The 52,283-nt window shown below is 69.2% G+C and carries 40 protein-coding genes and 1 tRNA gene; 16 read left to right on the top strand and 25 right to left on the bottom strand.

Annotation, left to right across the window (positions count from 1 at the left end; translation table 11 throughout):
- Positions 1 to 300 precede the first annotated feature (300 nt).
- Together PUR53_RS35755 and PUR53_RS35750 are read left to right on the top strand one after the other, a co-directional pair.
- The gene (locus tag PUR53_RS35755; protein WP_329910995.1) at positions 301 to 2,073 is read left to right on the top strand and encodes an IclR family transcriptional regulator domain-containing protein; all 1,773 of its coding nucleotides are present in this window, start codon (positions 301 to 303) and stop codon (positions 2,071 to 2,073) included.
- Between the two features lie 158 nt (positions 2,074 to 2,231).
- Positions 2,232 to 2,972 carry a TetR/AcrR family transcriptional regulator gene (locus tag PUR53_RS35750; protein ID WP_329910994.1) on the top strand — a complete coding sequence of 247 codons (741 nt, stop codon included), beginning with the start codon at positions 2,232 to 2,234 and terminating at the stop codon, positions 2,970 to 2,972.
- 64 nt (positions 2,973 to 3,036) lie between these two features.
- On the opposite strand, the gene PUR53_RS35745 is transcribed toward PUR53_RS35750, so the two are convergent.
- From PUR53_RS35745 to PUR53_RS35735, 3 genes are all read right to left on the bottom strand, one after another.
- Positions 3,037 to 3,897, bottom strand: coding sequence for an ABC transporter permease (locus PUR53_RS35745; RefSeq protein ID WP_329910993.1), 861 nt, complete (start codon positions 3,895 to 3,897; stop codon positions 3,037 to 3,039).
- Between the two features lie 2 nt (positions 3,898 to 3,899).
- The gene (locus PUR53_RS35740; RefSeq protein ID WP_329910997.1) at positions 3,900 to 4,634 is read right to left on the bottom strand and encodes an ABC transporter permease; all 735 of its coding nucleotides are present in this window, start codon (positions 4,632 to 4,634) and stop codon (positions 3,900 to 3,902) included.
- A 144-nt stretch (positions 4,635 to 4,778) separates the two neighbouring features.
- Positions 4,779 to 5,966 carry an ABC transporter ATP-binding protein gene (locus PUR53_RS35735; protein WP_329910992.1) on the bottom strand — a complete coding sequence of 396 codons (1,188 nt, stop codon included), beginning with the start codon at positions 5,964 to 5,966 and terminating at the stop codon, positions 4,779 to 4,781.
- Between the two features lie 209 nt (positions 5,967 to 6,175).
- On the opposite strand from PUR53_RS35735, the gene PUR53_RS35730 reads away from it, so the two are divergent.
- A tRNA-Arg gene (locus PUR53_RS35730) sits at positions 6,176 to 6,248 on the top strand.
- 106 nt (positions 6,249 to 6,354) lie between these two features.
- On the opposite strand, the gene PUR53_RS35725 is transcribed toward PUR53_RS35730, so the two are convergent.
- The 8 genes from PUR53_RS35725 to PUR53_RS35690 form a co-directional block, all read right to left on the bottom strand.
- Positions 6,355 to 6,924 (bottom strand): tyrosine-type recombinase/integrase, encoded by a 570-nt coding sequence (locus PUR53_RS35725; RefSeq protein WP_443078274.1) that lies wholly within the window; start codon positions 6,922 to 6,924, stop codon positions 6,355 to 6,357.
- A 263-nt stretch (positions 6,925 to 7,187) separates the two neighbouring features.
- Positions 7,188 to 10,124, bottom strand: a complete 2,937-nt coding sequence (locus PUR53_RS35720; RefSeq protein WP_329910990.1) for a discoidin domain-containing protein — start codon at positions 10,122 to 10,124, stop codon at positions 7,188 to 7,190.
- Positions 10,125 to 10,216: 92 nt separating this feature from the next.
- Complete coding sequence (locus tag PUR53_RS35715; protein ID WP_329910989.1) at positions 10,217 to 11,689, bottom strand: glycoside hydrolase family 32 protein; 1,473 nt, start codon at positions 11,687 to 11,689, stop codon at positions 10,217 to 10,219.
- Between the two features lie 148 nt (positions 11,690 to 11,837).
- The gene (locus PUR53_RS35710; protein WP_329910988.1) at positions 11,838 to 14,135 is read right to left on the bottom strand and encodes a glycoside hydrolase family 3 N-terminal domain-containing protein; all 2,298 of its coding nucleotides are present in this window, start codon (positions 14,133 to 14,135) and stop codon (positions 11,838 to 11,840) included.
- Between the two features lie 66 nt (positions 14,136 to 14,201).
- A complete protein-coding gene (locus PUR53_RS35705; RefSeq protein WP_329900506.1) occupies positions 14,202 to 15,089 on the bottom strand; it encodes a carbohydrate ABC transporter permease in 888 nt (295 codons plus the stop codon).
- Positions 15,090 to 15,102: 13 nt separating this feature from the next.
- Positions 15,103 to 16,089 carry a carbohydrate ABC transporter permease gene (locus PUR53_RS35700; RefSeq protein WP_443080403.1) on the bottom strand — a complete coding sequence of 329 codons (987 nt, stop codon included), beginning with the start codon at positions 16,087 to 16,089 and terminating at the stop codon, positions 15,103 to 15,105.
- 32 nt (positions 16,090 to 16,121) lie between these two features.
- Positions 16,122 to 17,420: an extracellular solute-binding protein gene (locus tag PUR53_RS35695; protein WP_329900504.1), complete on the bottom strand. Its 1,299-nt coding sequence runs from the start codon at positions 17,418 to 17,420 to the stop codon at positions 16,122 to 16,124.
- A 419-nt stretch (positions 17,421 to 17,839) separates the two neighbouring features.
- The gene (locus tag PUR53_RS35690) at positions 17,840 to 18,847 is read right to left on the bottom strand and encodes a LacI family DNA-binding transcriptional regulator (protein ID WP_329910986.1); all 1,008 of its coding nucleotides are present in this window, start codon (positions 18,845 to 18,847) and stop codon (positions 17,840 to 17,842) included.
- Between the two features lie 540 nt (positions 18,848 to 19,387).
- On the opposite strand from PUR53_RS35690, the gene PUR53_RS35685 reads away from it, so the two are divergent.
- The gene (locus tag PUR53_RS35685) at positions 19,388 to 21,949 is read left to right on the top strand and encodes a GH32 C-terminal domain-containing protein (protein ID WP_329910985.1); all 2,562 of its coding nucleotides are present in this window, start codon (positions 19,388 to 19,390) and stop codon (positions 21,947 to 21,949) included.
- Positions 21,950 to 22,078: 129 nt separating this feature from the next.
- On the opposite strand, the gene PUR53_RS35680 is transcribed toward PUR53_RS35685, so the two are convergent.
- Positions 22,079 to 22,762, bottom strand: a complete 684-nt coding sequence (locus PUR53_RS35680) for a hypothetical protein (protein WP_329910984.1) — start codon at positions 22,760 to 22,762, stop codon at positions 22,079 to 22,081.
- Positions 22,763 to 23,936: 1,174 nt separating this feature from the next.
- On the opposite strand from PUR53_RS35680, the gene PUR53_RS35675 reads away from it, so the two are divergent.
- The gene (locus tag PUR53_RS35675) at positions 23,937 to 26,174 is read left to right on the top strand and encodes a M4 family metallopeptidase (RefSeq protein WP_329910996.1); all 2,238 of its coding nucleotides are present in this window, start codon (positions 23,937 to 23,939) and stop codon (positions 26,172 to 26,174) included.
- A gap of 206 nt (positions 26,175 to 26,380) precedes the next feature.
- Here PUR53_RS35675 and PUR53_RS35670 read toward each other — a convergent pair whose 3' ends face one another.
- The 5 genes from PUR53_RS35670 to PUR53_RS35650 all read right to left on the bottom strand — a co-directional run bounded on the left by PUR53_RS35670 (position 26,381) and on the right by PUR53_RS35650 (position 31,625).
- Positions 26,381 to 26,746, bottom strand: coding sequence for a hypothetical protein (locus tag PUR53_RS35670; RefSeq protein WP_329910982.1), 366 nt, complete (start codon positions 26,744 to 26,746; stop codon positions 26,381 to 26,383).
- 370 nt (positions 26,747 to 27,116) lie between these two features.
- Complete coding sequence (locus PUR53_RS35665) at positions 27,117 to 27,650, bottom strand: hypothetical protein (RefSeq protein ID WP_329900498.1); 534 nt, start codon at positions 27,648 to 27,650, stop codon at positions 27,117 to 27,119.
- A 91-nt stretch (positions 27,651 to 27,741) separates the two neighbouring features.
- Positions 27,742 to 29,721, bottom strand: coding sequence for a hypothetical protein (locus PUR53_RS35660; protein WP_329900497.1), 1,980 nt, complete (start codon positions 29,719 to 29,721; stop codon positions 27,742 to 27,744).
- On the bottom strand, positions 29,718 to 30,881 hold the full coding sequence (locus PUR53_RS35655) for a 5'-methylthioadenosine/S-adenosylhomocysteine nucleosidase family protein (RefSeq protein ID WP_329900496.1): 1,164 nt from the start codon (positions 30,879 to 30,881) through the stop codon (positions 29,718 to 29,720). The genes PUR53_RS35660 and PUR53_RS35655 overlap by 4 nt, the downstream gene beginning before the upstream one ends.
- On the bottom strand, positions 30,882 to 31,625 hold the full coding sequence (locus tag PUR53_RS35650; RefSeq protein ID WP_329910980.1) for an NUDIX hydrolase: 744 nt from the start codon (positions 31,623 to 31,625) through the stop codon (positions 30,882 to 30,884).
- A gap of 1,103 nt (positions 31,626 to 32,728) precedes the next feature.
- Between PUR53_RS35650 and PUR53_RS35645 the strand changes: the two genes are divergently transcribed.
- Complete coding sequence (locus tag PUR53_RS35645) at positions 32,729 to 33,295, top strand: Uma2 family endonuclease (RefSeq protein ID WP_329910979.1); 567 nt, start codon at positions 32,729 to 32,731, stop codon at positions 33,293 to 33,295.
- An 852-nt stretch (positions 33,296 to 34,147) separates the two neighbouring features.
- Here the strand turns inward: PUR53_RS35645 and PUR53_RS35640 are convergent.
- Complete coding sequence (locus tag PUR53_RS35640) at positions 34,148 to 35,431, bottom strand: MFS transporter (RefSeq protein ID WP_329900494.1); 1,284 nt, start codon at positions 35,429 to 35,431, stop codon at positions 34,148 to 34,150.
- A gap of 291 nt (positions 35,432 to 35,722) precedes the next feature.
- Positions 35,723 to 36,664: a LysR family transcriptional regulator gene (locus PUR53_RS35635; protein WP_329910977.1), complete on the bottom strand. Its 942-nt coding sequence runs from the start codon at positions 36,662 to 36,664 to the stop codon at positions 35,723 to 35,725.
- Positions 36,665 to 36,794: 130 nt separating this feature from the next.
- Between PUR53_RS35635 and PUR53_RS35630 the strand changes: the two genes are divergently transcribed.
- The 10 genes from PUR53_RS35630 (at position 36,795) to PUR53_RS35585 (ending at position 45,768) form a co-directional block, all read left to right on the top strand.
- Positions 36,795 to 37,793, top strand: a complete 999-nt coding sequence (locus PUR53_RS35630; RefSeq protein ID WP_329910976.1) for a fumarylacetoacetate hydrolase family protein — start codon at positions 36,795 to 36,797, stop codon at positions 37,791 to 37,793.
- Positions 37,790 to 38,761 carry a cyclase family protein gene (locus PUR53_RS35625; protein ID WP_329900491.1) on the top strand — a complete coding sequence of 324 codons (972 nt, stop codon included), beginning with the start codon at positions 37,790 to 37,792 and terminating at the stop codon, positions 38,759 to 38,761. The genes PUR53_RS35630 and PUR53_RS35625 overlap by 4 nt, the downstream gene beginning before the upstream one ends.
- A gap of 23 nt (positions 38,762 to 38,784) precedes the next feature.
- The gene (locus PUR53_RS35620; RefSeq protein WP_329910975.1) at positions 38,785 to 39,915 is read left to right on the top strand and encodes an FAD-dependent oxidoreductase; all 1,131 of its coding nucleotides are present in this window, start codon (positions 38,785 to 38,787) and stop codon (positions 39,913 to 39,915) included.
- Positions 39,912 to 40,973 carry an amidohydrolase family protein gene (locus PUR53_RS35615; protein WP_329910973.1) on the top strand — a complete coding sequence of 354 codons (1,062 nt, stop codon included), beginning with the start codon at positions 39,912 to 39,914 and terminating at the stop codon, positions 40,971 to 40,973. The genes PUR53_RS35620 and PUR53_RS35615 overlap by 4 nt, the downstream gene beginning before the upstream one ends.
- A gap of 24 nt (positions 40,974 to 40,997) precedes the next feature.
- Positions 40,998 to 41,936, top strand: coding sequence for a VOC family protein (locus PUR53_RS35610; RefSeq protein ID WP_329900488.1), 939 nt, complete (start codon positions 40,998 to 41,000; stop codon positions 41,934 to 41,936).
- 105 nt (positions 41,937 to 42,041) lie between these two features.
- The gene (locus PUR53_RS35605) at positions 42,042 to 43,019 is read left to right on the top strand and encodes a fumarylacetoacetate hydrolase family protein (RefSeq protein WP_329900487.1); all 978 of its coding nucleotides are present in this window, start codon (positions 42,042 to 42,044) and stop codon (positions 43,017 to 43,019) included.
- A complete protein-coding gene (locus PUR53_RS35600; RefSeq protein WP_329910971.1) occupies positions 43,016 to 43,813 on the top strand; it encodes an SDR family NAD(P)-dependent oxidoreductase in 798 nt (265 codons plus the stop codon). Before PUR53_RS35605 ends, PUR53_RS35600 begins: the two co-directional genes overlap by 4 nt.
- Positions 43,814 to 43,838: 25 nt before the next feature.
- Positions 43,839 to 44,327, top strand: a complete 489-nt coding sequence (locus PUR53_RS35595; protein WP_329910970.1) for an SDR family oxidoreductase — start codon at positions 43,839 to 43,841, stop codon at positions 44,325 to 44,327.
- 14 nt (positions 44,328 to 44,341) lie between these two features.
- Complete coding sequence (locus tag PUR53_RS35590) at positions 44,342 to 45,097, top strand: CoA transferase subunit A (protein ID WP_329910969.1); 756 nt, start codon at positions 44,342 to 44,344, stop codon at positions 45,095 to 45,097.
- The gene (locus PUR53_RS35585) at positions 45,094 to 45,768 is read left to right on the top strand and encodes a CoA transferase subunit B (protein WP_329910968.1); all 675 of its coding nucleotides are present in this window, start codon (positions 45,094 to 45,096) and stop codon (positions 45,766 to 45,768) included. Before PUR53_RS35590 ends, PUR53_RS35585 begins: the two co-directional genes overlap by 4 nt.
- A 294-nt stretch (positions 45,769 to 46,062) precedes the next feature.
- On the opposite strand, the gene PUR53_RS35580 is transcribed toward PUR53_RS35585, so the two are convergent.
- From PUR53_RS35580 to PUR53_RS35555, 6 genes are all read right to left on the bottom strand, one after another.
- Entirely contained in the window at positions 46,063 to 47,784 is a 1,722-nt protein-coding gene (locus PUR53_RS35580) for an acyltransferase family protein (RefSeq protein ID WP_329910966.1), read from the bottom strand.
- Positions 47,781 to 48,917: a glycoside hydrolase family 113 gene (locus PUR53_RS35575; RefSeq protein WP_329910965.1), complete on the bottom strand. Its 1,137-nt coding sequence runs from the start codon at positions 48,915 to 48,917 to the stop codon at positions 47,781 to 47,783. The genes PUR53_RS35580 and PUR53_RS35575 overlap by 4 nt, the downstream gene beginning before the upstream one ends.
- Positions 48,918 to 48,921: 4 nt before the next feature.
- On the bottom strand, positions 48,922 to 50,370 hold the full coding sequence (locus PUR53_RS35570) for a glycosyltransferase family 2 protein (RefSeq protein WP_329910963.1): 1,449 nt from the start codon (positions 50,368 to 50,370) through the stop codon (positions 48,922 to 48,924).
- Between the two features lie 249 nt (positions 50,371 to 50,619).
- Positions 50,620 to 51,375: a formylglycine-generating enzyme family protein gene (locus PUR53_RS35565; RefSeq protein WP_329910961.1), complete on the bottom strand. Its 756-nt coding sequence runs from the start codon at positions 51,373 to 51,375 to the stop codon at positions 50,620 to 50,622.
- A 63-nt stretch (positions 51,376 to 51,438) separates the two neighbouring features.
- On the bottom strand, positions 51,439 to 51,705 hold the full coding sequence (locus PUR53_RS35560; RefSeq protein WP_329910959.1) for a DUF6959 family protein: 267 nt from the start codon (positions 51,703 to 51,705) through the stop codon (positions 51,439 to 51,441).
- A 178-nt stretch (positions 51,706 to 51,883) separates the two neighbouring features.
- Positions 51,884 to 52,283: DNA-directed RNA polymerase subunit alpha C-terminal domain-containing protein (locus PUR53_RS35555; protein WP_329910957.1), on the bottom strand; the 400-nt coding region annotated here is incomplete at its 5' end.

Below are 52,283 nucleotides of genomic sequence, written 5' to 3'. Positions count from 1 at the left end.
GGGGCGCGGGGAACTGCGCGAGCAACCCCCACTCACCCGCACCCGCCCACCCACCCCACCGCCCCCCCCCCCCCGCCCCCCCGCCAGACCCCCCCCCCCTGGGTGGCCCCGCGCAGCCGCCCCGCCCCCGCCGGGGGCCCCCCCCCCGATGACGGGGGGCGGGGGAAACGGCGCCCCCCGCCCCCCCCCCCCCCCCCCGCCCACGCACCGTCCGCCCCGAGCTATCCGGCGCCCGGCGAGGCGGCGCAGCCATCCGGCGCCCGGCGTAGCGGCGCAGCCAGGCCGCATTACCGTGAACCCATGCTCCCGAACGCCCCCGGCGCGGCCGCCGCCTCCGCGCACGCGCCCGCCGAAGCCGTCGCACCCCTGATGCGGGGGATCACCGTGTTGCGCCGGCTCACCGAAGCGGACGGAACGCTGAGCCCGAGCGCGCTGGAGAAGGCGACCGGACTCGCACGTTCCACCGTGGACCGGATCACGGCGACGCTGGCCCGCATGGGCTACGTACGGCTGGACGGCCGTGACGCGGTCCTCGCCCCCCGGCTGATGGAGCTGGGCAACGCCTATCTCGCCGCCATCCGCCTCCCCCGCCTCCTGGACGCCCACGCCGACGCCCTCGCCGACGAACTCGACGAGTCCGTCTCCCTGGCGGTCCGCGACCAGGACGGCGTCCGCTTCATCCACCAGGCCACCCGCCGCCGCGCCATGTCCCTCAGCTTCCGCATCGGCGACCTCCTCCCGGCCGAACGCACCGCACCGGGCCCGTTGTTCGCCACCGAGTGGGAGCCGGCCGACTGGGCCCGGTGGCGCGCCCGCCGCACGGCCGACCCCGAGGGCCGCGGCTTCCCGGCGGTCCCTCCGCGCGGCGGTGCCTACGACGACTTCGAGGACCGTACGGCCCGGGCGGGCGCCCAGGGGTGGGCGCTGGACGACCAGTTGATCGAACCGGGGCTGGTGGCGGTGTCCGTACCCGTACGGGATCCGCGTACGGGCCGGGTCGCGTGTGTGGCGAGCGTCGTCAGCCACACGAGTCGGCACACCACGGATTCACTGCGCTCGACGCTGCTGCCCCGGCTGCGGGCGACGGTGGCGGAGATGGAGCGGGAGCTGCGGGAGTCGACGAGACTCCCCAAGACGACGGAACCTCCCCGGACGGCGAGACTTCCCCGGTCGAGGGAGCTGCCCGGGTCGCGGGAGCTGCCCGGGTCGCGGGAGCTACCCGGGTCGCGGGAGCTGCCGGAGGGGTCCGGGGCCCTTGGGCTGGCCGCCTGGACGGGTGCCTCCAAGCAGGAACTGGGCCGGGAGTTCGTCGAGTCGCTCGCCCGGGGGCTCACCGTGATCACCTCGTTCGGCGAGGGCCGGGCCGCACTCACCCTCACCGAGGTCGCGCAGGCCACCGGGCTCGCCCGGGCGACGGCCCGGCGCGCGCTGATCACCCTCGAACACCTCGGGTACGTCGAGTCGTACGACCGGGTCTTCCGCCTGACCCCCCGGGTGCTGGGCCTGGGCTTCCCGCCCCTGTCGATGCTGCCCCTCCCCGGAATCGCCGCGCCGCACCTGGCCGAACTCTCCGCGCGCGTCCACGACTCGGCGTCCCTCGCGGTGCTCACCGGGGGCGGGGAGGAGGTGCAGTACACGGCGCGGGTCGCCACCAGCCGCATCATGAGCGTCAACATCACCCTCGGGACGCGGCTGCCGGCGTACGCGACGTCCCTGGGTCGGGTGATGCTCGCCGATCTGCTCCCCGAGGTCCCCCTGCCGGAGCCTCTCGCCCCGCTGACCCCGCACACGGTCACCGGCCGGCGGGAACTGCTGACCCTCCTGGAAGGGGTACGGGGCGCCGGATACGCCCTCGTCGACGGGGAGTTGGAGGAGGGGCTGCGGTCCATCGCCGTGCCCGTGCGGGAGCGGGGCGGACGGGTCGTCGCCGCGGTGAACGTCGCGATGCACAGCAGTCGGCGGTCGGTCGAGGAGTGCGTGGCGGAGGTCCTGCCCGAGCTGCGGGCGGCGGTGGGGCGGATCGAGGGGGAGCTCGCGGTGGCGGGGATGTTCCGGCGCGTACCGGAGGTCTGACTCCCACCGCGAACACCGTACGCTGTCCGCGTCAGCCGTACGCGGACAGCGCACAGCGCACAGCGCACAGCGGTCGGCCGGTCGGCGGTCGACCGCCGAGCAGACACAGGAACGCGGCGACCGTGAAGCAGGCACAGGAACTGAGGAGACGCGACCCCATGGCAGCCGAGAAGCCGGTCAGGAAGCAGGAGGGGTTCCAGTCGGTCTGGACCCGGCCCCGGACCGGGCGGGAGCAGCCCGCGCTGAGCCGGGAGCAGATCGTCGCCGAGGCGCTGCGGCTGCTCGACGAGGAGGGCATCGACGCGCTGAGCATGCGCAAGCTCGGCGCCCGCCTCGGGGCCGGCGCGACCTCCCTCTACCGCCACGTCGCCAACAAGGACGAGCTGCTGGAGCTGGCCGTCGACGAGATCTACGGCGAGATCGAGGTGACCGGCACCCCCGACCCGGCGAACTGGCGTACCGACATCGCGAGTTGCGCCCACAACCTGCGCACCACGATCCTGCGCCACCCATGGCTCGCCTCCGTGCTCGGCGAGTTGGGCATGTCCTATCTCGGCCCGAACTGGATGCGGGTCTCCGAGGCCATGCTGAGACTGCTGACGACCGCCGGGTTCCCGGCCGACGAGGCCGACCGGGCGCTCACCACGGTCGTCGCGTACGTCACCGGCACGGCCACCACCGAGGCCGCCTGGCTCAACGTCCTGGCCCGCAGCGGCCAGGACGAGCAGAGCATGGTCGAACAGCTGTGGCCCGCCGCCGAGGAGGCCGCCCAGGACTATCCGCTGCTGCGCGAGGGCTACGCCGAACAGCGCGGCACGGATCCCCGGGCGGCCCGGGAGGAAGGGTTCCAGTACGGCCTCGACCGGGTCCTGGACGGGCTGGCGACGCGGCTGACGTGACACCGGAGAGCGCCCTCCCCGGCACCGCCTGCCGGGCACCCCTTCCTCAACTCCCTTCCCTCCCCTATCCGTTGACGCCCGTGTACTTGCTGAGACTCCAGTTCCACAGCAGCCGTGACAGGACGAACGCGGTGAGGCCGATGAAGGGCGAGGCGAACGCGAGCGCCTCCGGCACGCCCATCGCGTCTCCGTGGCCGGTCAGCACGCCGGCCGGGAAGTAGGCGATGAACGCGAGCGGTACGACGAAGGTGAACGCGGCGGACGCGGCCTTCGGGAGGATGCTCAGCGGGTAGCTGCCGAAGGTGCCCATCAGCTCCTCCAGCCACTGGCTCCAGTACGACGTGGCCGGGAAGTGGAACGCGGCGGCGGCCAGGGCCGTGAAGAGCGCGGCCTCCACCAGCATGCCGCCGAGGACCCCGGCCACCACGTAGGCGATCCGGCCCGCCGTCCAGTCGAGCGAACTGCGTTGCAGGGCGGCGACGAACAGACCGGCCGCGACGACCAGGTCACCGAGGGCGTTGACCGGGAAGAACGCCAGCTGGACCTGGCGGTAGACCGGCATGGGGCGGATCAGGCAGGGGTCGACGATGCCTTCCTGGACCAGGACGTTCATGTACTGGACCCGGCCGAGGAACAGCACGTACAACCCGTGGGCGAGCATGCGCATGCTCGCGATGAGCAGCACGTCGGAGCTGGACCAGCCGCCGAGGCCGGGGAACCGGGTGAGCAGGACGGAGGCGAAGACGACGATCGAGACCTGCCAGATCGCGCCGACGGAGACGTTCATCAGGAACTCGCCCCGGTATTCGAGACGGGCCTTGAAGTTGAGCTTGGTGATCCGCCAGACGACGCGCCAGGCGTGCGCCGGCCCATGGGGGACGGTGTGGTGCGGACCATGGGGGACGGTGTTGTGCGGGGTCGTCATGGTCAGCCTCCCTGGGACACGACGCGTCGGCCGGCGAGGTCCCAGAGCCGGCGGGTGAGCAGCGCGAGCAGCACGATCCAGACGGCCTGGATCACCATCTGACCGAAGGCGTCGCCGAGGCCGATGCGTCCGACGTAGATGGAGAGCGGTACGCCGAGCGTCGCCTGGAACGGCAGGAACGCGCTGAGCGTGATGAACCAGTCCGGGAAGTACCAGAGCGGGGCGTACACACCGGAGAGCAGGTTCTGCGCGAAGACGAGGATCAGCAGGGCCGCCTCGTTGCGCAGGGTCCAGAAGCACATCAGGTCGACCAGCATCATCACGTAGTAGAGGACGAGTTGGCCGAGCAGCATGCTGACGGCGAACACCCCGGCCACCGAGGGGGAGGCGGGCGGGGGGACGACTCCGACGGCGAGGCACAGCAGATATCCGGTGAACACCCAGCCGAAGCCGTACAGCTGGTCGCCGAGGGCGCGCAGCGCGTAGTAGCGCCGGGGTTTCATCGGCCGCAGGTACCAGTAGACGATCGTGCCGAAGCGCAGATGCTGGATCACCATGTCGCGGCCCGCGCTGCGGTCGAGGCCGCGGATGCGGTTCGCGAGGACGGCGAGTACGGCGTAGCCGACGGCCTGGGTCTCGTCGAGCCCGGCGCTGGAGTCGGTGTTCGCGTACAGCCCGCGCCAGAGGTAGACGACCAGGCAGACCTGGACGAGGAGCCGTACGGCGGTGGCGGACATCCGGGGCGGCGCGAGCAGTTCACCCCGGGGGGTGATCCAGGAGACGCGACGGGCGCGGGAGAGGGCGGCGGTGAGGGTGGTGGGTGTGGGGCGGGTGGGGCCAGTGGGGTGAGTGGGGACGGACGGGGAGGGGGTGGCCATGGTTCAGCCGCCCTGGGGGGTGGAGGGTGAGTCGGGGGTGGAGTCGGAGGAGGAGGAGGAGGAGGCGACGGTGGCCAGGTGCTGAGCCTCCTGGGCCTCCTGAGCCTCCTGGGCCTCCTGGGCCTCCTGGGCCTCCTGGGGCGGTACGTCGCTGAGGTAGGCGGCGCGCATGACGTCCTCCAGGTCGTTCTCCTCCAGCGCGAGGTCCGCGACCCGGAACCGCCCGATGATCACCTTGAGGGCGTCGTGGACGGTGGGCGCGTCCTCCCCGACCGGCCCGAAGACGACCCGCGGCCCTTCCCGCCGCAGCACACCGATACCGGCGAACCCGGGCAGCGGAACAGCGCCACCGCCCCCTTCACCCTGCTCGCCGGCCCCGACGCCGGCGACGACCTCGACGTCGGCCGGGTCGGCGAGTGTGGCCCGGACCTGCCAGGTGCCGCCGAAGCGCCGCCGGATCTCCTGGAGGGAGCCGTCGAGGACGATCCGGCCGTGGTTGATGAGCACGACGCGCTCGGCGAGGCGTTCCACCTCGGTCATGTCGTGCGTGGTGAGCAGGACGGTGCGGTCGCGCTCCTCGACCTGGTGCCGCAGGAACCGCCGTACCTGCTCCTTCACCACCACGTCCATGCCGATGGTGGGTTCGTCGAGGAAGACGACGGGCGGATCGTGCAGCAGCGAGGCGGCGAGATCGCAGCGCACCCGCTGCCCGAGGGACAGATGCCGGACGCGGGTGTCCCAGAACTCGGAGAGTTCGAGCAGCCCGTCGAACTCCTGGATCCGCTCCCGGAACTGCGCTTCCGGGACCCCGTAGATGTCCCGCAGGATCTCGAACGACTCCCGGGCGGGCAGGTCCCACCACAACTGCGTCCGCTGCCCGAACACGGCCCCGATGTTGTGGGCGTTGCGCTCCCGGTCCCGGTGCGGGACGACCCCGGCGACGAGGGCCTCGCCCGAGGTGGGCGTGAGGATGCCGGTGAGCATCTTGATGGTGGTGGACTTGCCGGCGCCGTTGGGACCGAGCAGTGCGAGCAACTCCCCTCTGCCCACACTGAAGTCGACGTCCCGGACCGCGACCTTGTCCACGCGCCGCGGACTGACGAGCGACCTGAGCGCCCCCGCGAAACCGGGTTGCCGCACGGTCGTCTGGAACACTTTGGACAGCCCACGCGCCTCGATCACCGCAGACAACGGCACCACTCCCCTTCACACACCCGCTCGACGTGTCGCCCGACCCTCGCGTCCGACATCCCGAACGCCATTCGGAACGACTGCGGCATGCTAGGCCCGCGCCCCGCCCGGGGAAACCGATTTCTCACGGGCCCCGACCTACCCACCCCACCCACCCCGAACGCCCACACCCCACCCACCCACCACCCGCTACACTGACCGGGCACCAAGCCTTCGTAGCTCAGGGGATAGAGCACCGCTCTCCTAAAGCGGGTGTCGCAGGTTCGAATCCTGCCGGGGGCACAGCAAAAGGGCCAGCTCAGGAGGGTTTCCTCCCAGGCTGGCCCTTCGTCGTGTTCGAGGCCGTGCCACACGCGTGCCACTACGGCTGTGTGGACGGCCAGGTCCTCTAGTCCGAGACGGCCTCTCCCCCACCCTCGCGGATCATCGCCCCGAGCCGATCAGCGATGGCCCGGTCGCGGTCGCTGGTCATGTGCTGATAGATCAGCGCGGCGCGCGAGCTGCTGTGGCCCATGCGGGTCATCAGCTCACGGGTGCTGGCACCGGCGGTCGAGGCTAGCGTGTTGCCGGTGTGGCGGAGATCGTGAAAGTGGAGCTCCGACGTGACGCCCGCCGCCTTCCTGGCCGCCACCCAGTCGTCGCGGAAATTGCTCCGCCGGAGTTGGCCTCCCTGGGGGCCCACGAAGACGTGTCCGTCGCGGCCGGGCGCGGCGAACTGTTCCAGGTGGCCCGTCACGTCGTCGAGCAGCTCGGCGGGGAACGAGATTGCACGAACCCCGGCAGCGGACTTCGGTGCCTTGTCGAAGAGGCGGCCGTTCTGCAACTCGGCCTGAGACCGGCGGACGCTGACGGTCAGCCCCTCCAGGTCGATGTCCCGACGGCGAAGGGCGGCGAGTTCGCCGAAGCGCAGAGTGGTGAACGCGGCCAGGAGGACGAGCAGCCGGTAGCGCGGCGCGATGGCGTCGGCGACGGTGACGGCGAAGACCTCCGCGACCGAAAGGACCGGCCGCGCTGCCGGGTCTCGGCCGTGAGGGCCGGCTCGAGAGAAGGTCTCTCTCGCGCCGGGCCGTCCTCGCGTCTCGGTCGTGCCGCACGCTCTCCGCCCAGCAGCAGGGGCAAGGAGCGCCCGGTGTCGACGCCGTCAGTCGTAGGCTCCGTCAGTCGTAGGCTCCGTCAGCCGTAGGCTCCGTCAGCCGTAGGCTCCGTCAGCCGTAGGCTCGGTCAGTTGTAGACGTTGAATTCCGCGATGGACCACCAGTTACTCGCGACATCAGCGGTGTTGACGACCTTGATGTGGCGAGCCGTCCGCGTGGGGAAGGAGACCACCTGGACGCGCTGGCCGTCCGTCACGGAGGAGACCTTGATCCAGTCGGTTCCATCCTCCGAGACGTACACGTCCGCGCTTCGCGCGTAATCGTCGATGCTTCCGCCGACATCCAGGACGACCTTGTTGAAGGTCTGCGCCTGCCCCATGTCCACGTGGATCCAGAGGCCGTCGTACTGCCCGGTTCCGGAGCTGTAGCGGTTACCGGAATCACCGTCCAGCATGTTTCCGGGTGCGTCCCACTGGCTCGCGTCCGAAGCCGTCGCGGTCCAGCCCGTGCGCGGCAGTGCGGGGCCCAGGTCCATGACGTCGAAGGATGAGCCGCCCGCGTCCGCTCCGGTGGCGCCCTTCACGGAGACCGTGACCTTCCCCGCTGGGAGTCCCTTCGGGACGTAGGCGCTGATGCTCGTGTCCGACCAGGTGTCTATCTCGGCATAGCTCGATCCGAAGTACACCGTGCCCAGCCCCTGCGAGTCGCCGAAGCCGGAACCGTGGATCGTGAACTTGGAGCGTGGTACGCCCCGTTCCGGCTTCAGATCGCTGAAGGTCGGCGATGGGAAGCTCGAGAGCTTCCTGGTCGTGAACATCGCCGAGGTGCCACCCGGCAGCTCATAGGTGTACGAGCCGTCGGTGGACATCTTGAAACTCTTGCTGTCAGCGGTCCCGTTGAAGACCACGGTGACCTGGTCCCCTTGCTTGCTGGTCCAGCTCTTCGACTGGAGGCCGCTTGCCACCGCTGTCGGAGCCGCGATGGAGCCGGTTCCGCGCGCGGCTCCGTACACCTCGATGTCGCCGATGGCCCACCAGAAACCGGAGGCCGCGGTGCTGACGATGCGAATGTACTGTGCCGTGCGGGTCGGCAGTGCGACGGTTATTTTCCCGATTCCCCCGCTGCCGCTCGCGATCGCGCTGCCCCACTCGGCTCCGTCGTCCGACACATAGATCTGATACTTCGTGACGTAGTCGAACGAGTTGTTCACGCCGGTGTCGAAGACGATCTTGTTGAAGCTCGTGGGGCTCCCCAGGTCGATCTGGAACCAGTCACCGCTCGTCGTCCCGTGCCCGAGGCTCCACTTGGTATTGATGTCGCCGTCGATCGCGTTCGCGGCCCTGCCCCAGTCCGGCTGCGCGGAAGCCGTGGCCGTCCACTTGGTACGGCTCAGTGCCCTTCCGGTCGTCCGGACGGAGGCTCCGATCGGCAGGGAGTACGTGATCAGCTTGTTTCCGGTGCGGATGCGGTTCTGGTGGGGCAGCAGTGCCGGGTCGTAGGTGACGGTGACCGGACCGGACTCCGACTTGAACGCGAAGTCGTGTGTCGGGTCTGGGACCTTGGCCGCTGCGGGGGTGCTGCCGCTCCGCGCGGGGCCGGAGTAGGTGAAGGTGACGGCGTCTCCGGCGTTCAGGGTGTAGTCGAACGAGTGTGTCCCGTCCGCGACGCTGAAGGTCTTCGCCGCCTTTCCCGAGTTGTGCGCGATCAGCACCTTCGATCCGTCCGGGTTCTGGAACGCGACGTTCTCTATGCTGCCTTCCCCGAAGGTGTTCGAGTAGATCCGGCGTGCTCCGGGCCTGACGAACCTGCTCGCGTGGGCGAGGGCGTGGTAGTCGACGTTGTAGGACACCTGCCCGTCGGCCGGGTCGATCGTGAGCAGGCCCCGCAGCATGGGGATGCCGGCCGTGTCGCTGTTGAGCGGGCCCCGGTCGGGATCGAGTGCGATGTTCCACAGCATCACGCCGTTCGCCCAGTTGCGCGTGCCGTTGATGATCCACGTACCCAGTGCCTCGGTGAACGCAGTCTGGTCGCTGTCCTGCCACACTCCCCCGGTGGCCTCCGTGATGAAGGTTTCCTTGCTCGGGTAGTCGTTGTGGACCACCGTCTGATACGTCGGGTCGCCGCTGTAGATGTGCCATCCGGTGCCCGCGGTGTACTGGGAGGCTGCGGGGTCGCTGAAGATCGTCTCCGGGTACGAGGGCACGTCCCAGTTGTGGTCCCAGGCCAGGATCTTCGTGGAGATTCCGTTGGCTTCGAACGCCTTGCCGATCTTCTTGATCAGCTCGGCTTCCTGGTACGCGGACAGGAACATTCCGGGCCAGGTGGGGGTGCCCATGGGTTCGTTCTGCGGGGAGATGTACGAGATGGGCACGCCGGCTTCGCCATAGGCTTGCACGAACTTGACGAAGTAGTCCGCCAGGGCGGAGACGTACTCGCTCTTGAGAGTGCCGCCGATCATGGAGTCGGAGGTCTTCATCCAGCCTGGTGGGCTCCAGGGGTTGGCCATGACCTTGAGGGACGGGTTGAGGGCGAGGGCCTGGCGCAGGGCCGGGATGATGTACGGGACGTCATGCTGGATGGAGAAGTCGGCCAGCGTCGGGTCTGTCCGGCCGGCGGGCATGTCGTCGTAGGAGTAGCTGCCGGACGCGTTGAAGTCCGTGGCGCCCATCGGGGAGCGGAGGAGGCTGAGGCCGATTCCCTTCGAGGGATCGAACAGCTTCTTCATCAGCTTGGCCCGCTCGGCAGAGGACAGCTTGTCGATGAGCCAGGCGGCGGAGTCGGTCATGGCCGCGCCGAAGCCGTGGACCTTCTGGTACTTGACGCTGTCGTCGATCTTGATCGTCAGCGGGTTGGCCGCTTTCCTCGCCTTGAACAGCACATCGTCCTGGTCGGCGACCCACGTGTCGGCTGATACGTCCGTCAGCCACACACGGACGGAATTGTCACGTGGGGCCTGCTTCAGCCGCGGGACGGCTATGGCATTCCCGGAAACCTGGGTCCACGCGGCGGCGACGCCGACCGCGGTGGCCAGGAACCGGCGTCGTCCGAGACCGTACGAGCTCATGGAAGATCCTCCTTCGGACCAGCTTGTTCTGTACTTGGGTGAGGGGGTGGGACACACTGCCGAGGTGGGGGATCGACCGGTCGGAATCGGTGCTACGGCGACGTCGGCGCCGACTGTGCGGCGCTGGTACTCGGTTCCTTGATCACGAGCGGGTGCAGTTCCCAGGCGTCGACCGCGAAGCCGAGGCGCGTCCCCGGTGCGGTGCGGGCCCGCAGTCGCCAGGGGCTCTGCCCTGTGGGGTAGAAGCGCAGGGTGAGGACCTGGCCGGTGGTGACCAGGAAGATTTCGGCGATGGAGTGGTCGACGACCACGCGCAGGTCGACGGGCTGGTCCGCCGGGCAGGGCATCCGGTGGGAGCCGCCGCGGGCTCTGCTGTCCAGTGAGGCGTGGTCGCGGTCGACGACCAGTTCACCCGCGTCGGTGTCGAGGCGGATGTCGAGGTACTCGGAGCCGTCCGCGGTGGTGACCAGCCGTAGGCCGGCGTTTCCCGTCGGCTCCAGACGTGCCGTCAGGTCGAAGGCGCGGCCCACGGTGCCGAGGTCCACCGGCCACGGGCCGTCCGTCGCGCCTGTGGCGTGGAGGGTGTGTCGGCCGCGCAGGGCCAGCAGTTCGGCGGCGGGATGCTGGCGCAGTGTGCCGTCGTCGTCGACGTGGATCTCGCGGGGCAGCGTGAGGACTCCGGCCCATCCGTCCGCGAGGGCCCAGGCTTCGTCGCGGGCCTCCCATGACCAGGCCCACAGCAGCCACCGGTCGCCCGGTCCGCGCAGCAGGGCCGGTGCGTAGCAGTCGGGGCCGTGGTCGGCGGGTACCGCCGGTCCGGCCTCGAAGTGGCCGTCGTGTTCTTCGCCGATCAGGGCCGCGACGCTCAGCGGGCCGGTGGGTTCGGTCCACGTGCCGAAAATGAGGGCGCCGGGCCCGTCTGCCGCCGGAAGGTACTGGGGGCATTCCCAGCCCTCGCCGGAGTGCAGGGCGGTGTCGCCGACGGGCTCCGGGCGACGGGCCGCGAAGGGCCCTCGGCAGGTCCAGGTCTCCAGGTCGGGTGAGTCGTACAGAAGGGCGGCGGCGCGGCCGTCCGCGAGGGCGGCGCCGACCAGCATCCGCCAACGGTCGCCGTCCTGCCAGACGTAGGGGTCGCGGTACATGGTGCAGCCCTCGGGCAGCTCGGGGATGAGCAGTTCGCCCCGCGGGGTGAAGGTGCGGCCTCCGTCGGCGGAGACGGCGGAGGTGACCGGCTGGTGCTGGAAGGAGCGGTCCTCGCGGTGCGCGGAGTAGAAGGCGACCAGCCGCTCGCCGTCGGAGACGGCGTTGCCGGAGAAGCAGCCGTCGGCGTCCGGGCCGCCCGCGGTCGGGGACAGGGCGATCGGCAGCGGCTCCCAGGTCAGCAGGTCGGGGCTGCGGAAGTGGCCCCAGTGCAGGTTCGCGTGGGTCGCTCCGTAGGGGTTGTACTGGTAGCTGACGTGGTAGTGGCCGTCGTGGAAGACCAGGCCGTTGGGGTCGTTGATCCAGTGGTGGGGCGGGCGCAGGTGCGCCACGGGGCGGTGCGGATCGCTGGGTGTGGTGGACACACGCGTGCCTTTCGGTCTTGCTGGGCCCGCCCCGCCGGCCCTCGATTCGGCGGGGCGGCTGGGTCGGCGGGGCGGGGGTCTTCGAGTCCGCGCAGGGCCTTGTGGGCCGGGCGCGGTCAGGTCTGGAGGCGGTCAGGTCTGGAGGCGGTCAGGTTCGGATGCGGAATCGTGCGCTCAGCTGCTGCTCCCGCCGTGAGCTGGGCCCGACGCGGAGCGCGAACTCACCCGGTTCGACCACGCGGCGGTTGTCGGCGGTGACGAGTGAGCACTGCGCGGCGGGGATGCTGACGGTGGCGTCCAGGCTTTCGCCCGGAGGGATCTCGACCTGGGTGAACGCCTTCAGTTCCTGCTCGGCCCAGGTGACGCTGGTGGTCAGGTCGCTGATGTACGCCTGGACCGTCTCCAGGGCCGGCCGGCTGCCGCTGTTGGTGAGTCGTACGGTCGCGTCGACGGTGCCGTCGGCGGGGATGTCCGGGTCGTGCACGACGAGGTCGGAGTAGCTGACGGTGGTGTAGGTGAGGCCCTCGCCGAACGCAAACAGGGGGTCCTGCGTGAGGTCGGCGTAGCGGCTGCCGTGCTGGCCTCGCACCTGGTTGTAGAAGACGGGCTGCTGTCCGACGTGGCGGGCGAAGGAGACGGGGAGCCGGCCGCTGGGTTCGATGAGTCCGAGGAGGAGTTCGGCGACGGCGCGGCCACCGCGCATGCCCGGATTGAACGCCTCGATGAGCGCGGCTGCGTTCAGTGCCGAGTCCGGGAGGGTGCTCGGCTTGGACTGTGCAAGTACGACGATCATGGGTGTGCCGGTGGCGGCGACCGCGTCCAGCAGGGCGATCTGTCCTCCCTGGAGGTCGAGCGTGGCGGTGGAGCGCACCTCTCCGGTGAGGTCGATGGTGTCCCCGACGACCACGACGGCGTAGTCGGCGGCTTCTGCGGCGGCGATGGCCTGCCCGAGTTGTGCCTGGTCGACGGGGGCGGGGGTGAAGACGTCCGGCTGCGGTTGGCCGTCGGGGCCGAGGGTCCACCCGGTGTCCTGGTGGGGGCTCGCGATGTCGGCTCCGCGGGCGTGCGTGATGGTCCAGTCGGTGGGTGCGACGGCGCGGAGGCCGTCGAGGACCGTCTCCACCGACTCCCGTGGATGGCCTTCGGGCATCCACGGGACCTGGCCGGTGGCGCCCGCCCAGTCGCCGAGCATGGCTTGGGTGCTGTCGGCGTTGGGGCCGATGACCGCGATCGTCCGCGGAGTACCCCGGCTCACGGCGCGGCCGGTTCCGTCCGAGGTCAGCCCTCCTTCGAGGGGCAGGGTGCCGTCGTTGCGCAGCAGTACGAGGGAGCGTCGGGCGGTCGCGAGGTTGAGGTCTGTGTGGGCGCGGCAGCCGATCACCTGCGCCTGCCGCTCGGGGTCGGGAACGCGCGGGTCCTCGAAGAGTCCGAGCTCGAACTTCAGCCGCAGCACCCGCCGTACCGCGTCGTCGATCTGCTTCTCCTCGACCAGGCCGCGGGCGACCGCCTCCTGCGCGCCCTCGAAGAAGCCGGGTGTGGCCATGATCAGGTCGTTGCCGGAGTTGACGGCGACGGCCGCAGCCTCGGCGTAGTCGGCGCAGGTCCGCTGGTCGTAGACCATCCGGCCGACGTTGTCCCAGTCGGTCACCAGCGTGCCGGTGAAGCCCCATTCGCCCTTGAGTACCTCGTTGATCAGCCACTCGTTCGCGGTGATGGGCACCCCGTCGATCGACTGGTAGCCGAGCATGAAGGCCCGGCAGCCGGCCCGGGCCGCCCGCTCGAACGGGGGCAGGAACCATGAGCGCAGCTTGCGTGGGCTGAGATCGGCCTCGCTCGCGTCGCGCCCGCCCAGGGTCTCGGAGTAGCCGGCGAAGTGCTTGGCGTACGCCAGCACGGCGGTCGGGTCGCCGAGGCCCTCGCCCTGGTAGCCGCGCACCATCGCCGCCCCGAGTTCACCGATCAGGTACGGGTCCTCGCCGAACGTCTCGTTGATCCGGCCCCAGCGCAGGTCCCGGGTGATGCACAGCACGGGGGAGAACGTCCCGTGGATCCCGGTCGCCGCGATCTCGGTCGCGGCCGCCCGGGCCACGCGGTGGAGCAGGGCGGGGTCCCAGGCGCAGGCCATGGCCAGCTGGGTCGGGAAGATCGTCGCACCGGGCCAGAACGAGTGGCCGTGGATGCCGTCGTCGGCGGTCAGCAGCGGAATGGCCAGCCGTGTCCGTGTGGCGATCTCCATGGCCTGCGGCATCAGGTCGGGTGACACGTGCAGAACCGATCCGGCCAGTTTGGCCGACACGATGTCCTCCAGGTCCCCGTGTTGTGCGTCGAGCATCAGCAGCTGCCCGACCTTCTCCGGAAGGGTCATCCGTGACAGCAGGTCCTCGGTTCTTGCTTCCACGGTCGCTTCCGGGTCCAGGTACACGGCGGTGCCGACCGGCTGTCCCACGTTGTTCTCCCAGTGATGAGTGGTGAGGGGCGGAGAGTCGATGTCCGGCGGCGGGGCGCCGGGAGGTCACTTCAGGCCGGTGGTGGCGATGCCGGCCACGAACTGGCGCTGGAAGAGAAGGAAGACGAGCATCACCGGCAGCAGGACGACCACGGCGCCGGCGAGCAGGATGCCGAAGCGGGTGAAGGACTGTCCGCTGCTGGCCAGGGCGAGGCCGACGGGAAGGGTGTACTGGCTCTCGTTCTGGGCCACTACCAGGGGCCACAGGAAGTTGTTCCAGGAGCCGAGGAAGGTGATGATCCCGAGGGTGGCGAGGGCCGGCTTGGTCAGCGGCAGGATGATCTTCGCGAAGATGGCCAGTTCGCGGCAGCCGTCCACCCGCGCGGCGTCGATGAGTTCGTCGGGCAGGGTGGAGATGAACTGCCGCATCAGGAACACCCCGAAGGGGCCGGCGAGGAACGGCAGGACCAGCCCGACCAGGGACCCGGTCAGCTGCATGTTGGACACCAGCACGTACAGCGGCACGAAGGTGACCAGGCCGGGGATCATGAGCGTCCCCATGACCAGCAGGAACACGGCGCGCTGTCCGCGGAACTCCAGCTTGGCCAGGGCGTATCCGAGCATCGAGCAGAAGATCAGGTTGCCCGCGGTGACGGCGAGGGCGACGATCACGGAGTTGGCGAACATGCTCGTGAAGTCGAGCGTGCTGAACAGTTCACCGTAGTTGGCGGTCGTGGGCGCCGTCGGGACCAGGACCGGCGGTACCCGGCGGATGTCGGCCTCGGGCTTGAAGGAGCCGGACAGCATCCACAGGAACGGCGCGATCATCAGCAGGAGGGCGCCGGCGAGCGGCAGGTACAGCCAGGGCTGGCCCCAGGTCTGTCGGACGCGGCGGCGACGCAGGGTACGCTCCGTGTCCGGGGTTGCCGTCGGCACGGTGGCGAGGGTGCTCATGGGGCATCAGTCCTTAATCCACGGATCGCAGCACGCGGAACTGCAGCACGGTCAGAGCGACGATGAGGACGAAGATGACGTAGCTGGCCGCCGACGCCATGTCGTAGTTGCCGTTGCCGAACTGGTTGTAGGCGTACAACGTGGCCGACAAGGTGGAGTCCAGCGGCCCGCCGCCCGTCATCACGAACGGCTCGTCGAAGAACTGCAGATAGCCGATGCCAGTGGTGACGGCGGTCAGCAGCAGCGCGGGCCGCAGGAGCGGGAAGGTGACCCGCCAGAACCGCTGCCAGGGCCCGGCTCCGTCGAGTTCGGCCGCCTCCATCAACGACTGCGGCACGGACTGCAGACCCGCCAGCATGATGATCATGACCGTGCCGAGGTTGCGCCACACGGCCATCACGATCATGACGGGCAGGGCGAACCGGGTGTCCGCCAGCCAGGCCGGCCCGCCGATCCCGAACCAGCCCAGCACGAGGTTCACCAGACCCGCGCGCGGTTCCAGGAGCGTCTTCCACACCACGGCGACGGCCACGATGCTGGTGATCACCGGCAGGTAGAAACCGACCCGGAAGACGGCCCGGAAGCGGCGGATGCCCCGGTCGAGCGCGACGGCCGCGGCGAGCCCTGCGGCCAGCGTCAGCGGCAGGGCCACCAGGACGAACACGCCCGTATTGCGCAGGGCCGTGAAGAACTGGTCGTCCTGGAAGAGCCGGGCGTAGGTGTCGAGTCCGGTGAACGACACGTTCAGCGGGGTGCGCAGATCGGCGCTCTTGGTGTCGGTCAGGCTCATCAGCAGCGACCAGACCACCGGCACCAGCATGAAGACCGCGAACAGCGCGAGGAACGGCGCGGCGAGGATCCAGGCGGCCCGGGCCTGCCTGCCGCGCGCCGAGCTCCGGAGCCCGGAGTGCCTGCGACCGGCACCCCGTTCCGGTCCTGCCGTGCTCTGCTTGTGGGTGTCGCCCCGCTCAGGGAGCGTTTTCGTGGACATGGATGTCATCCGTCCGTACGAGGGGTCCTCACCTGCGGCGCTCAGCGGCCCGTGCCGATGCTGGTGGCCTTGGACTGCAGCGCCTTCTGCACCTCGGCGACGGAGGCCTTGCCGAGGGCCAGCTTCTCCAGTTCGCCGTCGATGGCGTCGGCGATCTGCTGCCAGGTCGTGATGGCGGGCTGCGGCCTGCTGACCTTGAGCTGCTCCTCGAACGCCTTCATGTTCTCGTCCTCGGTCAGCTTCCCCTCCGTCCACGCCCGGGGCGCGGGGGGCAGGCTGCCGGTGACCTTCGCATAGGCCGCGAGGTTGGCGGGCTCGGTCAGGAACTGGGCGAACTTCCATGCCGCATCGGGGTTCTTGGCGTCCTTGAACACCGCGAGGTCGGTGCCGCCGGCGAACCCGGCGGGCTGCTTGGTGTACGGCACCGGCATGGTCTTCCACTTGCCGTCCAGCTCGGGGGCGTCCTTGTGGAAGCTGCCACCGGCCCACGCGGCCTCCTGGTAGGTGGCGAGCAGCCCGTCCCTGAATCCCTGGACGTTGTCGGACCTGTCGGTCGGTGCCAGTCCCTGCTTCGGGACGCTCGCCCAGTACTCCAGAGCCTTGGCGACCTCGGGCGTCTCGAAGGTGAACTTCCCGGTCTCGGCGTCGTAGATGTCACCGCCCTGCTGCCAGACCATCGGCAGCCAGAAGATCCAGGAGTTGAAGCCCATCACCAGTCCGGTGGCGTGGCGCAGCTTGGGGTTCTTCTTACCGGCGGTGGCCTGGATGGCCTTGAGGTCCTTGAGGTATCCCTCCCGGTCGGCGGCCGGGGCGCCCTTGATGCCGGCCTTCTCGATGATGTCGGTCCGGTAGTAGACGACCGTGGTGTCGGCGCTGAACGGGACGCCGTAGGAGGTGTCCTTGTACTTGGTGGTGTCCCACTGGCCTGGGTAGAAGTCGGACGACTTGATCGATGACGGTGTGGCCTGGAAGGCGTTCATGGCGGCCATCTCGGGCATCCAGGTGCTGCCGACCATGGAGAGGTCCGGGGTGTTGCCGCCGGCGACCGCGGTGGTCAGCTTGTCGTGGGCGGCGCTCCACGGGACCGCGGTGATCTTGACGGTGGCGTCCGGGTTCTCCTGCTCGAACTTCTTGGCCAGGTTCTTCAGGTTGTCGTCGGGGTCGCCCAGGGACCACATGACCACCGTGCCCTTGGCCTTGCCGGCGCCGAGCTTCGCGGGTGCGTCGTTGCCGGGGCCGGAGTCCTCGCTCCGGCCACAGCCGGTGGCCACCAGGGCTGCCGTGACGGTGACGGACAGGACCTGGGCGGTTCTGACAGCGTGACGGGTCGATATACGCATGGGTGCGGCTCCTTGCCAGTGAGCGATACGGAAGCGAGTGGGCCGGCGAGCGGCGGAGAGCGGGAGGGCACGGGTGCTCGGCCGGTCGGCCCGTAAGTGGGGGCCGGGTGCGAGAGAGGCATTCACGGTCGGACGCACGACGCGGATCGCGACTGGAGAGTCCGACGCGGAGTGGGATGGCGGCCGGGCGAGGTGTGCCCGGCCCATCGATCGGTGTCCCGGATCAGGAACGCGCGAGAAGGAGGGTGCGGAGGGGCGGTGCGGCGTGAACGCAGGCGCAGCCGCCGGGAGTTGTGAGGAGGGCGAGGCGGAGAAGGTCCGCCGAGGTGTCTGGAAGACAGGGGCGGTGTGTCACGCGGGGGCGACACACCGCCCGGCCACGAAGCGCCGACGTCCGGGGCGCATCGCGGTGAGGCGCGTCAGTTCGCGCTCGGCCCTAAGGTCGAGCCACGCACCACGAGGCTGGTGGGAATGATGCGCGAGGTGGCGGCTTCCGGGGATCTGCGTACGTGGTCCAGCAGCAGACGGGCCGCCGCCTCCCCCATCTCCCGCATCGGCTGGCGGATGGTGGTCAGCGCCGGATAGGTGTACGACGCGATCTCGACGTCGTCGAACCCCACCACGGCCACGTCCCGCGGAACACGCAGGCCGGCCTCGTTCAGGGCCGCGAGCACACCCGCCGCCGAGGGGTCGTTGTGCCCGAAGACCGCGTCGAACTCCACCCCGTCCTCGATCGCTTTCGCGACCACGGCCCGGCTGGTGTCGAACAGGAAGTCGCCGCAGACGATGCTGCGCCGGTCGAGCTCGATCCCGGCCTGCGCGTAGACGTCGACGAAGCCGCCCAGCCGTTCCTCGGTACAGCCGAACCCCTCAGGGCCCGTCACCACCAGAGGGCGACGACGGCCGATGTCCAGCAGATGGCGTGCCGCCTGTTCACCGCCCTCCCTGTTGGTGGTGGCCACGTAAGGGAAGCCAGGCCGGTGAAAGCGGTCGTCTATCAGCACCATCGGCAGCCCTGCTTCGTGCAGTTCCGTGATGTACCCCAGGGCTCCCTCGGGCTCTATCACCAGCAGACCGTCGAACGACTTGGCGGCGACCTGTAGACCCAGTCTGCGCAGTGACTCCTCACCGCGGTTCCAGGTCAGCATGCGCAGACCGAAGCCCTCGGTCTCCAGCGTCTCGACGACCGCCTGCACGATGCCGGCCCAGGCCCAGGCCATGTCAGGGACCAGCATGCCGATCATCTGCGTCGTGCCGCGGGCGAGCCCCACGGCCCCGGCGCTCGGCACATAGCCCAGGTCCGAAATCGCCTGGCGGACCCTCAAGACGGTGTTCTCGTTGATCTCGCCCTTGCCGTTCAGCACCCGCGAGACCGTCGTCTTGCTCACTCCGGCCCGCGTGGCCACGTCGGCGATAGTGACTCCCATGTCACCTCCCTTCTCTCCCGGTAGAGGCGGAAGACGTCCTCCCGCACCGAAGGGCCGATCGTACAGCGACCCTCGGAACCGGTACCGGAAGCGGTTCCGGAACCGGTTTCGGTACCGGTTCCGGAAGTGAAGCACCGAGAGCCCCGACGGGTCAACACATCGGAAACAAATCGCTTCGCCGGCCGGCCTCGGCCTCACCGATGCCGCGGAAGGCGATGAACCGGCACCCGACGCGATGGACTCTGACCTGCACGTTTACGGCCTGAGACGCTCCCCTCCTCGCCGCTTGGGCCTAGTTCGCGAGCGCCGGCGGCACCCCGGAAGCGCGGGCCCGAATCGGAGCAATCACGTCAGAACCGTTGACGCACTGGCCGGATTGCGCTTCATAATCGGGCACTCGCTGTCATCGATGACATAAGTCAACGATGACACCCAGTCGGCTGCGTGGACGTCGCCGTCGCTGGAATGTCACATTTCGATCCGCCCGCGCCAGGGCCGCAGTCACCGCTGCGCGGACGGTCCGCGGGACAAGGAGTCACCATGAGCTCTGCACGCGTATTCCGGCCTGCCGGCATGCGGTTGACGGCGGCGGTGGCGACCGTCTGCGCCCTGTCGGCCGCCCCGCTCGCGCCCCAGGCCGTCGCCGCCGACCCGCCGCCGTACACCGAGACCTACAGACCCCAGTTCCACTTCACCCCGGAGAAGAACTGGATGAACGACCCCAACGGATTGGTCTACTACAAGGGCGAGTACCACCTCTTCTACCAATACAACCCGAACGGCAACTCCTGGGGCGACATGTCCTGGGGGCACGCGGTGAGCAAGGACCTCGTGCACTGGGAGGAGTTGCCGCTCGCTCTGTCGCACGACGACGAGGAGATGGTGTTCTCCGGCAGCGCGGTCGTCGACGTGAACAACACCACCGGCTTCGGTACGAAGCAGAACCCGCCCATGGTCGCCATCTACACCAGCGCCTACAAGGACGGCGGCAAGCAGGCCCAGTCCCTCGCCTACAGCACCGACCGCGGCCGCACCTGGACCAAGTACCAGGGCAACCCCGTCATCGACATCGGCTCCCGCAACTTCCGCGACCCGAAGGTCCAGTGGTACGCGCCCACCCAGAGCTGGCTCATGACGGTCTCGCTGTCCGAAGAGCACAAGGTGCAGTTCTACTCGTCGAAGAACCTCAAGGACTGGAACCTGCTCAGCGAGTTCGGGCCCACCGGCGCGACCGGCGGCGTGTGGGAGTGCCCCGACCTGTTCCCCCTCGCGGTCGACGGAGACAAGAAGAACATCAAGTGGGTCCTGGTCGTGAACCTCAACCCCGGGGGCATCGCGGGTGGTTCGGGCTCGCAGTACTTCATCGGCGACTTCGACGGCAAGAAGTTCACCGCCGAGGACAAGGGCACCTACACGCCGCCCAACGGCACCGTGCTGCAGGGCTTCGAGGGTGCGGGCTTCGGTGACTGGACGACGACCGGAACCGCCTTCGAACAGGGATCGGCCGCCGGGTCCGTCGACTGGCAGGGGGCTGTCAGTGGCTTCGAGGGCAAGGGCCTCGCCAACAGCTTCCACGGCGGTGACGGCGCCACCGGCACCCTCACCTCCCCCTCCTTCATCGTCGCCAGCCCCTACCTGAACTTCAAGATCGGTGGCGGGCGGCATCCGCACGAAGCCGGAACCGTTCTGGGCGCGTCGCCGCCCGAGGGCACGGTCCTGGCCGACTTCGAGGGCGGCACGTACGGCGACTGGACTGCGACCGGGGACGCCTTCGGCACCGCACCGGCCGCCGGCACCCTCCCCGACCAGGGCCAGGTCTCCGGCTTCCTGGGAGACGGGCTGGTCAACACCTTCCTGAACGGGGACGCCACCACCGGCACCCTCACCTCGCCCGAGTTCACCCTCGACAAGAAGCACATCAACTTCCTCATCGGCGGCGGCAACCACCCGGCCGGCTCCGACCACGCCACCGCGATCGAGCTCCTCGTGGACGGCCAGGTCGTCCGCAGCGCCACCGGAAAGGACGCCGAAGCGCTCAACTGGGCCTCCTGGGACGTCGGCGACCTCGCGGGCAAGAAGGCGCGGATCAGAATCGTCGACGACAACACCGGCGGCTGGGGCCACCTCAACGTCGACCACATCGTGCTCTCCGACACCACCGCCCCACGCGTCTCCACGGAGACCTCCGTCAACCTGATCATCGACGGCAAGGTCGTCCGCACCGCCACCGGCACCGACAGCGAGACCCTGGACTGGGCGTCCTTCGACCTGCGCCCCTACGCCGGCAAGAGCGCACGCATCCAGGTCGTCGACATGAACACCGGCGGCTGGGGCCACGTCATGGCCGACCAGTTCACCACCGCCGACAAACCGGCCAAGTCCGTCCTGCAACGGGCCGACTGGACCGACTACGGCAAGGACTACTACGCGGCCGTGTCCTGGGAGAACGCCCCGGGCGGCAAGCGCTACATGATCGGCTGGATGGACAACTGGGACTACGCCGGCTCCGTCCCCACCACCCCCTGGCGCGGCGCACAGAGCATCCCCCGGGAAATGGCCCTGCGCACGATCGACGGCCGGACCCGACTGACCAGCAAGCCGGTGGGCAACCTGGAGTCCCTGCGGAACAAGCGCCCGGCCACGGCCTCCGGCGTCACCGTCAAGAACACCTCCAAGCCCCTGCTCAGCCGCACGGCCAAGAGCAAGACACTCGACATCGAGGCCACCTTCTCCCTCAAGGACGCCAAGCGGTTCGGCCTCAAGGTCCGCACCGGCGCGGGTGGTGAGGAGACCGTGATCGGGTACGACGCCACGACACAGGAGCTGTATGTCGACCGCTCCCGCTCCGGCGCCGTGGACTTCCACAACCTCTTCTCCACCGGCATCGAGACCGCACCCCTCAAGCCCAAGAAGGGCAAGGTGAAGTTGCGCGTCCTCGTCGACGCGTCGTCCGTCGAGGTCTTCGGCGGCAACGGCGAAGCCGTGATCACCGACCAGATCCTCCCCGACCCGTCCAGCACCGGCGTCGAGGTCTTCGCCGAGGGCGGCACCGCCACCCTCGACCAGCTGCGGGCGTGGCAGCTGGGGTCCATCTGGAAGTGACGAACCCGCAGCTCACCGCAGCTGGCCGCCGGGCAGACCGTCCGCACGCGCCCTACCTGGCCGGGAAACCGGCCAGGTAGGGCAGCAGGTGGCGAGTTCATGTGAGACAAGTTCATGCGGGGCGAGTGTTCACGTGAGGTCGATAAGCGCAGGCGTCGGCTCGGCCGCCTCCAAATCGAACGGATAAAACTCCCACGTGACGGGCTCCGCGTCCTTGGGCACGCGGTAGACGAACTCCATCTCATCCTTGAACCCGGGCTGCAGTTGCGCGTTGCACTCTGGGTTGCCTGCGATCTCGTACAGGTTCTCGATGGTGTCGAAGCGGCGCTCCTGGTCGTCGATCAGGGCGTTGACGATGGGCAGCGAGCAGGTGAGGTCCATGCTGGCTTTCGTCTCGTTGGTGACGACGGTCTTCAAAGTGACGTATTTGGCCTCGGCACCCGCTTTCTTCCGCGCTCCGGCAAGTGTGATGGTGTCGCTCTCCACCACCTTGGAGATCTTCACGACGACCCCCTCATTGCTGGCCCGGTCGCCGACTTTGAAGTCCGCCCCGACGTCCGATGGCGCTGCCTCTTCCGCTTCCGCGGTGTCGGCTTCGGGTACCGCTTCTTCGGTGACCGTGACAGTGACGGTCGGTGCCGGTCCGGCTTCGTCTTCGCTGCCGCCGGTGAGGCCGGCGGTCACGGCGGCAGCGATGGCCGCGGCGGCTACCGCAGCCACGGAGGCGATGACGGCCGTGCGGTTCTTCGGCGGGGTCGGCGGAACGGGTGGCCCGTATCCCGGCATGGGCGGCGGCGTGACGTTCTGACTCATGGTTCCCCCCACAAGGTGGTGCTGTCGAAGGCCGGATCATCCCCTACAAGACGCATGGTGTGGAACTTGAGCGCAGAAAACGTGACCACACCGCCCCGGGCCGAGAGAACTCAGGCAACCACCTGACGAAGCGCCGCCCGCACCCCACTCCGCACACACCGGAAGCTCGACGACGACTACCGTCACGGCCTCCGGCGCTACCTGCCCGCAGGTATTGCATGGTCATCTGGAACGGATTCAGCACACATGAGGCCGGGAAACCCCGTGAACACGTGAGGACTACGGAGGCTCATCGGGGTGTCCTCCCAGACGTCGTGGGAGGCCGCGACGAGTTGCTCGCCGATGTGGACGGTCGCAGCCGTCATGTCGGTCTCGTGCCAGGGCAGGCCGCAGGACTCGCCACGACGCGTGCCGCGAAAGACCATGAGGTGGAACATCGCTAGAGCCGGTGCTCGGCGACGCCGTGGACCGTTTGAGGTCGGCCCTCTTGCCGAACCAACGGATCAGGAAGTGCTCGACGGTCTCGTCCGAGAGGACGTCCACGCCGTCCTGGGCCTTGTCCCAGATCCCCTGGGCTCCCCTGGGCCTTCTCCTCGGCCTTCTTCTTGGTGAGGGACCAGCCCTTGCGCGGCCGACGTCGCTCCCCCGGTGGCCCTGGGCGGCCCGTGCGCGGCGGGTGTTGAAGGCGTGCACATCCACGGTGCCCTCGCGGCGAATGGCTGGCCCCCGGCCGACGAGTACCGGCGCTGGGAGCGGTGACGTCGGCTCGTCGTGCTCCGACCGTCCCGGCTCACGCCAGGAAGGCCACCGGGTGAACATCGGGGTGGTCAGGACGAGTTCGCCATCGCCGGTCTCCTCGCGAACACCACGACCCTGCGCGAGACGACCAGGACCGGTGGCTGAAGATACCGGTGTGCCGCGATTGTTCCCGTCGTGTAAAGGCGCACGTGATCACCCGCAGCCGGATGGGGCGTGGCATGCACGGGGCCCGATTTCCGGACAATGGTCTGATCAACTACTGACAATTGATACGTTTCACTGCCAGCATCGTCACACCCGCACAGCCCCTTCACAGGCACATCACAAGGCGCTCAAAGGAGCATGCGTGACGAGCGACAGACGTCCTCACAGACCCACGTTCCCCTCTTTACGCCATCGCGCCGCAACGGGCGCGATGGTCGTCACCGCCGCACTGTTCATCGCGGGACTCCCCGCCTCCGGCGCGAACGCCGATCCGGACCCCGGCTCGGCGAGTCCCGCGAAGATCACCGCCAAGCCCAGGGCGGGCGCGACGCCCGTCCCGCTCACCCCAGCCCAGCGCGGCAAACTGCTGAAGTCCGCGACGGACGCCGGTGACGACACCGCCGACGCCCTGGACCTGGGCGCCAAGGAGAAACTGGTACCCAAGGACGTCATCAAGGACGCCGACGGCACCGTGCACACCCGCTACGACCGCACCTTCGCCGGACTCCCCGTCCTCGGCGGCGACTTGGTGGTCCATGAGCGCACCGGCGGCCGGACCGTCACCAAGGCGACCGACGCCCCGATCACCGTGCCCACCACCAGGGCCGACGTCCCGGCGTCGGCAGCCGAGAAGTCCGCCCTGAAGGCTGCCGACGCCGAGGGCACACGGAAGACCGAGGCCGACGGAGCACCCCGGCTCGTCGTGTGGGCCGCCGACTCAGCGCCCACTCTCGCCTGGGAGTCCGTCGTCACCGGCGTCCAGAAGGACGGCACGCCCAGCGAGTTGCACGTCGTCACTGACGCCCGGAGCGGCAAAACCCTGCGCGAGTTCGAGGGCGTCCAGGCCGGAACCGGCCACGGCCAGTTCAACGGCAAGGTCGACGTCGCCACCACCCGCGGTGCCGAGGGATTCGAGCTGTACGACACGCAGCGCAATCACAAGACGTACGACCTGGCAGGCGGCACGGTGGGCACCGGCAGGCTCTTCACCGACGCCGACGACGCATGGGGCGATGGAACGCCGGGCAACGCCCAGACCGCGGCCGTGGACGCCGCGTACGGAGCCCAGAAGACCTGGGACTTCTACCACGACCGGTTCGGCCGCAATGGCATAGCCAACGACGGCCGACAGGCGTACTCCCGCGTCCACTTCGGCAACAACTTCGTCAACGCGCTGTGGGGTCACCAGGGTTGCTTCTGCATGACCTACGGTGACGGAGCGGGCAACGCCAACCCGCTGACCTCCCTCGACGTCGCCGCCCACGAGATGTCCCACGGTGTCACCGAGACCACCGCGAACCTCATCTACGCCGGCGAGTCCGGCGGGCTGAACGAGGCCACCAGCGACATCATGGCGGCGGCCGTGGAGTTCTTCGCCAACAGCCCCGGAGACACTCCCGATTACGAAGTCGGCGAGCTGATCGACATCAACGGCGACGGCACACCGCTGCGCTACATGGACCAGCCGTCCAAGGACGGGTTGTCCCAGGACTACTGGTCGCCCGCCACCGCCAGCGTCGACGTCCACTTCTCCTCCGGCGTGGCGAACCACTTCTTCTACCTCCTCGCCGAGGGCAGCGGCAGCAGGACCGTCAACGGCGTGGCCTACGACAGCCCGACCTACGACAGTCTCCCCGTCCCCGGCATCGGGCTGCACAACGCCACCAACGTCTGGTATCGGGCGCTGACCACGTACATGACGTCCAGCACGAACTACGCGGACGCCCGGGAGGCGACCCTCCAGGCCGCCGCCGACCTGTTCGGCCGGTCCAGCGAGGCGTACGAGACCGTGGGCAACGCGTGGGCGGCCGTGAACGTGGGCTCGCGCTTCGTCAACCACATCGCGTTGACGGCTCCACGCGACCAGGAGGCCGCCGTCGGTCAGCCGACCTCGCTGCGGATCTCCGCCGCCACCAGCCGGCCCGGAGACCTGACCTACTCGGCCACGGGGCTGCCCGACGGGCTGTCCATAGACGCCGCCACCGGGGTCGTCTCCGGCACGCCGACCACAACGGGCGACTTCACCCCCACGGTCACGGTCGGCGTCGACGGCCAGGCGGACACGAGTTCCAGGGCGTTCTCCTGGACCGTCATCCCGTCCGGCGGCGACTTCTTCGTCAATCCCGCCGACGTGGACATCCCGGACGCGGGTGATCCGGTGGAGTCCCCGCTCATCGTGACCGGCCGCACCGGCAACGCGCCGAGCGACCTGGAGGTCACGGTGGACATCGTCCACACCTACCGCGGTGACCTGGTGATCGACCTGGTGGCGCCCGACGGCACGGCGTACCGGATGAAGGACTCCAGCAGCGACTCGGGGAACGACATCCACACGACGTACACCGTGGACGCGTCCGCGGAACCGGCCGACGGCACGTGGAAGCTCCGCGTCCAGGACGTGTACGCGATTGACGTCGGCACGATCGACAGCTGGAAGCTGACGTTCTGAATCCGTTCCTCCGCAGCGGCTCCTGTTCGTTCCGCCTCGCCCGGCGCACCGGGCGAGGCGGAACGTCATCTCGCCTTCAGTGGTCCCCGCGGCACGGAGTCGGGTCGGGGACCTCGAAGGGGACGGGTGTCCCGCCCACGGCGGGCATGGTGGTGAGGACGAGCGCGCCGTCGTCCTGCCAGTTCGGGCGGAAACGTGACTCAACGTCACCAGGATGGCGTCCGGGGTCGGTCGGGCGGGCGCGCCCAGTACCGTCCCCGGTCGGTCGTGGAGCGGTCGAGGAGGTGGGCGACGGTCAGGGTGCCGGTGAGGGAGGACTCCCCCGGATGGACGACCGCGCGGCCCGCCGCGTCGGGGACGCCGGGTGTCACCTCGTACCGCCGGGCCGTGAGCCGCTCCCGGGCGGTGCGCAGGAACGGCTCGGACGGCAGGGTGAACGAGAGGCCGACCCTCGGACGGTCTCCGCACACCGGGTGCGTGCAGCCGAACGCGTCCTCGGGGAGGGCGACTTCGACGGCCAGCGCCTGGAGCAGGTGATCGGCCGCGCGCAGGTCCTTGGTCCCGGCGTCCACGGTGAGGGCGTACGCCGTTCCGAGGGCAGGACCCACACGTGAGCCAGTCACCACCCGGCAAGGATTCGATCCCACTCCTCAAGCGGGTGTCGCAGGTTCGAATCCTGCCGGGTGCACCACGCATGACGCCGCGCACGTCTCTCGGTCGGGAAGCCGACCACGGCGGTGATTCTGCCGACGGACACCCAGCACACTCGCCCCCAACTGCCCCAAGCCGCCCGTATCCGGACCTTGTACTACCTGGTGCCGGCAGCCGGTGCACGGTTCCGAGCCACACCGCGGGCAGCTCAGCGCCGCGGAGGCGGTTACCGTACTCGGCCGTACCGGTCGGGACGGCGAATTGAACGTGAGGCGGGACGACAGAGCCGCACTACCGCTCCGCATAGCGAAGGAACTGCCAACCCAGTACGGCCAGGGCAAGTGTCTGTGCGAGGGAGACGATCACGAGTAAAGGCTGGACGGCGGGAGAGCACCAGAACGCGGTCAGGCAGATCATCGGCAAGGCCAAGTACGTGAACAGATCCACCGCGGTCTGTATTCGCTTACGCGTGGTGCGGCTTGCATCGTCCCGGTGGTAGATCTCCCAGCCGAACACTGCGCCGTGAGCGCCGCTGATCTCGGCCAGCCGCGGTCCCAGCTGATCACGGATGTAGCGGCCGACCGCCGAGATCTTCTCGTCGTTGACCAGGTAGGTCCAGCCCAGGACCAGGCAGATCACGGGGATGGCGAGCAGCAGTTGAGCCTGCCTGCTCTGGGCGGTGATCGCCAGGACCGCGGTGGACGCGGCGAGCGTGAAGTAGAGCAGGTTGTCACGGAATCCTATCCGGGTTTTCTGCTCCTCCTTGATGCGGTCGTACTCGGCCAGCAGCAGTCTGCTCTCGGTGACGTCTTCTGGGACGGCCATCGCCATTCCTTAGCTCGGATATCGACTGGCCTGATGAAGTGGGCGGGCAGGGCTCCGGCGCTCCGGCCCCTGCCTGCCCTGCTCGAAGAACTCAGTCGGCGGCTCGGAAGGGCGGCAGGTTGTTGGGGTTGTTTCGTGCAAGCCAACGCTTTCCGTCCGCCGCAATTCCTTCCAAGAGGCGGAAGGTGTGGGTGAAACCAGCCGAAGCGAGGTTGATCTCGGCAATGTCCCGGGCGTTTTCGTCCGGCGCCAGTTGATGAGTGTCGGCGTCCTTGACACGAATGTTTCTGGCCGGCCCGTTGGTGAGGATGAGCTCCAGATCGTAGCCGACATCGGCGCGTTCCGTGATCTGCACGGAGGAAAATGCGTCGAACCGGTAGTTGCTGCGCTGCTCCTTCTCGCGCTTTGTGTCGGTGAAATCGAATTCCGTGCTGATCTCACGAACGCCGTCCTGAGTGACCATGAAAAGACGGAAGTTGTAGCGCGAGTATCGCCAAGGGCCGCCCTTCACACGCCCTCGCTTGTAGGGACGTGCAGGTGTCATCAGGATGGCGTGGGTGATCAGATCGCGCCAGGTGAGCTGGTGGTGGCGGAGTGCTTCGTCGACGAGCACTGTCTTGTCGCAGGTGAGCCAGTTCTCCATTTCCAGCTCACTGGGTCGCGTGGCATCCAGGAACGACTTCCAGTTCTGGTATGCGACTTGCCTCGCGGTCAACTGCTCTTCATATCGCTGGGTTTCCTCGGCCGTTCTGCGCTCTTCACCTCGGGCCTCCAACCACGAGAACGCAGTTGCGCGGCCAGACAAGACCGCACCGACCACGGCCAGGATGGCCAGCGACAACCGCGACCCGTCGGCATCTGAAGCCACGGTTCCGAGCATGGCCAGAGTCGAAGTGCCGAGAACGACGAGGGCAATCACGCACAGCCCCTGCGCCACCGCCGCCGTCTGGTTCTGGCGGCGTTGATCGAACAGAGTTCCTCTGTCGTGGCGGTCTCGGGCGTCCTCGGCGAGATAGCGGATAAGCCAGTTGACCCGGTCCACGCTGATTCGGCTCTCGCGGTAGAGAAGCGCGATCTCGGCGACGAGGTCGTTACGGATGTGGACGGTACGACCGAGCCATTCCTGCGAGGCAAACCCATGGGGCGCCCGGACACTGAAGTAATGATCGAAGGAATGGCGGACGCGATTGGTGAATCCGTCCCCGTGAGAGGCGGGATCACCCGTGTGCGGGATAATTGGCTGAGGTGTCTTGGCTTTCAGTTGATGTTCCTGGTACCACCATCGGCTGCCGAAGTGAGCCGCGGCCAGGCCCGAGCCGAGCGCCACCAGTAATTCGATGAATGCCGCACCCGGATCCGCGATCAGCGCCAGGATCCAGAGGAATCCGCTACTGACGGCGAACAGTCCGGCTCGGACCGGGAGGGCTGCTCGGGCGGCAGCGGCGGTGCTCGGACCGGGCGGCATGGCCCGTGCCCCGATCGGGTCGGGTTCGAAATAGGTCCAGGCCCGTTTGATCCGGTCGTTGGCGAAGCGATCTGCCTCGGCCTGCTCACCGTTCTCGGCCCACAGGGCGTCCTTCAGCCCTCCGGTGAGTACGAGGTCGAAGTGGCGAAGGATCGCGTCACGTCGGCGAGGTGACAGGGCCCGCAATCGCTCCAGTATGCGTCTTTTCTCGCCGTCCGCCGTGCTGAGCATCGCCAGCAGTTCGAAAGCGATACGCAGAGCGTCTTTCCACTCTCCGTCGGCGTAGTTCCGTACGAGCCCGGAGGCATGGTGCAGCCGATGGAGTTGTTCGGTGCTGAGGTCGTGATAGGCGCGTCCACTGAGCATGGCGAGCACCCAGTGGAAACGGGCCTCCGCGTTGTCGTATCCATGGGCAATCGCGTCACTGATCAGGTCGCGAGCACGGCTGGGGACGCCTTCTTCGAGGAACCGCACACCGTATCTGTACTTTTCCTGAGGCGGTGCATCCGAATGTATGTTGACGGTGGAGTTGTGTACGACCTGGGCCTGGATTCCGACGGTGGAGTCGTTGGCCGAATTGCGCATGACACCGCTGCCGTCGATCATGACAAGTCACCTGCCGCGACCACCAACGGTGCCAGCCTGGCCACCAGTTCGGGAAACTCTGCGATCAGGCCGCGTAACCTCTTGAGGGCCATGGTCGCCCTCTTGGACGAGTCGGGTGTGTTCTCCCTTGCCGCCCGGCGGGCAAAGCCCAGTTCGGCCAGTGCCTCTCGGTAGGTGTCGTCGTCGGGAGCGCCCTCGGCGTGGTGACGCTTCAAATGCTCACGGAATCCGTCCAGTTCCGCGACCAGGTCCGCCGGACCGATCACCTTCGGGTCCGCGTTCACACGGACGCTGCTCCCGGTGACCGAGCCGGCCATGATGCCGACGGTGCTGTTGTGCGCGGTATTGCTGACGTGCTCCTTGAGTCCGTCGGTCGTACGGGCCCTGTCTGCCTGGGACATCGCGATCTGCTCCTGTTCTCCCACCAGTTCCACGGCCAGCCGTGTGGCGAATGCCGCCGCGCTCTCCGCCGCCCGTGGCTGCCAATTACGGTCCTCCACGCTGCCCTTCGTACCGTCCGCCCGGTCGCTGATTCCCCGGATGATGGCCACCGGTGCCCCGTTGAGATGGCCGGCCTGCGCCACACCGGCGGCCTCCATCTCGATCGCGAGCGCGTCGTTGTAGTGCTGCCGGATCCACCGCGCCTCGGCCGAGATCGTCGAGTTCTGCACGACCTCGCCGGCGGCGATCGCGCCGAAGTGCACTTGCGGCGCGTGCCCATGACCGGGTGTGTCGTCGGCCCAGTCGTTCACGCGAGCCAGATGCGAGGCGAGTTGGCTGATGCCGTGCGCCGTCTCCCACACCCGGGGACGGGCCTTGAGTCCGTCGTCCTCGCTGGTCCCGCCGTGGTAGGCGTACACATGTGTCGCCATCACCACGTCGCCCAGCCTGGCGGAGTCCCACAAGGCACCTGCGACGCCGACGAACAACACGGCCACCGGCGAGAACTCCTGAATCGCGCGCTCAGCGATCACCGCGGCGGAATGATTCCCCTTGTTCGCCAGACCGAGCGCGACACGACATGAAGTGCCCTGCACGGTTCCCACCTCGAACCGCGTCCCACGCTCATGACGGTGAAGTTGTGGACCGGCCAGTTTCTGTCGCACGGCCTCGTACTCGAGATTGAGGGCGGTGAGAATCACCACCAGGTCATTGGACATCTATTCCCCTTCCTCTCCCGTGCCCTCTTCCGACCCGGACGCCCCAGGTCGGATCAGCGGTGGGGACAACACCTTCTTCGGTCCTGCCCGGTACAGCCGAGCGGGCCGTCCTCCCGTGGTCCTGCGTCCCGAGCCAGCGGGGATGATGAATCCCTTTACAGCCTGGACTTTCCGATAAAAATTACGGGTGTCGAGTTCGGTTCCCCAAACCGCCTCGTACACCTTCTGCAATTCGGCAATGGTGAAGAGTTCTCCGCAGAATGCCGTGGCCAGTGCCGAGAATTCAAGCTTGGTACGCGCGCTTTCGATTCCGTCCATCACAATCCGGCGGTGATCGAAGGCCAGTTCCACCTCGCCGGACAGAACGGCATCCGCGGGAACCCATGCGGCGCCCATGGCGTCCGTTCCCGCGACCGGTTCGGGGAGTCCCGGCGCGATCGCCAAGTGGGCCACGGAAACGACTCGCCCCCGTGGATCACGGCCCGAGTCCCCATAGGTGGCCAGCTGTTCGAGATGTACCCAACCGGAATCCAGAGCGGTTTCCTCACGCAACTCCCGGTGGGCGGCATCCACGATCTCCTCACCGGCGTGATTGAGGAATCCACCGGGCAGAGCCTGCATGCCCCGAAAAGGATCTTCGCCCCGCTCCACGAGAAGAACGCAGAGACGCCCCTCACGCAACGTCAGGATCACAAGATCGACGGTTAGCAGCACAGGCGTAGGTGACCATACGTCAGCTTGCATGTCTTTCACGGTACTTCAGTTCCTGTCGACTTGACAATAAGGGTGACGCGAAGGCCGCTGGCGCTGTCTGGCGAAGGCGCTTCGAGCGAGCAACTGGTCGCCCACCCCGTAGCCAGGCGTGGACAGATCGCGGGCTGCTGGTTCGGTCTTGCCTCGATGCAGCTAGGGAACGGGTACTTGCACTCCAGGAAGGCGTCGAGGGCAGCCTGGACTGACAGTCGGACGCAACATGTCCACGTCGGTGAGGCAGAAGAAGTCGATGTCCTCCTCCGCTGCCAGGCAGGGGAGGCGACCGTGCATGTCCGGGATGCCAAGTTGGACGTAGCGGACGCGGTAGTCGGCGGGGACGGCTCGGGCGGTTGAGACGGCCCAGTGGTGGTGGAGTGCGGAGCTGGGGATCGCACGAGAGGACAGTTCGCCGGGCGAGGTGAAGTGCCACCCGTCCCGAAGGAAGAGGCACTGCCAGACCTCACCCCGTCCGCTCCCTGGCGCATCGTACGCAGCACACCGGACGAGTCCCAGATCCAGAAGCTGCAGCCGCGCGCCAGCGACAAGTGGGGCCCGGCATCGGACGGCCCAGGCGCCTCGGCGACGCCGTAAGAGTGGTCCCCCGCGCCGTCATCACGGCGGCGCGGGAGTCTCCTGGGGGTGTCCCGAAAGTCTCGCCGACCTGGCCAGCCGCTACATCGACCCTCGCTGACCCCGCAGCCGTCCGCTACAGCGAGCGGTATCTCCTGGGCCCGGTGCAGCCAACGGATCTCGGCCCAGTCCTCCAGTCAGCCCGATCCGTTCACGCCAGAACCGTCGAATCCGACCGCGCTTCGGCGTTCGGTGCGTCCTGCGGCCCAGGGTTCCGCGACGGTTCACGTCGCCGGGTGGTGCGGCGCTCACCAGTGTGGCCACCAGGTCAGTGGCGCCGCTGGTCTGCTCCGATCTCCTGATGACAAGTCCACCGCGCCGGTTCCTGGCTGTCGTGGGCTCGCTGGTCGGATGCCGGCCGACGGGGAGGGGGCGTGAGCGGGATCAGCGTGCCGGGCGGGTGGCGGACAGTACGCTGAGTCCAGCGGGATCGGGCCGGCAGCACAGTGTCCGGGAGGTGCTTCATGACGGCCGAGATGATGGCCCCGGCGTGGATGCATGAGCAGATCACGGCGGAGGAGTACGAGTCCTGGTCCGAGGAGCAGTGCGCCGGCATCGAGATCGTGGACGGGATGGTCGTCGTGAGTCCGAGCGCGTCCAAGCGGCACACCCGGCTGGCCCGGATTCTGGCGAACGCCCTGGATGCCGCCGCGGGCCCGGAGTGGAACGCCGACACGGACTTCGACGTCCGGCTTCAGGACGTCCCGCTCACCAATCGCCGCCCGGACGTCGTCGCGTACCGCGCAGACACGATCGACATCACCCCTACCCGTCCTGAGCACGTGCTGCTGGTCGCGGAGGTGGTGTCGCCGGGCTCGGAGACCACCGACCGGATCGTGAAGGTCGACCAGTACGCCAAGGCAGGCATCGGCTTCTACTGGCGGATCGAGCAGGCCGCGACAGGCGTCCCTCTCGTGTACACCTACGTTCTCGACCCCGCGACGAAGACCTACCGGGACGGAGACGTGTTCGCCGGCATCCTCAAGGTAGCGGCCCCCTTCCCGGTGAAGATCGACCTCGGCCAGATCTGACCACGCACTGCTCAGCAGCCGGCAGCGCGCGTGAGCGATGCGTGAGCGGACGGCCCGATACGAGGCGGCATTAGCCGGATCAAGTGGCTCGCCATGCCGTTCCGACCAGGGGAAACAGCACCGCGCAACAGCGCCAGGCACCACCCTGCAAGGATTCGATCCCACTCCTCAAGCGGGTGTCGCAGGTTCGAATCCTGCCAGGGGCACCACGCGTTACCGCCCTGACCTGGGGTTTATCCCATCCGGGGCCGTTTGCGTGAGCGGTGGGTGCTATGGCACTCCACGCCCGTTCCACATCCACCCGGTGGTGCGCACCACCGCGCGGAAACGCCACGGACGCGCATGGGTCCCCCAGTGGGCGTCCGGGAACCGCGCGGAGTGAGGCGGCGACGCCTGCGGCGTGATCATGCACGACGGGGGCAGTGCATACTGCTCCCGGAAGTTCAAGCGAGCCTGCCGCAAGCTGGGGCATCGTGCGGTCGATGGGCAGAACCGGATTGCGGCCGTACGACGGCACAACAGCCGCACGGACGATCATTCCGCGCCCACCGTCACCCAGCTCGTCCCCCAGCTCGTCACCCAGCACGGAACTGGGCAGCAGCGTCAGCACCGAATCCGAAGAGGTTCGCGACGGCAAGAGATCCCTGCACGTGTTGGAGGGGGTGCGGGAAGGCCTGGTGCGTCATGCCCGGCTTGCGACGGATGGCGGCGTTCAGGGTCGGCATCTTTCGTTTCTCCGTCGGCATCATTCGTTTCTCCGGTGGATCGCGTGGCGATCGGCATCGCGGGGATATCCGCGATGCCGATCTCGACAGGTGTGTGGTTCTCGTGATGGATCGGCGCCGTGGCAGGTCAGCCCGCCGTCTGCTGGATCGGTTCCGGGGTGGCCGGCCGACGGCGCCGGGCGGTGAGGCCGAGTGCGGCGGTGGCGACGGTCCCGGCGAGGGCGAGTACGCCCAGGGCGTCTGCCAGGGTGCCGACGGCGGAGGTGAGTGCGAGGACCACGAGCGGGCAGATGAACTGGCCCAGGAAGAAGAAGCCCGTCCACAGGCCGGTGCCGCGGCCGCGGTCGGCGTAGTGGAGCTTGGACATGGCGAGAGTGAGCAGGCTCGGCAGCATGATGCCGCTGCCGAGGCAGTTGATCACGGCGCCGGCGGTCAGTACGACGGGGTTGGGGGCGAGCCAGATCACCGCGAAGCCGAGGGCGCACAGGCCGAAGGCGGTGGGCAGCCAGGCTTGCGGGCTGCGGCCGGCCTTGGCGAAGACGGCGGCGCCGATCACGACCGCGGCGCTGGAGCCGGCTGTGGCCAGTCCGATCACGCCGGGGTTGCTCACGCCCATGTCGTCCAGGAGGAACGCCATCTCCACCTGGACGGTGTAGAAGAGGATGGCGCCGAAGAGGGTCAGCGCGCAGGTGCCGGCCAGCGGACGCCAGGGGAAGAGCCGCTTGGCCATCGGTTCCGCGGCGGTGGGGGAGGGCTCGTTCGCGCGGTCGGCCGGTCGGGGTTGGGGCAGGAAGGCGGCCATGGCGGGGGCGAGCAGCAGGCTCACGGCGTAGGCCCAGAACGGTGCGCGCCAACCGGCCGATCCTGCCGCGCCGCCCAGCACGAAGAAGGCCGTCGCTGAGATCGAGGCGCACATCGTCTGCATCGCGAGATAGCGGTCGCGTTGCCGGCCGGAGTAGTAGTCGCCGATCAGGGTGGTGCTGCAGGTCATGATGGCGGCTTCGGCGACACCGACGAGGGCGCGACTGGCGACGATGGCGCCGAGGGAGTCCAGCCACAGGGGGGCGGTGCCGAGGATCGCGTACAGCACGGTCGAGACGACGAGCAGGCGTTTGCGGCCGAGGCGGTCGACGAGGACGCCGGCGAACGGGGCCAACAGCGCCAGGGAGAGGGCGGGGATGGTCAGGGCCATGGGGACGAGCGCGGCGACGCCCGGCACGTCGGCGAAGTGGGCCTGCATCTGCGGCAGGACGGGGGCGATGAGTACGGCGCCCAGGATGGGCAGGCAGCTTCCAGCCATGAGCAGCGTGAGGCGAAGCCGGTGGCCGGGGCCGGAGACGGTCTGCTCGGGTCGGTCGTCTGCGACAGCTTCGGACGGCGGGGAAGGGAGCGGTGGCACGGATGCAGGCATGCGGGAACTCCACGTGGCGGGTCGGGAGGGGGACGGGGCGGTGCGGCCGTCGTGGTCGGGCCGCCCGGTACCCGTGGCAGGTTCGTAAGCGGGGTGCCGATGACTGCCGGGCGTCGCGGCGGGCCGGCTCGCCGGGCACCCGCGCGGTCCCGGCAGCGGGGTTGGTGTGGCTCCGGCGCCGGGTGGAGACGACTATGGGCCAACGGACAGGTCCTGCCTAGCCCTCATCCGATCGATATCGAAGATGTGGATCATCCGGGCCTTGGATGCCGGGCACCTGGTCGGAGCCCGCTATCTCGGTGCGACCGTGGCGATACGGCCGGGCCCGGACGCGGCCAGCTGCGCTCCCACGCGGGCCGCGGTCTCGCGCAGCCAGATGTGGGCCGCGTCGTGGGTGTGCACCGGGTGCCACCACAGTGCCTCCTGGAGAGGGAGCGCCCCGTAGGGCGGTTCCATGAGGCGTACGGCGGCCACGCCGCGCAGTTTCTCGGCCAGGCGCTGCTGTACCAGGGCGATCCGGCGGGTGCCTGCGACCAGGAAGGGCAGCGCCTGGAAGCTGTCGACGGAGATCTCCACGCGGGGATCGACGCCGAGCATGCTCAGCTGCCGGGCGGCCGGAGCGTCGTAGGCGCGCTGGTAGATGACCCAGGGCAGCCGTGCCAGGTCGTCCATGGTCAGCTGGTCGCCGACCTCGTCGTTCGTCTCGGCGACCAGGAAGGCCCAGCGGTCGGTGAACAGGTCGACGGCGGGGAAACCGCCGATGATGCCGCGCGGCATCAGCAGCCCGTCGGCCGTGCTGAGCAGCGGTGCGGTGTCCTCCGTGACGTCGATGGGCGTCCGCTGGAAGCGCAGCCGTACCCCCGGGGCCTCGGCGTGCACGGTCCGGGCGAGCTCGGCGCCGAACACGGCGAGAGCGTAGTCGGAGGTGAGCAGGGTGAACTCGTGCTCCTCGCTGCCCGGGGCGAAGTCGGCCCTGCTGCTGAAGACCCGTTCCAGCAGGTCGCAGGCGGTCGAGGTGCGGTCCAGCAGAGCGCGGCCGAGGGCGGTCAGTTCGTACTGTTTGCCGGCGCGCGCGAGCAGGTCGTCGTCGAAGTGGCGGCGCAGGCGGGCCAGGGCCGCGCTCATCGCCGGCTGGCTGAGCCCGACGCGCTGCCCGGCGCGGGTGACGTTGCGCTCCTCCAGCAGGGCCCGCAGGGACAGGACGAGATTGAGATCGAGGCCGGAGAGGGACACGACGACTCCAGAGCGAGGCCGCTTGCGGCGGAGACATTTACCCGACAGATGATCAGCATCTAAAGAATCTATTTCCCAGATTACGCGATGGAGGCCACATTGGTCCCACCGCAATCTGGAGGACATTCCCGTGAAACCCGCAGCCGCTTCCGCGTCCTTTTCAGGCCCCTTCGCCCTTGGCGTCCTCTCCGCCCCCGACCAGGCGTCTTTCCCCGGTCTTGTGATCCCCGGGGGACGCGTGCTGGATCTTCGTACGGCCCTCGGAGAACCGGCCCTGACGACCCGGGGGATCTTCGAGCGCTGGGACGAGATGCTCCCTCGCCTGCACGAGCTCGCGGCAGACGGGTCGGCCGACTGGCGGCCGTTGGAACACCTGCGGGTGCACGCGCCGGTCGAGCCCCGCCAGGTCTTCCAGTCCGGCGCCAACTACCGGCAGCATGTGATCGACCTGGAGGTCGCCCACCGCGCCCCCGACGACCCCCGCACCGTGGAGGAGGCGCGCGCGGAGATCGCCGCGGTCATGGACCGGCGGGCGGCAGAGGACCTGCCGTACGTGTTCATCGGCCTGCCGAGCGCGATCGCCGGCCCGTTCGACGACGTCGTACTTCCGGACTGGGCCGAACAGCCGGACTGGGAGCTGGAGTTGGCGGCCGTCATCGCCAGGCCCGCCTACCGGGTGACGGTCGAGGAGGCCCTGGAGTACGTCGCCGGCTACACCATCGCCAACGACCTCACCGACCGCGCCACCGTCTTCCGCCGGGACATGAAGGCCATCGGCACCGACTGGCTGCGCTGCAAGAACGCCCCCGGCTTCACCCCGCTCGGCCCCTGGATCGTGCCCGCCGGGTCGATCGCCGACCCGGGTGACCTGCGCGTCACGTTGAAGCTGAACGGCGAGACGATGCAGGACGAGTCCACCAAGGACATGCTCTTCGGCATGGCGCGGCTGGTGTCGTACATCTCCCAGACCTCCCGGCTCCTGCCCGGCGACCTGGTGCTCACCGGCAGCCCGGCCGGCAACGGCATGCACTGGGGTCGGCTGCTGCGCGACGGCGACGTCATGGAGGGTTCCATCACGGGTCTGGGCGCGCAGCGCACCCGCTGCGTCGCCGAGAGGACCGCCTCGTGACGGCCCCGCTCGACCCCACGGACGCCGAGGGCGCGATCGCCGAGGCCGCCAAACGCTATTCCAACTGGGGGCGTTGGGGCGAGGACGATGTGCTCGGCACGCTGAACCTCCTCGACGAGGCCAAGCGGCGCGAGGGCGCGGCACTGGTGCGCCGGGGCGTGAGCTTCTCCCTCTCGCAGCGGTTCGACATGAACGGCCCGCAGAAGGGCTGGCGCCGCCGCACCAACCCCGTGCACACCATGCTGGACACGGGAACGGACGCGGCGCTGGGCAACCAGGGCTTTCCGCACGGCATCGGCGGCGCCGACGACGTGATCACGATGCCGCTGCAGTGCTCCACCCAGTGGGACGGGCTCGGGCACATCTTCGACCACGGCAAGGCGTGGAACGGACGCGACGCCGCGAAGGCCGTCACCTCGGACGGCGATCTGGTCACCGGCATCGAGCACATGGCCCCGTACGTCGCCGGGCGCGGAGTCCTCCTCGACGTCGGCCGGGTGATCGGCGACGAACGCGGGGAACTGCCGGACGGTTTCGCGATCACCGAGGAACACCTGACCGCGACGGCCGAGGCGCACGGCGTGGCCGTCGGCCGCGGGGACATCGTCGTCGTCCGGACCGGGCGGCTGACGCGCGCCCGCCGCGAGGGCTGGGGCGACTACGCGGGCGGGGACTCGCCCGGTCTGTCCTTCACCACCGCCGGCTGGCTGCACACGAGCGAGATCGCCGCGATCGCCACCGACACGTGGGGCTTCGAGGTACGGCCGAACGAGTTCGACGGCGCCTTCCAGCCGCTGCACCAGGTCGTCATCCCCAACATGGGCCTGCTGATCGGCGAGATGTGGGACCCCGACGCTCTCGCGGACGACTGCGCGTCCGACGGCGTGTACGAGTTCTGGCTCACCGCCGCGCCCCTGCCCATCACCGGAGCCGTCGGCTCCCCCGTCAATCCGATTTCCGTCAAGTAAGCGGCGGAACAAGGGAGTTCCCCATGACCACACCTCGCACGGTCCTCGTCATAGGCGGCGGCGCCTCCGGCAACGCCATCACCATCCTGCTGCGCCGGGCCGGCCTCTCCGTCGACCTGATCGAGGCCAGACCCGACTGGAACGCCACCACCGGCTCCGGCATCACCCTCCAGGGCAACGCCCTGCGTGTCCTGCGCGAGCTGGGCGTGTGGGAGCAGGTGGAAGCATCGGGGTTCGCCTACGGCTCGCTGGGGGTGACCGCCCCCGACGGCACCCTGCTGTTCGTCAAGGAGGACATAAAGTCCGGCGGTGACGACCTGCCCGCCACCCTCGGCATGCGGCGGCCGCAACTTCAGCAGATTCTCATCGACGCCGTCCGCGCGACAGGTGCCACCGTACGCCTGGGCACCACCGCCGCGACCCTGGAGCAGGACGCCGACGGTGTCTCCGTCCGGTTCAGCGACGGCACCGAGGGGCGCTACGACCTGGTGATCGCCGCCGACGGCCTGAACTCCGCGACCCGCGCCGCGATCGGCATCAGCGACCGTCCCGAGCCCGTCGGCATGGCCATCTGGCGCGCCCCCGCCCCGCGCCCCGAGAGCGTCACCCGCTCGGACCTCACCTTCGGTGGCCCCGCCTACATCGCGGGCTACACCCCCACCGGCGAGAACACCCTCTACGCCTACGTCGTCGAGGCCAACCGGGACCGCAACTCCATCGACCCGGCCACCTACGCGGACGAGATGCGCCGGTTGGCCGAGCAGTACGGCGGTGCCTGGCCCGAGATCACCAAGCACATCACGGACCCGGCGAAGGTCAACTACACGTGGTTCGACCGGCATCTGGTCGAGGGCTCCTGGCACCGCGGCCGGGTCGTCCTTGTCGGGGACGCCGCTCACTGCTGCCCGCCGACCTTCGCCCAGGGCGCGGCGATGTCCTTGGAGGACGCCTCCGTCCTGACGGAACTGCTCACGAGCGGGCGCGAATGGGACGACGCCCTCTTCCAGGCGTACTACGACCGACGCGTCCCGCGCGTCCGGACCGTCGTGGAGGCGTCCGTCCAGCTCTGCCAGTGGCAGCTGGACCAGGTGCACGACGCGGATGTGCCCGGACTGATCGGCCGCACCATGACCGCCCTCAAGGAACTGCCGTGACGGCCCACCCGCCCCCGGCCACCGCGGGGAGCCGCCCCCACTCGCCGAGCGCTGCCGCGCGCCCTGCCCCGACGGTCGACGTCCACGCGCACCTCCTGATCCCCGAGGTCGAGGCCCTGGTGGCCGACCTGCCGGGCCTGGCACAGGCCAAGTCCCTCGACGCCCGCCGCAACGGGCCCGCGGCTCTCGCCGTCAGCGGCCCCATGGTCGCCGAGCGCATCCCGAGGCTGACGGACGTGGCCGTACGACTGGCCGCGATGGACGCACAGGGTGTGGACGTCCAGCTCGTCAGCCCATCGCCCTCGCACTACCACTACTGGGCGGACGAGGAGACGGCGGAGAAGGTGTACCGCCTGGCCAACGAGGCGACGGCCGCCCACTGCGCCCAGGCGCCCGGCCGGCTGCACGGTCTGGGCCTCGTTCCCCTGCAGCACCCGGAATCGGCGGTTAGTGCGCTCGAACTCGCCATGGGGATGGGCCTGTTGGGCGTCGAGATCTCCTCGCACGCGCCGGGCCGCGAACTGTCCGACCCCGCGTACGAACCCTTCTGGACCCGGGCCGAGGAGACGGGCGCGATCCTCTTCCTGCACCCCTTCGGCTGCACGCTCGACGAGCGCCTCGACCAGTGGTACCTGTCCAACACCGTCGGCCAGCCCACCGAGAACGCCGTCGCGCTCTCGCACCTGATCTTCTCCGGGGTGCTGGACCGGCACCCGGAGCTGAAGCTGATCGCCGCGCATGGCGGCGGCTATCTGCCCACCCACATCGGCCGCTCCGACCACGCCTGGTCGGCCCGCTCCGACGCGGGCGCGGGCTGCGCCCACCTCCCCAGCAGCTACCTCAAGCGCCTGTACTTCGACTCCCTGGTCCACGACCCGCAGGTACTGCGGGCGCTGATCGGCGCGGTCGGCCCGGACCGGGTGCTGCTCGGCTCCGACTTCCCCTTCGACATGGGCACCGAGGACCCCGTCGGCGCACTGCGCGCCGCACGCCTGCCCGACGACGACTTCCACGCGGTGCGCGGTGGCAACGCGACCACGCTGCTGCGCCTGACCTGACCCCCACACCGGAGGGAACCCACCATGAGCGCACGCCTGCTCACCCATCTGCGTCACGTCGACCTCGCCGTGCCCGACTACGACAAGCAGCTCGACTTCTACGCCGGCGTCTGGGGCCTGACCCAGGTCGCCGAGGACTCCGGGATCTCCTTCCTCGCCGCCGAAGGCAGCCCCGAGCAGTACGTGGTGCGGCTGCGCAAGGCCGAGGAGAAGCGCCTCGACCTCGTCTCCTACGGCGCCGGCTCCGCCGAGGACGTGGACACCCTCGCCGAGCAACTCCTCGCGGGAGGCGTGCAGTTGATCTCCCAGCCGGGCAAGATCGACACACCCGGAGGCGGCTACGGCTTCCGCTTCTTCGACGTCGACGGCCGCACCATCGAGGTCTTGGCCGATGTCGAGGCCCGGCAGCACCGCCGTATCGAAGAGAAGGAGGCGATCCCGGTCCGCCTGTCGCACGTGGTGCTCAACTCGCCGGACCTGGACAAGACCCGTGAGTGGTACGAGACCCACCTCGGCTTCCGGCTCTCCGACACACTCAGCTCGCCGCACATGGGCGAGGTCATGCACTTCATGCGGATCTCCAACCAGCACCACTCGATGGCCCTGGCCAAGGGCCCGCACACCGCCCTGCACCACGTCTCCTTCGAGATGCGCGGCCTGGACGAGTACATGCGCGGCTCCGGCCGCGTGATGCGGGCCGGCTTCCGCAAGATCTGGGGGCCTGGCCGTCACATGGCGGGCGACAACACCTTCACGTACTTCCTGGACCCGCACGGCAACACCGTCGAGTACACGACGGAGTTGGAGCTACTGGACGAAGACACCTGGCACCCCCACGTCTACGACTTCTCCCAGCCCGAGGTCACCGACCAGTGGGGCACCGCCAATCCCATGAACGAACTGGTCGCCAAGGAGTCCTTCAACGACGTCGACCGCGGCTGCTTCGTCGCCCCGCCGGTCTGACCCCCTCGAACCCCGGGGACGCGGTGGCCCTGTCACCGCCCTGACGCTTTGCCGCGTCCCCGGTTTCCACCGCCGCTCGAAGACCGCCGGAGCCTGGAGCCGTGCATGCGTTTCGCCACCTATGAACACCGACACCAGCGCCGGGTAGCCGTCGTGGAGGAGGACGGCACCCTCCACCCGATGCCCGGGGCGCGCTCGCTCACGGAGCTGATCCGCTGCGGCGACGGACTCGACGCACTCCTTGGCGCCGGCGCCGCCACGCTCGACGTCCCGCCGGGCCCTCACGTGTCCGAGGTGCGGCTGCTGCCACCGCTTCAGCCGCCCACCGTGCGGGACTTCGTCACCTTCGAGGAGCACGTCGAAGGGGTACGGCGATCCGTCGACGGGGACGGCGTCGGCGGGGTGCCCGAAGCCTGGTACGACGCCCCCACGTTCTACTTCACCAACCCGTACGCCGTCATCGGCGCCCACGACGACGTCCCGGTGCCGCCGGGCAGCGAAGTCCTCGACTTCGAGCTGGAGGTCGCCGCCGTCATCGGCCGGGAAGGGCGGGACCTGACACCAGAACAGGCACGGGACCACATCATCGGCTACACCGTCTTCAACGACTGGTCGGCCCGCGACCTGCAGTCCCGCGAGATGCAGGTCCGCCTCGGCCCGTGCAAGGGCAAGGACACGGCCGCCACCCTCGGCCCGTACCTGGTCACCGCCGACGAGCTGGAGCCGTACCGCGACACCGACGGCTTTCTGCGCCTGGCGCTGACCGCCTCGGTGAACGGCGAGGTCGTCGGCAAGGACCTGTTGTCCAACATGAGCTGGACCTTCGAGGAGATGGTCGCCTACGCCTCGCGGGGCACCGTCGTCCGCCCCGGCGACGTGCTCGGTTCCGGCACCTGCGGCAACGGCGGCTGCCTCGCCGAGCTGTGGGGCGTCCGGGGTGAGCAGTCCCCGCCCCCGCTGAAGCCGGGAGACACCGTCACCCTCACCGTGGAAGGCATCGGCACCGTCTCCAACACCGTGGTCGCGGGCAGGAATCCGGAGCCGCTGCCGACCGCCCGTCGCCGCAGCCGGGAGCGGCCGTGAACGATCCGCACCCCAAGAGGCTCCTCGGCAAGGTCGTCGTCGTCACCGGCGCCGCGCGCGGCCAAGGCGCCGCCGAGGCCGAGGCCCTGACCCGCGAGGGCGCCCGCGTCATCGCCACCGACGTGACCGAGGCCCCCGGCTGCCGCCGCCTCGACGTCACCGACGAGGAGCACTGGGCACGGCTGGCCGCCGAACTGCGGGAGTCGTACGGCCAGGTGCACGGCCTGGTCAACAACGCGGGCATCACCTGGCGTGCCCGCCTCGGCGATGTGACCCCCGACGACTTCGCCCGCGTCCACGCCGTCAACGTCACCGGCCCGCTCCTTGCCATCCAGCACCTGAGGCCGCTGATGCCGCCCGGCTCGTCCATCGTCAACGTCGGCTCCACCGCCGCGCTCAGCGGCCACTACCCGGTCGCCTACACGACCAGCAAATGGGCACTGCGCGGCCTGTCGAAGACCGCGGCCACGGAGCTCGGCCCGCGCGGCATCCGCGTCAACACGATCCACCCCGGGTTCATCGAGACCGAGATGACCGCCTCCGCCGCGCCCGCCTTCCGAGAGGCGAACATCCGCGAGACCCCGCTCGGCCGCACCGGCACCGTGGACGAGGTCGCCCCGCTCGTGGTCTTCCTCCTGTCCGACGAGTCCTCCTTCATCACCGGCGCCGAGATCCCGGTCGACGGCGGGCTCACCGCGCACGGCGGCGTCAAGTCCATCTCGGACGCTCTGGGTTCGGCTGCTGTGGGTTCAGCTGCTTCGAGTTCGGCTGCTTCGAGTTCGGAGGGAAATTGAAACGCTGGAAGGGAAGGTGGCCCTGATGTCGGGCACGGGGCGCGGCCGGGGACGCGCGGCACCGCTGCGGTTCGCGGCCGAGTGCGCGATCGTCGTCGGCGGCGACCTGGGGCACGAGTTCGCGCTCAAGGCCCAGCGTCTCGTCACGAAGGCGGGCGGCACAGCCCTCACCTCCGACCCGCTCGACGCGACCGACGGGGAGTCCTCCCGCGCCTGGGTCGAGGAGGCCGCGGACGCCTTCGGGGACATCGACATCCTCTACGCCAACGCCGACGCGGTCCGTTTCGGTGCCGTCGACACCCAGCCGTACGAGGACTTCGGCTGCACACTGCGCGCCGAGCTGGACTCGGTGGGGCCGGCCGGTTCGCTCACCAACCAGCGGACCGCCTCCACCAGCTCTCGGCTTCGCTCGAGCCGGGAGGTGCCGTCTTCCTCACCTCCGACGAGGCGTCCTGCATCACCGGCGCCGCCCTTGTCGTCCGACAGCAGCTGCTCGTCCGTAGTCCTGGGCTGAAAGGGACCACTTCCGTGAACAAGGTAAGAGCGAATGCCGACGAGGCGGTCGCCGACATTCCCGACGGCGCGTCTCTGGCTGTTGGCGGCTTCGGCCTCAGCGGCATCCCCGAAGTGGTGATCCGGGCACTGCACGAGCAGGGCGCCACCGGCCTGCAGGTCGTGTCGAACAACTGCGGCGTGGACGGCCGCGGGCTGGGCGTGCTGCTCGCCGTCGGCCGGATCGCCCGCGTGACGGGCAGTTACGTGGGCGAGAACAAGGAGTTCGCCCGCCAGTACCTGTCGGGCGAGCTGGAGGTGGAACTGGTGCCGCAGGGCACACTGGCCGAACGGCTGCGCGCCGGCGGCGCGGGCATCCCCGCGTTCTACACCCCGGCCGGTGTGGGTACCCAGGTCGCGAACGGCGGTCTGCCGTGGAGGTACGCGGCGGACGGCTCGGTCGCCGTGGCCTCCCCACCCAAGGAGACCCGCGACTTCCACGGCCGACCGCACATCCTGGAGCACGCCATCACCACCGACTTCGCCCTCGTCCGGGCCTGGCGGGGGGACCGGCACGGCAACCTGGTCTTCCGCCGCGCCGCGGCCAACTTCAACCCACTCGCGGCGATGGCCGGCCGGATCACGATCGCCGAGGTCGAAGAGCTCGTGGAACCGGGCGAGCTGAGCCCCGACACCGTCCACCTCCCCGGCGTCTTCGTCCAGCGGATCGTGGAGCTCACCCCCGCTCAGGCCGCTGACAAACAGATCGAGAAGAGGACAGTACGAGCATGAGCACGACGATGGACACGCCCTGCGGCTGGACCCGCGACCAGATGGCCGCCCGCGCCGCCGCCGAACTCACCGACGGCTCCTACGTCAACCTCGGCATCGGCCTGCCCACACGCGTCCCCGGCCACCTCCCGCCCGGCGTGCATGTGGTGCTGCACTCCGAGAACGGCATCCTCGGCACCGGCCGTTATCCGACCGCCGACGAGGTCGACCCGGATCTCATCAACGCGGGCAAGGAGACCGTCACCGTCCTGCCGGGGGCCTCCTTCTTCGACTCGGCCCTGTCCTTCGGCATGATCCGCGGCGGTCACATAGACACCGCGGTGCTGGGCGCCATGCAGGTGTCGGAACGCGGTGACCTGGCCAACTGGATGATCCCCGGAAAGATGGTCAAGGGCATGGGCGGGGCGATGGACCTGGTCCACGGCGCCCGCCGGGTCATCGTCCTGATGGAGCACACCGCCAAGGACGGCAGCCCGAAGATCCTGACCGAATGCACCCTGCCGCTCACCGGCGAACGGTGCGTCCACCGCGTCATCACCGACCTCGGCGTCCTCGACATCACGCCCGACGGCCTCACCATCGTCGAGACCGCACCCGGCATCACCCTCGACGAGATCAGCGCGAAGACGGCCGCGCCCCTGCGGACCGACGCCGTCACCGCTGCCTGCTGAACGCGGTCGACCCTGGATGCCCAGTTGTCTGGGTTGTCTGGCCACAAGCGCGCCCGCGATCCCTGCATCCACGACGATCACGTCGTAGCGGCTCATCGGGGGCCCTCCCGGGAGGGGGAGCAGACGAGCGGGTAGGCGACGGGGCAGCGCCCAGCTCCGACGCCGCGAAGAGTGACGGGCTTCGCTTCGGGGCGTGTTCACCGACGTGGCACGGATGGGCGGACGCGTCTGTGTTCGCCGGATGCATGGCCGGGGCGTCAGTTTCGGCAGGGCGTACGCGCCCCTCGCCCGGCGTCACGTATGCCGCGGGGGCCGGTGGGACGCCCGCCCGCGACGCCATGGTGTGGAGGCCAGGCGCTCGACGAGCAGGTAGTGGAGGAGCAGCGACAGGAACCAGGTCACCCCGCCGCCGACCAGGAACAGGCCGAGTGAGCTGAGTTCGGGCTGGCCGCGCCGCAACAGCCAGTACACGGGGAGATGCAGCAGAAAGAGGCTGTACGACATACGGCCGATCTCGGTGAGCAGGCCGCCCGACAGCAGCCGTGCCAGGGGGCCCCGGTCACCGCAGAGCAAGGCCGTCAGCAGAGCGGCGCCCAGCACGACCACGACCCCGTAGCGATGGTCGCCCTGCCCTGCGCCGCGAAGGACGGCCGACACCGCCAGGGCCGCCGCCGTGACGAGGCCGGCCGTCGTCAGCAGTGTGGCGGCCGCACGGGACATCGCGCGGTGACCGCGTTCGGCCAGGTGAACGAGGCAGGCAGCACCGACACCAGCCGGCAGTGCGAGTGTCTGCATACCGACGACGACGCCCATGCCAGGCAGTTCCCCGCGAGCTGCGGCGACGGTCGCCGCCCCGGTGAGCAGGGCGGCGGCCAGTGCCACCGCGGCAAGTCGGCGTCGGGCCACCAGGCAGAGACATGCCAGCAGAAGCGACCACGTCACCACGGAGCGTGCGGTGACATCCCACAACCACAGCGGAGCGAGCGGCGAGTCCATCGTGGGGACGGCACCCAGTGGTCGGCCGTACGCCCAGTCGGCCCAGCCCCTGTCGCCGAGGGGCGCCGTCGGAATCTGCCGGACCAGGTCGCGGATGACACGCGGAGAGCCGAGCGCCCAACAGACCGTGAGGGTCAGGGCCACCGACACCAGGAGGGCGGGAATCAGCCGCTTCGCCCTGCGAGTCAGGAAGCCGACGACGCCGGTCCTGCCGGTTGCCGTCGCCCTGCGGAGGAGGGGCAGGGTGGTGAGGAAAGCCGAGAGCACGAGAAGGACGTCGATGCCCGCACCGGTCCAGGAGAAGTACGGCCCGCCCATACCGGTGTCATGCGACAGAACGGCCAGCACCGCGACTCCTCGCAGACCGTCCACAGCGGAGAATCGCCTCTCCTTTGCCTCTGGCCCGGAGATCTGCGCCGACACCGCGCCCGGATCGGCCCCGGGCGCAGGCCTGGCGAGCGGCGAAGGGAATCGGGTGACGTCCGCATGGGGAGCACTGCCGACCGACGGTCCTGCGAACACGGCCGGTCCCACCTCGACGCCCGGAGCGGGAGCCGACCAGGTGTCCGGTTGCCGCCGCGCGGCCGGTGCCGCCTCGTCGGCCGGCTCCGACTCCGGCTCAGACTCCGGCCGGGGCCATGTGATCGGATGCGGGTCCGCGATCCGTCCCGGCCCGGCGCCCCGGAGCCACCCGGCAGTCGGGAGGTGCCCGGTGTCACCCGCCCGGCCCTGGCCCCACCCGTAATCATCAGGGCGGTTCGGAATCAGGCTGTAGCCACCGGCGCGGTGCGCCAGGACTGCCCCACCTCCCGGTTCCTGATCGGCTGCCTCGCTCCGCGCCGGTGCAGACTCCGCCTTGGGCCCCGCGGCCCAGGGAGCCGGTTCGGCGTGCGCATGCGCCCACTCCGACGGCGGGTGCTGCGGGTGGGGATGAGGACCGTATCGGTACGCGTACCCGTACTCGTACGACTCTGCCGGGTTCGGCGGCTGCTGCCGTCGCCTGTAGCGCTCTTCGTTCATCTGGGCCAGGTCCGGAAGCAGGAGGTGATGGCTTCCTCGGCAGGGCGGCCGAGGAAGGAGGTGTGGGAGTCGGTGGCGGCGCCGGCCGCGGGGTCGGCGTGGAAGTCGAGGTTCCACCAGTACAGGCCGGCCATGTCCCGGTCCTGGGCGACTTGGCAAGCCGCCTCGAACCAGCGTTGCTGCACCGTGGAGTTGAGCTTCCCCCCACCCGTCCAGACAGCCGGGTGACGGTAGGCGCCGTTCTCGGCGATGATGCCGACCTCGCTCAGCACGATGCGGGGCAGTTTCCCGGTGCTCTTGCGGTCCAGCCAGCGCTGCCAGCCCTCGGCGATCGCCTCGACGGAGGCATCGTCGCCGAGCTGGAGAGGGAAGTAGGCGTCGATGCCCAGGTGGTCGACAGGGACGGGGACGCGCCGGGCAACGTAGTTGTCCCAGTTGGCGTCGTAGGACAGTTCGCCCGGAAACAAGGTGCGCGCTGTGGCGGTCACCGAGCGCCAGCGCGGATCGTCCTCCAGCGACGTCAGCTCCGCCCCGATGACGAAGGTGCTCGCGTGATGGCGGGCCGCGAGGGTGAGATACGGCGCGAGGAAGTCTTCGTACGACCGGAACCAGGCCCCCCTGTCGGCAGGGGCGAGTGAGCCGCGCCAGGCCAGAGGATCCCGTGCCACCAGGCTCTGCTCATCGAGAAGCGGACGGAGAGTGATGCGCAGCCCGGCTGCCGCCGCAGTGTCCATGAGCATGCTCAGGTGTCGTACCGAGGGTGTCTCGGCCGAGGCGCCGACCCGGCTCGCCGTGGGGTCGGCGGTCGTGAAGGGCAGGGTCACCGAGATCGCGTTCATGTGCTTGCCGACCATGTAGTTCACCACGCGCAGCGCATTGGTGCGCACGGACGAGTCCGTTTCGCCCGGGTAGGCGTACCAGAGCACCTGCGCGCCCAGTTGGGGGTCGCCGGGGCGCCAGGGCCGGGGGACCCGCGCGGGGGCCGGGTTCTCGATCGCGGACTCGGATGCGGATCCAGATTCGGATGCGGATGCGGATGCTGTGGTGGGCGCCGTGGCTCCGGGGCCCGGGGAGACGCACCCGGCCGTCAGAAGGAGGACGACGAAAAACAGCCCGCTCAGACGTGCACTCATCTTTTCAGGCCGGTTTCGCTATCACGACGAACTGGTTCTCCACACCGCGCAGACAGCGCAGCAACCCCCGGAACGAACCGGCCGCTTCCCAGATCGCGAAGAACGGCATCAGGGCGACCACCGCGATCGGCTCCCACCACAGACGGCGGCCGTTGGCCGACACCGAGGCATTGATCTTGAGGCCTTCCCAGTACATCCAGACCGCGTAGCCCATGGTCACCGCCCACAGGGGCAGGATCCACGGCGTGACGGGCGAGGTGTTGACGTCGCCGAGCAGCGAGCCGACCGCGAGGACGACGCCGACATGCTGGAAGGGCCCCATGACCCAGGTCGTCACGCTGTACATGAGGAGGGCCCTGGAGCGGCGCGGCAGGCTGCGGTTGAAGGCCAGCGCCACCAGCCCCCAGGACCAGCGCTCTCGCTGTTTCAGGAAGTCCCGCATCGTCGCGGGGGACGCGCCGTAGCTGCGACCGGAGAACCAGTCGCTACGACCCTTGTAGCGACTGGCGAAGACCAGGGCCAGGTGAGCGTCCTCGCAGATGGAGTCCGGGCCGAAGTCCCAGCCGATCGTGGCCTCGACGGACGCGCGGAGCAGAAGCAGTTCGCCGTGCAGGCCGGCCAGAGGAGTACCGCCGCCGGTGAGGACGGCGAAGCGCGCGATGTCGTCGGCGGGGCGTATGGCGTCGGCCAGCCAGGTCAGACGGTTGACGGCGTTCTCGCGCGGATAGGTCAGCATGCCCTGGGCCAGGTGCTTGCCGTCGGGGCCGGCGCGGCGTTGGGCGTTGATGAAGCGGGCGACCTGTTCGGCGGTGTCGGGGCCGACGCCCGTGTCATCGTCCATGTGCAGCACCCACACGTCGTCCAGAGCCTCGCCTTCGGCGATGCGCAACTCGTGGGCGTAGTGGTTGGCTCGGGCCTTGAAGCGGGTGCCGTTGGGGGTGCGGTACGCCTTCGGCACGGTGACCACTCGGATCAGGGAGCTGCGGGCGGCCAGGGCGTCGATGCGGTCGGAGGCCTCGCAGCCCTCCTCGGTGAGGATGTCGATGCGCAGGGCGGGGAACCAGCGCGGCAGGAACGCGGCGAACGAGAGCACGGATCGTTCCAGCGCGGGGTAGGTGTCGTCCCGGCCGATGGTCGGGACCAGGACGACAAGCCGGTCGTGCAGCGCCGGCCCGGCATGGGTCCAGCCGCGCTGGCGGGCGATACGGCGGCGGGTGAGTCCCGCGCCGGTGACGCCGACGAGCGAGCTGACGACGGGCAGCGTCCACAGGACGGTGACCGCCCAGCCCATCAGGGTCGCCCTGGGGTAGTACAACGCCGCGGAAAGGGCGTAGGCGAGGGCGCCGGTGACCAGGAAGGGCAGGAAGCCGGGCTTCCAGGCCGCCTGACGCTTCACCATCCGCGCGGTGCGGCGGGACGGGGCGATGCCGATTTCGTCCGCAGAGGTCCCCATGATCCACCACTTGCATCTGTATAGGCCGAGATTGTCGATGAGGGCGGTAACACCCCCTGACGCACTAAGCGGAACCATGCATGACACTTGTGGGTTTTGTGAAGATGACTCCCGTCACAGGGCCTGATCCGACGAGGGTGCCGGCCCTGGGCTCGCCGCCCTGCTCGACGCGATCGGCGCCGACCCGGCGGCGTGCCGGTTCGATCGCCGACCGCTTTTCGAAGTCACCGCGAGGCAGCGCCGGGCGCCCTACCTGGTCGGCACGGGTGCGACCGGGCGGACCGCGGTGAAGTCCTGGGACTCGTCGCGGGTGGCGGAGAGCAGCAGGAGCCACTCGTCGCAGCCCTGCCATGGAGAGAGGTCGCCGCCACCTCCACGCACCACCCGCGGACCGTCGCCGGTGCGGGGGCGTGCGTCCGCCGGCGCGTCCGTGAAGTGCGGGATCCACACGTCCGCGCAGATCTCGTTCGCCGACCCCATCGCCGCCAGCCCAAAGGCGTTCTCAGCCGCCGCGGTGCGCTCCTCGTCGGCGAAGTCGTCGAGTACGTGGTCCTCGTCCGGCCTCCCGTCCCCCCGGAAGGTCAGAGTGGTCGTACCTGCCCGGGCCGCGTACTCCCACTCCGCCTCGCTGGGCAGCCGGAAGGGCAACGTTCCGAGCAGGTCGTCCAAGTCGTCCTCGAAGCGGGCCGTGTTCGAGTCCGATTCGGCGAAGCTGTCTTCGTACTCGGGCAGCCAGTGCCGCGCTTGCGCCACCGTCAGCGGATGTCGGGCCATCAAGAACGGCTCGACCCGCACTTCTCGTACCGGCCGGGCCCGGACTGCACCGGCGAAGAACGCTTCGAGGTCGTCATCGGCGCCGTCGGACTGCTCAATGGCACGCACCGCGTCCAGTTCCGCGTCCGACAGGCCCATCGTGAACGTCCCGCCGGGGACAGCCCGGAAGACCACTCCGGACGGGGTGTGCCGCCAAGCCGGTCGACCGGCCACGATCTCTTGAGCCCACATGCTGCCGGACGCTAGCAGCCGGGCATCGGGGACGAGGGAGGAGGACCGGACAGGCAGCCCAGCTCAGTACGGCCGCGGAATCTCGTGCTCGCTCAACGCCGCCTCGTACCGGGCCAGCAGAGCATCCAGGTTCGTCAGAAGAAGGCCGGCGGCGTCCCGAGCCTCATCCACGTCGCCTCGCTCGCACGCCTCCGCCACCTCGGCCACGTCACTGCGGAGGATGTGCAGAGAGTCGCCCTGCACCAGGACCCCAGGGAACCGTCGGCCGGGCAAGCGCACCACGGCGTCGTTGCCACCATCTGTGAACAGCTCGGCCTCAATACGCTCCATCGGGCCATCCAACCTGACATCACCGGTTGACATCAACGACGGTGCATACGGACGGACTTATACGCCGGACGACAGGGTTTGCGTGGCAGGTCAGAGGGGTGGCGGCCCCGGGCAATGCGCACGGGGCCGCTTCCGCCATCGGCTGCAGTACGGTCGCTGCGCCGAGCCGGTGTGGGATTCAGTAGCGCTCGGTCTCCATGAAGCCCGCGTCCCCGTTGTCGTCGGCGCCGAACGCGTCGGCCGCGGCGGTCGGGTCGAACCCGGGAGGCGAGTCCTTGAGCGCCAGGCCCATGCCGGCCAGCTTCGCCTTGACCTCGTCGATCGACTTCGCGCCGAAGTTGCGGATGTCGAGCAGGTCGGCCTCGGAGCGCGCCAGAAGCTCACCCACGAAGTGGACGCCCTCACGCTTGAGGCAGTTGTAGGAGCGGACCGTGAGTTCGAGCTCCTCGATCGGCAGCGCCAGATCGGCGGCGAGCGCGGCGTCCGTCGGGGACGGGCCCATGTCGATGCCCTCGGCGTCGATGTTCAGCTCGCGCGCGAGACCGAACAGCTCGACCAGCGTCTTACCCGCCGACGCC

It is taken from the genome of Streptomyces sp. SP18BB07 (assembly GCF_036322545.1).
GTDB lineage: Bacteria > Actinomycetota > Actinomycetes > Streptomycetales > Streptomycetaceae > Streptomyces > Streptomyces deccanensis.
The sequence above is the reverse complement of the archived record's forward strand: the minus strand, read 5'-3'. Positions and strand labels throughout refer to the sequence as shown.

What these genes read in the sequence shown, in the direction of transcription:
- PUR53_RS35720 (WP_329910990.1), bottom strand. Translation starts at nt 10,124, where the DNA reads ATGAGCTCGTACGGTCTCGGACGACGCCGGTTCCTGGCCACCGCGGTC.
- PUR53_RS35610 (WP_329900488.1), top strand. Translation starts at nt 40,998, where the DNA reads ATGAGCGCACGCCTGCTCACCCATCTGCGTCACGTCGACCTCGCCGTG.
- PUR53_RS35705 (WP_329900506.1), bottom strand. Translation starts at nt 15,089, where the DNA reads ATGAGCACCCTCGCCACCGTGCCGACGGCAACCCCGGACACGGAGCGT.
- PUR53_RS35745 (WP_329910993.1), bottom strand. Translation starts at nt 3,897, where the DNA reads ATGACGACCCCGCACAACACCGTCCCCCATGGTCCGCACCACACCGTC.
- PUR53_RS35685 (WP_329910985.1), top strand. Translation starts at nt 19,388, where the DNA reads ATGAGCTCTGCACGCGTATTCCGGCCTGCCGGCATGCGGTTGACGGCG.
- PUR53_RS35580 (WP_329910966.1), bottom strand. Translation starts at nt 47,784, where the DNA reads ATGAACGAAGAGCGCTACAGGCGACGGCAGCAGCCGCCGAACCCGGCA.
- PUR53_RS35755 (WP_329910995.1), top strand. Translation starts at nt 301, where the DNA reads ATGCTCCCGAACGCCCCCGGCGCGGCCGCCGCCTCCGCGCACGCGCCC.
- PUR53_RS35740 (WP_329910997.1), bottom strand. Translation starts at nt 4,634, where the DNA reads ATGTCCGCCACCGCCGTACGGCTCCTCGTCCAGGTCTGCCTGGTCGTC.
- PUR53_RS35650 (WP_329910980.1), bottom strand. Translation starts at nt 31,625, where the DNA reads ATGCAAGCTGACGTATGGTCACCTACGCCTGTGCTGCTAACCGTCGAT.
- PUR53_RS35680 (WP_329910984.1), bottom strand. Translation starts at nt 22,762, where the DNA reads ATGAGTCAGAACGTCACGCCGCCGCCCATGCCGGGATACGGGCCACCC.
- PUR53_RS35660 (WP_329900497.1), bottom strand. Translation starts at nt 29,721, where the DNA reads ATGATCGACGGCAGCGGTGTCATGCGCAATTCGGCCAACGACTCCACC.
- PUR53_RS35570 (WP_329910963.1), bottom strand. Translation starts at nt 50,370, where the DNA reads ATGGGGACCTCTGCGGACGAAATCGGCATCGCCCCGTCCCGCCGCACC.
- PUR53_RS35575 (WP_329910965.1), bottom strand. Translation starts at nt 48,917, where the DNA reads ATGAGTGCACGTCTGAGCGGGCTGTTTTTCGTCGTCCTCCTTCTGACG.
- PUR53_RS35645 (WP_329910979.1), top strand. Translation starts at nt 32,729, where the DNA reads ATGACGGCCGAGATGATGGCCCCGGCGTGGATGCATGAGCAGATCACG.
- PUR53_RS35560 (WP_329910959.1), bottom strand. Translation starts at nt 51,705, where the DNA reads ATGGAGCGTATTGAGGCCGAGCTGTTCACAGATGGTGGCAACGACGCC.
- PUR53_RS35655 (WP_329900496.1), bottom strand. Translation starts at nt 30,881, where the DNA reads ATGTCCAATGACCTGGTGGTGATTCTCACCGCCCTCAATCTCGAGTAC.
- PUR53_RS35665 (WP_329900498.1), bottom strand. Translation starts at nt 27,650, where the DNA reads ATGGCCGTCCCAGAAGACGTCACCGAGAGCAGACTGCTGCTGGCCGAG.
- PUR53_RS35750 (WP_329910994.1), top strand. Translation starts at nt 2,232, where the DNA reads ATGGCAGCCGAGAAGCCGGTCAGGAAGCAGGAGGGGTTCCAGTCGGTC.
- PUR53_RS35640 (WP_329900494.1), bottom strand. Translation starts at nt 35,431, where the DNA reads ATGCCTGCATCCGTGCCACCGCTCCCTTCCCCGCCGTCCGAAGCTGTC.
- PUR53_RS35690 (WP_329910986.1), bottom strand. Translation starts at nt 18,847, where the DNA reads ATGGGAGTCACTATCGCCGACGTGGCCACGCGGGCCGGAGTGAGCAAG.
- PUR53_RS35700 (WP_443080403.1), bottom strand. Translation starts at nt 16,089, where the DNA reads ATGACATCCATGTCCACGAAAACGCTCCCTGAGCGGGGCGACACCCAC.
- PUR53_RS35565 (WP_329910961.1), bottom strand. Translation starts at nt 51,375, where the DNA reads ATGTGGGCTCAAGAGATCGTGGCCGGTCGACCGGCTTGGCGGCACACC.
- PUR53_RS35695 (WP_329900504.1), bottom strand. Translation starts at nt 17,420, where the DNA reads ATGCGTATATCGACCCGTCACGCTGTCAGAACCGCCCAGGTCCTGTCC.
- PUR53_RS35595 (WP_329910970.1), top strand. Translation starts at nt 43,839, where the DNA reads ATGTCGGGCACGGGGCGCGGCCGGGGACGCGCGGCACCGCTGCGGTTC.
- PUR53_RS35675 (WP_329910996.1), top strand. Translation starts at nt 23,937, where the DNA reads ATGGTCGTCACCGCCGCACTGTTCATCGCGGGACTCCCCGCCTCCGGC.
- PUR53_RS35585 (WP_329910968.1), top strand. Translation starts at nt 45,094, where the DNA reads ATGAGCACGACGATGGACACGCCCTGCGGCTGGACCCGCGACCAGATG.
- PUR53_RS35605 (WP_329900487.1), top strand. Translation starts at nt 42,042, where the DNA reads ATGCGTTTCGCCACCTATGAACACCGACACCAGCGCCGGGTAGCCGTC.
- PUR53_RS35620 (WP_329910975.1), top strand. Translation starts at nt 38,785, where the DNA reads ATGACCACACCTCGCACGGTCCTCGTCATAGGCGGCGGCGCCTCCGGC.